This is a genomic window from Enterococcus sp. 5B3_DIV0040, from assembly GCF_002140755.1.
Classification (GTDB): Bacteria; Bacillota; Bacilli; order Lactobacillales; family Enterococcaceae; genus Enterococcus_D; species Enterococcus_D casseliflavus.
Map to the genome: position 1 here is coordinate 323231 of NZ_NGLC01000002.1, position 57671 is coordinate 380901.

General features: G+C 44.3%; 52 protein-coding genes, 1 pseudogene and 1 other annotated feature (2 of these 54 running past the window's edge). Of the genes and pseudogenes, 40 read left to right on the forward strand and 13 right to left on the reverse strand.

What is annotated here, in order from left to right:
- The 9 genes from gltX to A5883_RS13865 all read left to right on the forward strand — a co-directional run.
- Nucleotides 1-341 carry the final stretch of a glutamate--tRNA ligase gene (gene gltX, locus A5883_RS13825; protein WP_016608945.1) on the forward strand. Its footprint begins 1117 nt before the window's first position, so the window shows 341 of its 1458 coding nt (coding positions 1118-1458); its start codon lies beyond the left edge, outside the window; the stop codon is at nucleotides 339-341.
- Nucleotides 338-536 (forward strand) — a binding site (T-box leader). Its footprint overlaps the gene before it by 4 nt.
- 65 nt (nucleotides 537-601) lie before the next feature.
- Nucleotides 602-1138, forward strand: a complete 537-nt coding sequence (gene epsC, locus A5883_RS13830) for a serine O-acetyltransferase EpsC (RefSeq protein ID WP_026008130.1) — start codon at nucleotides 602-604, stop codon at nucleotides 1136-1138.
- Nucleotides 1131-2543: a cysteine--tRNA ligase gene (gene cysS, locus A5883_RS13835; protein WP_015508686.1), complete on the forward strand. Its 1413-nt coding sequence runs from the start codon at nucleotides 1131-1133 to the stop codon at nucleotides 2541-2543. Before epsC ends, cysS begins: the two co-directional genes overlap by 8 nt.
- The gene (locus A5883_RS13840; protein ID WP_005226405.1) at nucleotides 2540-2962 is read left to right on the forward strand and encodes a Mini-ribonuclease 3; all 423 of its coding nucleotides are present in this window, start codon (nucleotides 2540-2542) and stop codon (nucleotides 2960-2962) included. Before cysS ends, A5883_RS13840 begins: the two co-directional genes overlap by 4 nt.
- Nucleotides 2928-3767, forward strand: coding sequence for a 23S rRNA (guanosine(2251)-2'-O)-methyltransferase RlmB (rlmB, locus tag A5883_RS13845; protein WP_005226411.1), 840 nt, complete (start codon nucleotides 2928-2930; stop codon nucleotides 3765-3767). Before A5883_RS13840 ends, rlmB begins: the two co-directional genes overlap by 35 nt.
- Complete coding sequence (locus tag A5883_RS13850) at nucleotides 3764-4282, forward strand: NYN domain-containing protein (protein WP_010748486.1); 519 nt, start codon at nucleotides 3764-3766, stop codon at nucleotides 4280-4282. The genes rlmB and A5883_RS13850 overlap by 4 nt, the downstream gene beginning before the upstream one ends.
- A 95-nt stretch (nucleotides 4283-4377) precedes the next feature.
- Complete coding sequence (locus tag A5883_RS13855) at nucleotides 4378-4941, forward strand: sigma-70 family RNA polymerase sigma factor (protein WP_015508689.1); 564 nt, start codon at nucleotides 4378-4380, stop codon at nucleotides 4939-4941.
- Between the two features lie 87 nt (nucleotides 4942-5028).
- Nucleotides 5029-5274 (forward strand): Veg family protein, encoded by a 246-nt coding sequence (locus tag A5883_RS13860; RefSeq protein ID WP_005226417.1) that lies wholly within the window; start codon nucleotides 5029-5031, stop codon nucleotides 5272-5274.
- Nucleotides 5275-5335: 61 nt separating this feature from the next.
- A complete protein-coding gene (locus tag A5883_RS13865) occupies nucleotides 5336-5788 on the forward strand; it encodes a GNAT family N-acetyltransferase (RefSeq protein ID WP_010748489.1) in 453 nt (150 codons plus the stop codon).
- A gap of 95 nt (nucleotides 5789-5883) precedes the next feature.
- On the opposite strand, the gene mscL is transcribed toward A5883_RS13865, so the two are convergent.
- Nucleotides 5884-6330: a large conductance mechanosensitive channel protein MscL gene (mscL, locus tag A5883_RS13870; RefSeq protein ID WP_005226421.1), complete on the reverse strand. Its 447-nt coding sequence runs from the start codon at nucleotides 6328-6330 to the stop codon at nucleotides 5884-5886.
- A gap of 161 nt (nucleotides 6331-6491) precedes the next feature.
- Between mscL and yfmF the strand changes: the two genes are divergently transcribed.
- The 7 genes from yfmF to rny all read left to right on the forward strand — a co-directional run bounded on the left by yfmF (nucleotide 6492) and on the right by rny (nucleotide 15461).
- A complete protein-coding gene (yfmF, locus tag A5883_RS13875; protein WP_060791695.1) occupies nucleotides 6492-7760 on the forward strand; it encodes an EF-P 5-aminopentanol modification-associated protein YfmF in 1269 nt (422 codons plus the stop codon).
- A complete protein-coding gene (gene yfmH, locus A5883_RS13880; protein WP_074934338.1) occupies nucleotides 7753-9051 on the forward strand; it encodes an EF-P 5-aminopentanol modification-associated protein YfmH in 1299 nt (432 codons plus the stop codon). Before yfmF ends, yfmH begins: the two co-directional genes overlap by 8 nt.
- A gap of 464 nt (nucleotides 9052-9515) precedes the next feature.
- Complete coding sequence (locus A5883_RS13885) at nucleotides 9516-10418, forward strand: helix-turn-helix domain-containing protein (RefSeq protein ID WP_016608952.1); 903 nt, start codon at nucleotides 9516-9518, stop codon at nucleotides 10416-10418.
- Between the two features lie 132 nt (nucleotides 10419-10550).
- Nucleotides 10551-11132 (forward strand): CDP-diacylglycerol--glycerol-3-phosphate 3-phosphatidyltransferase, encoded by a 582-nt coding sequence (gene pgsA, locus A5883_RS13890; RefSeq protein ID WP_034859101.1) that lies wholly within the window; start codon nucleotides 10551-10553, stop codon nucleotides 11130-11132.
- A gap of 127 nt (nucleotides 11133-11259) precedes the next feature.
- On the forward strand, nucleotides 11260-12498 hold the full coding sequence (locus A5883_RS13895; RefSeq protein ID WP_086338859.1) for a competence/damage-inducible protein A: 1239 nt from the start codon (nucleotides 11260-11262) through the stop codon (nucleotides 12496-12498).
- 102 nt (nucleotides 12499-12600) lie between these two features.
- Nucleotides 12601-13644 (forward strand): recombinase RecA, encoded by a 1044-nt coding sequence (gene recA / locus A5883_RS13900; RefSeq protein ID WP_005226448.1) that lies wholly within the window; start codon nucleotides 12601-12603, stop codon nucleotides 13642-13644.
- 242 nt (nucleotides 13645-13886) lie between these two features.
- Nucleotides 13887-15461, forward strand: a complete 1575-nt coding sequence (gene rny / locus A5883_RS13905) for a ribonuclease Y (RefSeq protein ID WP_005232891.1) — start codon at nucleotides 13887-13889, stop codon at nucleotides 15459-15461.
- 298 nt (nucleotides 15462-15759) lie between these two features.
- Here rny and treR read toward each other — a convergent pair whose 3' ends face one another.
- From treR to A5883_RS13920, 3 genes are read right to left on the reverse strand one after another with little or no spacing between them, the layout of a single operon-like run.
- Nucleotides 15760-16476, reverse strand: a complete 717-nt coding sequence (gene treR / locus A5883_RS13910; RefSeq protein ID WP_005226457.1) for a trehalose operon repressor — start codon at nucleotides 16474-16476, stop codon at nucleotides 15760-15762.
- Between the two features lie 54 nt (nucleotides 16477-16530).
- Entirely contained in the window at nucleotides 16531-17181 is a 651-nt protein-coding gene (gene pgmB / locus A5883_RS13915) for a beta-phosphoglucomutase (protein WP_005232889.1), read from the reverse strand.
- 14 nt (nucleotides 17182-17195) lie between these two features.
- Nucleotides 17196-19823, reverse strand: coding sequence for a glycoside hydrolase family 65 protein (locus tag A5883_RS13920; RefSeq protein ID WP_086338860.1), 2628 nt, complete (start codon nucleotides 19821-19823; stop codon nucleotides 17196-17198).
- 336 nt (nucleotides 19824-20159) lie between these two features.
- Here A5883_RS13920 and treP point away from each other — a divergent pair, with 336 nt between their 5' ends.
- Complete coding sequence (gene treP, locus A5883_RS13925; protein WP_016608959.1) at nucleotides 20160-22139, forward strand: PTS system trehalose-specific EIIBC component; 1980 nt, start codon at nucleotides 20160-20162, stop codon at nucleotides 22137-22139.
- A gap of 120 nt (nucleotides 22140-22259) precedes the next feature.
- On the opposite strand, the gene A5883_RS13930 is transcribed toward treP, so the two are convergent.
- Nucleotides 22260-23633: an MFS transporter gene (locus A5883_RS13930; RefSeq protein ID WP_010748497.1), complete on the reverse strand. Its 1374-nt coding sequence runs from the start codon at nucleotides 23631-23633 to the stop codon at nucleotides 22260-22262.
- Between the two features lie 258 nt (nucleotides 23634-23891).
- Between A5883_RS13930 and A5883_RS13935 the strand changes: the two genes are divergently transcribed.
- Nucleotides 23892-24377, forward strand: a complete 486-nt coding sequence (locus A5883_RS13935; protein WP_005226468.1) for a hypothetical protein — start codon at nucleotides 23892-23894, stop codon at nucleotides 24375-24377.
- Between the two features lie 291 nt (nucleotides 24378-24668).
- Here the strand turns inward: A5883_RS13935 and A5883_RS19265 are convergent, their stop codons facing one another.
- The 3 genes from A5883_RS19265 to A5883_RS13945 are packed head-to-tail and all read right to left on the reverse strand — an operon-like array spanning nucleotide 24669 to nucleotide 25733.
- A complete protein-coding gene (locus tag A5883_RS19265; protein WP_005226470.1) occupies nucleotides 24669-24833 on the reverse strand; it encodes a hypothetical protein in 165 nt (54 codons plus the stop codon).
- The gene (locus tag A5883_RS13940) at nucleotides 24830-25420 is read right to left on the reverse strand and encodes a DUF1700 domain-containing protein (protein ID WP_010748498.1); all 591 of its coding nucleotides are present in this window, start codon (nucleotides 25418-25420) and stop codon (nucleotides 24830-24832) included. The genes A5883_RS19265 and A5883_RS13940 overlap by 4 nt, the downstream gene beginning before the upstream one ends.
- Nucleotides 25407-25733, reverse strand: coding sequence for a PadR family transcriptional regulator (locus tag A5883_RS13945; RefSeq protein WP_086338861.1), 327 nt, complete (start codon nucleotides 25731-25733; stop codon nucleotides 25407-25409). Before A5883_RS13945 ends, A5883_RS13940 begins: the two co-directional genes overlap by 14 nt.
- 319 nt (nucleotides 25734-26052) lie before the next feature.
- On the opposite strand from A5883_RS13945, the gene A5883_RS13950 reads away from it, so the two are divergent.
- Nucleotides 26053-26667, forward strand: coding sequence for a TetR/AcrR family transcriptional regulator (locus tag A5883_RS13950; protein WP_172462561.1), 615 nt, complete (start codon nucleotides 26053-26055; stop codon nucleotides 26665-26667).
- A 63-nt stretch (nucleotides 26668-26730) separates the two neighbouring features.
- On the opposite strand, the gene A5883_RS13955 is transcribed toward A5883_RS13950, so the two are convergent.
- Together A5883_RS13955 and A5883_RS13960 are read right to left on the reverse strand one after the other, a co-directional pair.
- Nucleotides 26731-28446 (reverse strand): sensor histidine kinase, encoded by a 1716-nt coding sequence (locus A5883_RS13955; protein WP_086338862.1) that lies wholly within the window; start codon nucleotides 28444-28446, stop codon nucleotides 26731-26733.
- Complete coding sequence (locus tag A5883_RS13960) at nucleotides 28440-29945, reverse strand: response regulator (protein ID WP_086338863.1); 1506 nt, start codon at nucleotides 29943-29945, stop codon at nucleotides 28440-28442. The genes A5883_RS13955 and A5883_RS13960 overlap by 7 nt, the downstream gene beginning before the upstream one ends.
- A 204-nt stretch (nucleotides 29946-30149) precedes the next feature.
- Between A5883_RS13960 and A5883_RS13970 the strand changes: the two are divergent.
- The 16 genes and pseudogenes from A5883_RS13970 to A5883_RS14045 all read left to right on the forward strand — a co-directional run bounded on the left by A5883_RS13970 (nucleotide 30150) and on the right by A5883_RS14045 (nucleotide 49723).
- Nucleotides 30150-31819 (forward strand): annotated as a pseudogene (locus A5883_RS13970) (extracellular solute-binding protein).
- A gap of 148 nt (nucleotides 31820-31967) precedes the next feature.
- Nucleotides 31968-32900, forward strand: coding sequence for an ABC transporter permease (locus tag A5883_RS13975; protein WP_005232878.1), 933 nt, complete (start codon nucleotides 31968-31970; stop codon nucleotides 32898-32900).
- A 16-nt stretch (nucleotides 32901-32916) separates the two neighbouring features.
- Complete coding sequence (locus A5883_RS13980) at nucleotides 32917-33804, forward strand: carbohydrate ABC transporter permease (RefSeq protein ID WP_015508704.1); 888 nt, start codon at nucleotides 32917-32919, stop codon at nucleotides 33802-33804.
- Between the two features lie 6 nt (nucleotides 33805-33810).
- Nucleotides 33811-34449, forward strand: a complete 639-nt coding sequence (locus A5883_RS13985) for a DUF624 domain-containing protein (RefSeq protein WP_015508705.1) — start codon at nucleotides 33811-33813, stop codon at nucleotides 34447-34449.
- Between the two features lie 40 nt (nucleotides 34450-34489).
- Complete coding sequence (pulA, locus tag A5883_RS13990; protein ID WP_086338865.1) at nucleotides 34490-36511, forward strand: type I pullulanase; 2022 nt, start codon at nucleotides 34490-34492, stop codon at nucleotides 36509-36511.
- Nucleotides 36512-36628: 117 nt separating this feature from the next.
- Nucleotides 36629-37636 (forward strand): LacI family DNA-binding transcriptional regulator, encoded by a 1008-nt coding sequence (locus tag A5883_RS13995; protein WP_086338866.1) that lies wholly within the window; start codon nucleotides 36629-36631, stop codon nucleotides 37634-37636.
- Between the two features lie 169 nt (nucleotides 37637-37805).
- Complete coding sequence (locus tag A5883_RS14000; protein WP_016608966.1) at nucleotides 37806-38093, forward strand: PTS Lactose/Cellobiose specific IIB subunit; 288 nt, start codon at nucleotides 37806-37808, stop codon at nucleotides 38091-38093.
- 31 nt (nucleotides 38094-38124) lie between these two features.
- Entirely contained in the window at nucleotides 38125-39543 is a 1419-nt protein-coding gene (locus tag A5883_RS14005) for an L-fucose/L-arabinose isomerase family protein (RefSeq protein WP_010748503.1), read from the forward strand.
- Nucleotides 39534-40370, forward strand: coding sequence for a transketolase (locus A5883_RS14010; RefSeq protein ID WP_005231740.1), 837 nt, complete (start codon nucleotides 39534-39536; stop codon nucleotides 40368-40370). The genes A5883_RS14005 and A5883_RS14010 overlap by 10 nt, the downstream gene beginning before the upstream one ends.
- A complete protein-coding gene (locus A5883_RS14015) occupies nucleotides 40357-41298 on the forward strand; it encodes a transketolase family protein (RefSeq protein WP_086338867.1) in 942 nt (313 codons plus the stop codon). The genes A5883_RS14010 and A5883_RS14015 overlap by 14 nt, the downstream gene beginning before the upstream one ends.
- 1 nt (nucleotide 41299) lies before the next feature.
- On the forward strand, nucleotides 41300-42748 hold the full coding sequence (locus A5883_RS14020) for an FGGY-family carbohydrate kinase (RefSeq protein WP_086338868.1): 1449 nt from the start codon (nucleotides 41300-41302) through the stop codon (nucleotides 42746-42748).
- 12 nt (nucleotides 42749-42760) lie between these two features.
- Nucleotides 42761-43618 (forward strand): alpha/beta hydrolase, encoded by an 858-nt coding sequence (locus A5883_RS14025; protein WP_010748507.1) that lies wholly within the window; start codon nucleotides 42761-42763, stop codon nucleotides 43616-43618.
- A 46-nt stretch (nucleotides 43619-43664) separates the two neighbouring features.
- Complete coding sequence (locus A5883_RS14030; RefSeq protein ID WP_010748509.1) at nucleotides 43665-44945, forward strand: apiosidase-like domain-containing protein; 1281 nt, start codon at nucleotides 43665-43667, stop codon at nucleotides 44943-44945.
- Between the two features lie 7 nt (nucleotides 44946-44952).
- On the forward strand, nucleotides 44953-46266 hold the full coding sequence (locus A5883_RS14035) for a PTS sugar transporter subunit IIC (RefSeq protein ID WP_086338869.1): 1314 nt from the start codon (nucleotides 44953-44955) through the stop codon (nucleotides 46264-46266).
- 325 nt (nucleotides 46267-46591) lie between these two features.
- Nucleotides 46592-47899 carry a PTS sugar transporter subunit IIC gene (locus A5883_RS14040; protein ID WP_010748511.1) on the forward strand — a complete coding sequence of 436 codons (1308 nt, stop codon included), beginning with the start codon at nucleotides 46592-46594 and terminating at the stop codon, nucleotides 47897-47899.
- Between the two features lie 381 nt (nucleotides 47900-48280).
- A complete protein-coding gene (locus A5883_RS14045) occupies nucleotides 48281-49723 on the forward strand; it encodes a glycoside hydrolase family 1 protein (protein ID WP_005226517.1) in 1443 nt (480 codons plus the stop codon).
- Nucleotides 49724-49831: 108 nt separating this feature from the next.
- On the opposite strand, the gene A5883_RS14050 is transcribed toward A5883_RS14045, so the two are convergent.
- Genes A5883_RS14050 through A5883_RS14060 form a run of 3 tightly spaced genes read right to left on the reverse strand, consistent with a single transcriptional unit; the run spans nucleotide 49832 to nucleotide 51939 of the window.
- Nucleotides 49832-50188, reverse strand: coding sequence for an MmcQ/YjbR family DNA-binding protein (locus A5883_RS14050; protein ID WP_010748512.1), 357 nt, complete (start codon nucleotides 50186-50188; stop codon nucleotides 49832-49834).
- Between the two features lie 60 nt (nucleotides 50189-50248).
- Entirely contained in the window at nucleotides 50249-51001 is a 753-nt protein-coding gene (locus tag A5883_RS14055; RefSeq protein WP_086338870.1) for an ABC transporter permease, read from the reverse strand.
- Nucleotides 50998-51939, reverse strand: coding sequence for an ABC transporter ATP-binding protein (locus A5883_RS14060; protein ID WP_086338871.1), 942 nt, complete (start codon nucleotides 51937-51939; stop codon nucleotides 50998-51000). The genes A5883_RS14055 and A5883_RS14060 overlap by 4 nt, the downstream gene beginning before the upstream one ends.
- 95 nt (nucleotides 51940-52034) lie before the next feature.
- Here A5883_RS14060 and A5883_RS14065 point away from each other — a divergent pair, with 95 nt between their 5' ends.
- From A5883_RS14065 to cydC, 5 genes are all read left to right on the forward strand, one after another.
- Nucleotides 52035-52994, forward strand: coding sequence for a helix-turn-helix domain-containing protein (locus A5883_RS14065; protein WP_015508714.1), 960 nt, complete (start codon nucleotides 52035-52037; stop codon nucleotides 52992-52994).
- Nucleotides 52995-53181: 187 nt separating this feature from the next.
- Nucleotides 53182-54612, forward strand: a complete 1431-nt coding sequence (locus A5883_RS14070) for a cytochrome ubiquinol oxidase subunit I (protein ID WP_005226527.1) — start codon at nucleotides 53182-53184, stop codon at nucleotides 54610-54612.
- Nucleotides 54609-55628 (forward strand): cytochrome d ubiquinol oxidase subunit II, encoded by a 1020-nt coding sequence (gene cydB / locus A5883_RS14075; protein WP_005226530.1) that lies wholly within the window; start codon nucleotides 54609-54611, stop codon nucleotides 55626-55628. Before A5883_RS14070 ends, cydB begins: the two co-directional genes overlap by 4 nt.
- Complete coding sequence (gene cydD / locus A5883_RS14080; protein WP_005226535.1) at nucleotides 55625-57346, forward strand: thiol reductant ABC exporter subunit CydD; 1722 nt, start codon at nucleotides 55625-55627, stop codon at nucleotides 57344-57346. Before cydB ends, cydD begins: the two co-directional genes overlap by 4 nt.
- Nucleotides 57339-57671 carry the 5' end (the start) of a thiol reductant ABC exporter subunit CydC gene (cydC, locus tag A5883_RS14085; RefSeq protein WP_086338872.1) on the forward strand. It continues 1425 nt past the right edge of the window, so the window shows 333 of its 1758 coding nt (coding positions 1-333); its start codon is at nucleotides 57339-57341; the stop codon falls past the right edge of the window. The genes cydD and cydC overlap by 8 nt, the downstream gene beginning before the upstream one ends.

Below are 57671 nucleotides of genomic sequence, written 5' to 3' on the forward strand. Positions count from 1 at the left end.
CGCAAATGAGTTTTGCGGCACAAATCGTCGACCTTTCGGAATTGTTCTTCGAAGAACACCCTGAATTAGATGATGCAGCCAAAGAAGTCTTAGCAGGAGAAACTGTACCGACGGTTTTGACAGCCTTTAAAGAAAAATTACAGGCGATGCCAGTCGTTGAGGCTGCGGCAGTCAAAGCAGCCATCAAAGAGATCCAAAAAGAAACAGGCATCAAAGGCAAGAATTTATTCATGCCGATCCGCGTGGCGGTCTCAGGCCAAACCCACGGACCAGAACTACCAGATACCGTTGAATTATTAGGGAAAGAAAAAGCCCTTGATCATTTGAATAACGTGTTATAAACACAGCGAATAGACGAAGTACTAGCCGATTTTTTTCAGAGAGACCACGGAAGGTGAGAGTGGTCAAAAAAGGCTAGGAAATGCACCTAGGAGTGGCTTTGGCGCAAGTCAAAGACGAAGCAGCGGACGTTACCCGCTTGAAGGCAGTGCCGAACTGCGAACAAAAGTGGGACCACGCAAAAAAGCGTCTTTTGAATAAGGAAACTTATTTGAAAGACGCTTTTTTCGTATCAAGAAGTTTGGATAAAGTAGGTGAGAAGATGACTTGGTTCAAAAAAGCAATTGCGGCAACAAAAAAACATGATCCATCGGTACGATCAACGTTGGAGATCATCATCACATACCCAGGATTTCATGCCTTGTTTTGGCATCGTTGGTCGCATTTTTTGTTTCAGCATCGCTGGTATTTTTTGGCAAAACTGACGGCCCAGTTTTGGCGTTTCTTGACTGGGATCGAGATTCATCCTGGTGCGCAGATCGGCCAAGGGGTCTTTATCGATCATGGGATGGGCGTCGTGATCGGGGAAACGGCGATCATTGAAGATGATGTCGTCTTGTTTCACGGGGTCACCTTAGGGGGAACCGGTAAAGAGCGGGGCAAGCGTCATCCCACGGTCAAAACCGGTGCGTTTCTCTCAGCCCATGCGCAGATCTTAGGCCCTGTCACGATCGGTGAGCGTGCAAAGATCGGCGCCAATGCAGTGGTTTTGAAGGATATCCCCGCAGAAGCAACTGCTGTCGGAATCCCAGCAAAGATCGTTCGAATCAAAGGAAAGAAGGTTACCCACGATGATTAAAATCTATAATACGCTGACACGGGAAAAAGAAGTGTTTCAGCCATTAGAAGAAAAGAAAGTAAAAATGTATGTTTGCGGACCCACCGTCTATAACTACATCCATATCGGGAATGGCCGCAGTACTGTGTCGTTTGATACCGTGCGCCGTTATTTTGAATACCGCGGCTATACAGTGGACTATTTGATGAATTTTACCGATGTCGATGATAAAATCATTCGTGCGGCAAAAGAATTAGGCACGACGGCCCCAGAAGTGGCAGAGCGTTTTATCAACGCCTTCAATGAAGATACCGCAGCGCTGAACGTCAAACCTGCTACGATGAACCCTCGTGTGATGGATCATATCGAAGACATCATTGCCTTTATTGCTGCTCTTGTAGAAAAAGGCTATGCCTATCCAGTCAATGGCGATGTTTATTACCGTACCCGTAAATTTGCTCACTATGGGCAATTAAGCGACCAATCCATCGATGAGCTGGAAGTCGGCGCAAGCCAGCGGACCGGTGAAGAACAAAAAATCAAGGAAGATCCGTTGGATTTTGCTTTGTGGAAAGCGGCAAAAGGCGATGAGATCGCTTGGGAATCTCCTTGGGGAGCCGGTCGTCCTGGCTGGCATATCGAATGCTCGGTGATGGCGACCAAACACCTAGGCGAGACCATCGATATTCATGGAGGCGGACAAGACTTGACCTTCCCGCATCATGAAAATGAGATCGCCCAAAGCGAGGCGAAAACTGGCAAGACCTTTGCCAACTATTGGATGCATAACGGCTATGTGACGATCGGTGAAGACGAAGAAAAAATGAGTAAGTCACTGGGCAACTTCGTCACGGTGCATGAGATGGTCAAAAAAGTTGATCCGCAGGTGCTGCGTTTCTTTTTGGCAACGACCCAATATCGCCGACCAATCAAATACAGTGAGACTACCTTGCATGAAGCACAAACCAACCTGCAAAAATTGCGGACGACCTATGAAAATGCCAAATTCCGCTTGAATAGCAGTCATTATCAAGCCAGCGATGAGGAAGTCAATGCAGCGGTTCTGGAAGAATTTGAAGAACGTTTCGTCAAAGAAATGGACGACGATTTCAATGCGGCTAACGGGATCACTGTGGTCTATGAATTGGCGAAGTGGCTGAACTTAGCTAGCGAAGACCCAGAAACAGATTTGGCTTTATTAGCGGCTGGATTAGCCAAATTCAGCGAATGGCTGACGATTTTCGGGATTTATTTTGTATCCGAAGAATTGCTGGATGAAGAAATCGAACAGCTGATCAATGAACGGATCGCCGCCCGCAAAGCCAAAGATTTTGCCCGCAGCGACCAAATCCGTGATGAGTTGAAAGAACAAGGGATCATCTTAGAAGATACCCCGCAAGGAACCCGATGGAGACGAGAAGCATGAGAGATTATAAACAATTGAATGGTTTGGCATTGGCCTATGTGGGGGATGCGGTCTATGAAGTCTATATTCGCGATTATTTAGTCGCCCAAGGCCAAACCCGCCCGAACCAACTGCACCATATGGCGACCCACTATGTGTCGGCCAAAGCCCAAGCGGCATTGATCCAAAAGATGTTGGATGAAGAGATCCTGACCGAAGAAGAACATGATTTTTACCGCCGCGGCCGCAATAGTAAAAGCCATACGGGCGCCAAAAATGCCGATGTCACGACGTATCGTATCGCTACTGGCTTTGAATCGCTGATCGGGTATTTGCACCTCACGCAGCAACAAGAACGCTTAGACGAGCTAATAGACTGGTGTATAAAGAAAGTAGGAGAAGAAGATGCGAGAAAAACCGCAAAGAAAGCGTCCAAATAAAAAAACAGCTGGCCGATCAGAAGCCAGACAAGAAAATAAACCGGATCGCCGCAAAGAAGCCGCTGGAGAAGCCATCGAAGATAATTTTGTCTTCGGCTATCATGCGGTTGCTGAAGCCTTGAAAGAAGGGCGAGGCAACAAGCTGTTTCTTTCCGAAGAAGCACGGGGAGAAAAAATCGATCGTTTAAAAGAAATGGCGCGGGAACAAGCAGTTCCAGTCAAATGGGTGCCAAAACAAAAGCTGGATACGATGAGTGACCAAGGGGTCCATCAAGGCATGATCTTGGCGATCACCCCTTATCAGTATTTGACCTTGGATGAATTGTTGGCCCAAACGAAAGAACAGCCGCTGTATCTGATTTTAGATAATCTAGAAGATCCCCATAATTTCGGCTCCATCATGCGAACCGCTGATGCCAGCGGCGTAGACGGGATCATCATTCCAAAACACCGTGCGGTGGGGATCACGCCAATCGTGGTGAAAACGTCGACCGGCGCAGTGGAACATATCCCTGTGGCCCGCGTGACCAACTTGACCCAAGCAGTCCAGCAACTGAAAAAAGCTGGTTTTTGGATCTTCGGTACGGATATGAGTGGCAGTGATTACCGCACATGGAATGCCCAAGGGGCGGTCGGTTTGATCATCGGCAACGAAGGTCGCGGAATGGGGGAAGGTTTGAAAAAAGAAGTGGATCAAATGCTGACGATCCCAATGACCGGGCACGTGCAGAGCTTAAATGCCAGTGTGGCGGCAGGTTTGTTGATGTATCAGGCCTTTACTAGCCGAAATGGGGCGTCCCAATGAAAACCCCTTTGCTGATCGTGGATGGCTACAATATGATTGGCGCTTGGCCGGAGCTGGTTCTTTTGAAAAATCAGGACCGTTTAGAAGATGCCCGAGAAGCCTTACTGAATCGGCTGTCGAATTATGCAAAATATGAAGGGTTGAAAATCATCGTTGTTTTTGATGCTCAACTGGTGCCTGGTGTGACCCAAAGTTACACCAAATATCAGCTGGAAGTTATTTTTACCGAAGAAGGAGAGACCGCCGACAGCTACATCGAACGAATCGCTGGTGAATTAAACAATCGATTGACGCAAGTCACCGTCGCTACCAGCGATTTAGCCGAACAGTGGGTGATCTTCTCTCAAGGTGCTTTGCGGACTTCGGCACGGGAATTGTACAAAAGCGTGGAAAAAACGGAAAAAGACATCCACGAGCATCAAACCGACTTGCGGTTTGAAAATTTCCGACGCAATTCCCCTTGGTCACCTGAACAATTAGCTGAACTTGAAAAGAAATTGCAAGACCTTAGTTAGGGACAAAGTTGGTCTGGTAAATTAGAAGATGTCCCAGCCATTTATGATACGCTCCTTTTGTAGCAAATGAAGCAAAAACAAAAGGAGTGATCTCGATGCGCACAAAGGAAAGACAAGTATCGCACCGTTCAGATAGATTTGAAGAGTTGTTCAGAAAATATCGACCGATCGTTGAGATTTTGCATAAAAAATATTATCTGCGGGATTATGACTTAGACGATTGGCTGCAAGAAGGCAGGATCGTTTTTAATAAGTGTCTTAAGACTTACGATAAGGACAAAGGAACGACCATCGGTATCTTGTTTAAGCGTTCCTTTGAGAACCGTATCTGCAGCCTGTTGCGGGCGCAGCATGCCCAAAAACGCAAAGCCCAAGTCGATGCCTGCTCGCTGGAAGAAAAGCTTTTACAAGAAGGCAATCGGTTTTTGACCGATCATAATCGCTGTGCGGAAACTGCAGAGACCTACTTGTTCGTTAATGAATCGTTGGCAGAGTATCCGAAAAGTTTATCGTCTTTAGAACGAATGGTTATAATGAATTATTTAAAAGGATTAGAACTTGATCAGATTGCCGCTCAAGAAAAGCTGCCTTATGAAAAAATAAAAAGCGCTTTCAGTCGCGGTCGGACAAAGTTGATAGCGCTTATCAAGGGTGTTTAACAAAAATCTTATTGAAAGTAGAATTATTTTATGGTAAACTTGAAATTTTCTGCTTTTCGTGGTATGATGATGCTCGAGGTGAATGCGATGCCAACAACTTTAGCTACGATCAAGAAAGATTTAGAAGGCCGTATCGGTAGTGAGATTATGCTAGTTGCTCAGACTGGACGTAAGCGTCAAACTGAACGTCGCGGCGTTTTGACAGAAACTTATCCTTCAGTTTTTGTTGTAGATTTGGATCCAAATGAGAATTCATTCGAGCGGGTTTCTTATAGTTATTCAGATATTTTAACTAGAACTGTTGAGATTGAATTTTTATCAGAAGCTGTTTGAAACAAGAAGAGTTGACACTTTGTTGACTCTTTTTTGGTTCAATAAGATAAGGAGTGATGGGATGGCGTTTTTTCTAAAAGAGTTAGGGGAAATGACTGGGGTGGAGTTTTATCAGCTTGCCCGTTTGCGTACAGCGGTTTTTGTGGTGGAACAAGCGTGTGCGTATCAAGAGATCGATGCGATCGATGCACAAGCCAAACATTTATGGGCCCTTGATGAGGAAGGGCAGATCGTTTCGTACGCCCGTATTTTCCAGCAGGAACAAACGGTGCATTTTGGTCGGGTCATTGTGGCACCAGCATACCGGGGGCAAAAAGAAGGCCATCGTCTGATCAAAGAAGTTTTGCATCGCATTGAGCAGTGTTATCCAGCTTTGCCTATTGAGATCGAAGCACAAGCCCACTTAGAAAAATTCTACGGCCAGTATGGCTTTAAAACCATTACACCGCCTTTTTATGAAGACGGGATCCTGCATGTCGGGATGAAAAAAGAAGCAAGCACAGCGACTCTCTAAAGAGGTTCGCGTGCTTGCTTCTTTTAGCGCTATGATTGATGGATCGGATGAATCCGAATCGCTTCTTTCGACCTTATTGACTAAGAGCCGTTTTTTTATCGGATCGTATCATCCAATGATGTTGGACGTGGATCAACAGTGTTGGCAGGAGGCGTTTGCGCTTTTAGAAGGTCACGAATCTCTTCTAAATAATCCTCTGCAGTGACTTCTGGTACTTCTTCTTCCTCAGGTTGTTGTTTCAGATTGCGTAGTTTGTTGACTGCTTTGACAATCAAGAACAAGACAAATGCGGTAATCAAGAACGTAATAATGGCAGTAATTACGCGGCCGAAATCAAAGACCACATTTTTGGCTGGTTCAAAGACCAAGCCAGAAAAGGCATCTGCGTTACCAAAGAGTGATAAGATCCATGAAACCAATGGTGTCAGCAATCCTTCAACTAAACTAGTGACGATTGCGGTGAAGGCACTCCCGATCACGACCCCGATCGCCAAGTCAATGACGTTTCCTCGTAAAATAAATTCTTTAAATTCTTTAATCATCCTGTATCCTCCCTTCTAAATCTTACTGACAGTATAGCGAAAAACGCGGGATTTATAAAAAAAAACGCTCGCTGCAACAGGTTTGATCAGTGAGCCGAGGAGAAAGTTTGTCAGCTATGCTATAATTGAAGAGATAATTTTGCTTCTAGAAGGGGTGTCACATGTCTATTGAATTAAAAAAAGGTGTTCGGTTAACGGTGCTACCGACCAAAAAGTATAAAACGATCCGTTTTTTCGTTCGGTTTACTGCACCATTGCAGGCTGAAATGACCGCCAAACGGACCTTATTGACCAGTTTATTAGAAACGACTAGTTTGGCTTATCCGACACAGACCGCATTTAGCAGTCAGCTGGCAGAGCTTTACGGTGCCAGCTTTGGTATGAATGTTAACAAACGGGGCAATCTGCATCAAATCAATGCAGCGATGTCCTTTGTCAACGGGAAGTACGTGTCAGATGAAGCAGTATTGCCGCAAGCAGCCGCTTTTTTAGCAGAAGTTTTGTTCCATCCGAATGCCCACGAGGAACAGTTTGAAGAAAAGAACTTCACCATCGAAAAGCACAACTTGATCGCCTATATGAACAGCGTGGCAGAAGATAAGCAAGCATTGGCTTCTTTAGGGCTGCAAGAGTTGTATTTCGAAAACGATCAGAATCAGAAGTATCCGAGCTTTGGCCGTCCCCAAGACTTAGAAGCTGTGACCGCAAAAGAGCTTTACCAAACCTATCGCTCAATGATGGACAATGATCAAATCGATCTTTTCGTGATCGGCGATGTGGTTGAAGCAGAAGTTGCGGCGCTCTTCCAAAACATGGCCTTTACCGATCGGCCAGACCAAGCAATGCCGGTCTTTTATCAGCAAGCGGCGGAAAATATCATTCGCGAGAAAATCTTGCGGGAACCAATCATCCAAGCCAAATTGAACTTAGGCTATCATACTGGCGTGTATTATGACCAAGCCGAGCGGATCGCCTTTATGGTCTTCAACGGGTTGTTTGGCGGATTCCCTCATTCAAAACTGTTTATGAATGTCCGAGAGAAAGAAAGTTTGGCGTATTATGCTTCTAGCAGTATCGATACGTTTCGTGGGTATTTGTCGGTCCAAACGGGGATCGATGGCAAAAACCGCGATAAGGTCTTCAAATTGATCGAACAGCAGCTGCAAAGCTTGCAGCGTGGCGAAGTCACCGCGGAAGAACTGGCACAAACAAAAGCGATGTTGAAAAACCAGTACTTGCTTTCATTGGATAACCCACAAGCACTGATCGAAACAGCCTATCTGAATCAGTGGGTACCGAATACGAAAATGACGGAAGATGAATTTATGCAGAAATTGGCACAAGTGACCGTGGCTGATGTCCAAGCATTGGCTCAAAACGTGTCCTTGCAAGCTGTATTCTTCCTGGATAAGGAGACGACCCATGAATAAAAAAGTCTATCAGCAAATCAATGAGACCCTTTATGAAGAAGTATTGCCAAACGGCTTGAAAGTTTATTTGCTGCCAAAAGCCGATTTCCATAAAACTTACGGACTTTTCAGTACGAACTATGGCTCTGTCGACAATCATTTCGGGTTTTCACCCGAAGCATTGCATCAAGTCCCTGATGGCATTGCCCATTTTCTAGAGCACAAACTGTTTGAAAAAGAAGACGGCGATGTCTTTCAAACCTTTGGTCAGCAGGGGGCTTCTGCCAATGCCTTTACCAGTTTCACGAAAACCAGCTACCTTTTTTCGGCAACCGATCAAATCAAGTTGAACCTTGAAACGTTGATCGATTTCGTTCAAGCCCCGTATTTCACAGAAGAAACCGTCGAAAAAGAAAAAGGGATCATTGGTCAAGAAATCCAAATGTATGATGACGATCCAAACTGGCAGCAGTTTTTCGGTATCATCAAAAATCTGTATCCGAAGCACCCCTTGCATATCGATATCGCTGGTACGGTGGAAAGCATTGCGCAGATCACCGCTGAAGACTTGTATCTTTGCTACAATACCTTCTATCACCCAAGCAACATGACGCTTTTTGTGGTAGGCAATATCGATCCTGAAGAAACGATGGCGTGGATTCGGACCAATCAAGCGGCCAAGACCTTTCCAGAAACGCAGGCGATCATTCGCCAGTTTCCTGAAGAAACCTTTGCCGATATTCAAGCAGAATCAAGTCTTACCATGCCAGTAACACGTGCCAAAGGCGTATTAGGGATCAAAGGGGACTTGAACAAACTGCCGAAATCAGGAAGAGAGCTCTTGCGCTTCAAAAATGCGTTGAATCTTTTCTGCCAATTGGTGTTGGGCAATACTTCCGCCAATTATTTGCGTTTGTATGATCAAGGCATCATCGACGACACATTTGGGTTTGAAGTGAACTTGGATCGCGGCTTTTACTTTGCCGACTTCTCGGGGGATTCTGAAGAGCCAGAAAAAATGTTGGCAGAAATTGAAGCGATCGTAATGAATTTCCAGCAAGATCCAGAGATCAATGAAGAAAACTTGACGTTATTGAAGAAGAAAATGCTAGGAAAATATTTCCAATCACTGAACTCACTGGAGTTTATCGCAAACCAGTTTACCCAAAGTTTATTCGGTGAAACGACGCTCTTTGATCTGCCAGAGGTGATCCAATCGATCACTTTGGAAGATGTCCAGCAAGCGGCTCGTTCCTTTATCGATCCCAAAGCGTTTAGTCGTTTTTACATGTATCCAACGGAAAAAGCCTAAGCGAAGGCTGGTTTTGTCAAACAGCTGTCATCTAAGCGACACTGACTGATTCAAGGAGGAACGCCCAACAGAACAAGGGCTGGCCAACTCCTGAGTCATTCAGTGTTTTCTTTTTGCGTCAAAGGGTGGTTTTTTCTTGCAATTTGATGCCAATTTGGCGAAAAGTATTAAAATTTGTTTGCGAGTTGTGGTTAGGCTATCCTCAGACTTTTTCTTTTATGGTATTCTTTAATTATTGAAGCAAAATCTTTTTTTGTTTTTTTACAAAAAAACACGGAAAAAATGTTATATTTAGTAGACGGCGCGCTCAGATGGCAATCGGCGTGACGGAGTTTTTTTTATTGACGTATACAGGGAACCCCTGTTTTAAAATGATAGAGCAGCTTTGCTGACCTTACGACAAGCAGCGAAGCGATTTTAGGGCTTTTTTTAAAGATGAATAAAAGACTGGAGTAGATGATCGAGTGGCCAACGAAACAACGATTGGAGCAAAATTACGGCAAGCCCGTTTAGATAAAAACATTTCATTGATTGAATTACAACAAATGACAAAGATCCAAAAACGCTATTTAGAAGCAATTGAAGCAGAGCGTTTTGATCAATTGCCAGGCACTTTTTATGTCCGTGCGTTTATTCGCCAATATGCAGCAGCGGTTGGAGAAGACGGCGACAAATTGGTAGCCGTTTTTGATGGCAAAGATACGTTAGACGCCCCCTTACCAAAAAGACCGCAGCCTGAAACCGTCAGCGGCTCACGAAAAGCACAGCACGTAGAAGAAAAAAGCGGCTCATTTGTCGTCCGCTATTTGCCGATGATTCTATTAGGCCTGGTGGCCATTACGATCGTGAGTATCGTGGGCTACATGGCTTGGCAGGACCGGAATACAACGCCGATGATCCAAGGAAGCTCTTCTCTTGTGGTAGAAAATTCAGCGTCTACCGCTTCCACCACGTCAAGTACGGAAGAAACCAGTACTTCGAGTGAAGCGACTGAGTCCTCAAGTACGACGGAATCCAGCGAAGCGAAAATGACGATGACTGCCAGTGATTCGACGCAATCGTCGATCACGATCACGATGAAAGATGCGGAAAATCCTATTGAATTAGCATTTACTGGGCTAGATGCTTCTTGTTGGGTCGGTGTACAAGTCGACAACGCTTATGTGTACCAATACACTGTTCAAGCGGGAGAAACGCAATCGATGACGCTGCCAGAAGGCGCCACGAATGCGACTTTGACCCTGGGCGCAAGCCAAAATATCTCCATCACTGCCAATGGTCAGGAAGTGGACTTTTCTGATCCGCAATTTGAATTGTTACAAAAGACAGTCCGCCTCGTGATTGAATACCAAGACGATGCGGCATAAATCTGACAAATGCGCCTTATTGAGGTATCATTAGCTAAAAAGTTATCTGTTGCATCCGACCATTGAAAAGCAGAAGTAGTGGCATGATTTGCCGTTATTTCGTACAATAGTCGGCAGAGAGGAGTCTATTTCGTGAATTTACCCAATCAATTAACTGTATTACGGATCATTATGATCCCCATCTTTATTTTGGTCTTGGTTTTGCCAATCGATCTTGGCACGCTGACCGTTGGTACGACACAATTAGAAAACACGCACCTTATTGCAGCGATCCTTTTTGCGGCAGCCAGCATTACAGACTGGCTAGATGGCAAGATCGCTCGTTCCAGAGGCCTTGTTACCAACTTCGGGAAGTTTGCTGACCCGTTAGCAGATAAAATGCTCGTCATGACGGCCTTTATCATGCTGGTTGAATTAGACAAAGCCCCAGGCTGGGTAGTTTCGATCATCGTTTGTCGCGAGTTGGCAGTGACAGGTTTACGCTTGTTGTTAGTGGAACAAAGCGGGGAAGTCATGGCTGCTGCGTGGCCAGGGAAAATCAAAACCGCGACACAAATGGTTGCGATCATTTTCTTGTTCTTGAACAACATTCCCTTTTCAATGATCGGTTTACCTATCGATCAAATCATGTTGTATCTATGTTTGATCTTCACGATCTATTCCGGGGTCGATTATTTCATAAAAAATACGAATGTTTTTAAAAATTCTATGTAAAATTTCTAGATCTAGATAAAGAAGCGATAAAAACAAGGATACAAGTCACGAAAGTTCAGAAGTTTTCTGGACTTTTTTTGTCAATATGAAAGACTTTTACGTATCTGATAAATGAAGGAGTAAACGAATGAAAGCAGAAATTATTGCAGTCGGGACCGAATTACTTTTAGGACAGGTGGTGAATACGAACGCGACCTTCTTGTCAGAAGAACTGGCAAGTCTTGGGATCGATGTTTTTTATCATAGTGTTGTCGGGGACAACCCCAATCGCTTAGAAGAATTGCTGACGATCGCCGACAAACGCAGCGACTTGATCGTATTGTGCGGCGGCTTAGGGCCCACCGACGATGACTTGACGAAACAAGTCACTGCCCGTCATGTGGGACAAGAGTTAGTCAGAGATGAACCAGGTTATCACCAATTGAAAGCCTTCTTTGAAAACAGTCAACGGAGGATGACGGAAAACAATTTGCGGCAGACCCTCGTTTTTAAGGACGGTGTGTCTTTGCCAAATCCCAATGGACTAGCGATCGGGATCTTTTATCAGACAGCCACTACCAGTTATTTGCTGCTGCCAGGACCACCAAGTGAACTACAGGCGATGTTTCTTACCCACGCAAAACCACTTCTATTAGAGCAGTTTCCCCAAGAAGAAGTCTTGCTGTCTCGCGTTCTGCGCTATTACGGGATTGGGGAATCGGCATTGGTCACAGAATTGGCCGATTTGATCGAGAATCAAGTCAATCCCACCATCGCTCCTTATGCCAAACCCAATGAGGTCACGCTGCGTCTGACGGTCAAAACCGCAGACGAGGCGCAAGGGATCAAACAATTGGATGCGTTAGAAGAAACCGTCCAAGCACGGGTCGGTGCGTATTTCTATGGGTATGGGGAACAAAATTCGCTGGCAGAAACAGTCGTCGAGCGACTGATCGAGAAAAAGAAAACCGTCACCGCAGCGGAAAGTTTGACCGCTGGTTTGTTCCAAGCGACACTAGGAGGGATTCCTGGCGTCTCTGAGGTGTTTCCCGGTGGGTTCGTGACATATTCTGCTGCAACAAAAAGCAAGCTCTTAGGCATCGATCCAGAGCTTTTGGAAAGCTATGGGACTGTTAGTCAGGAATGTGCAGAAGCAATGGCCGTCTATGCCCGCAAACAAGCCGAGACTGATTATGCGGTGGCGTTTACGGGTGTTGCTGGTCCAGACGAGTTAGAAGGTCAGCCTAAAGGCACCGTTTGGATCGCCTTAGCTTCTGACAAAGGCGTCTCGAGCCAGCTGTATCACTTCAACCGCGACCGCGCCTATATTCGGCATAGTGCCGTCATGGCGGGCTTAAATCAAATACGTAAGGAATTATTAAATTAATGCGAATGTTTGTTCGTTTTTTCTTGCAATTTCCCGTCAGAAGGACTATTATTATCTTATGAACGACACACGAAAGTGATGAATATAAGGAGGATTATCCGTTTGGCAGATGATCGTAAAGCAGCCTTAGATGCTGCACTAAAGAAGATTGAAAAGAACTATGGTAAAGGTGCCATCATGAAGCTTGGCGAAAAAGTTGATCAACAAATTTCAACGATCCCAAGTGGTTCATTGGCCTTGGATGTTGCATTAGGTGTAGGTGGTTACCCACGAGGACGGATCGTAGAAGTTTACGGCCCAGAAAGTTCTGGTAAAACGACAGTTGCTTTACATGCCATTGCGGAAGTCCAAAAAAATGGCGGAACAGCAGCATTTATCGATGCCGAACATGCGTTAGATCCTCAATATGCGCAAAAATTAGGTGTAAATATCGATGATCTTTTGTTATCACAACCAGATACAGGAGAACAAGGATTAGAGATCGCTGACGCCTTAGTTTCAAGTGGTGCGGTTGATATCGTGGTCATTGACTCGGTAGCAGCTTTAGTCCCACGGGCGGAGATCGACGGTGAAATGGGTGATACCCACGTTGGTTTGCAAGCACGTTTGATGTCACAAGCATTACGGAAACTTTCTGGTTCCATCAACAAAACGAAAACGATCGCGATCTTTATCAACCAAATTCGGGAAAAAGTTGGGATCATGTTCGGGAATCCAGAAACGACGCCTGGTGGCCGTGCGTTGAAATTCTATTCAACCATCCGTTTGGAAGTACGTCGTGCTGAGCAATTGAAATCCGGTACAGATATCATCGGGAACCGCACGAAGATCAAAGTAGTCAAAAACAAAGTAGCGCCACCATTTAAAGTAGCAGAAGTCGACATGATGTATGGTCAAGGGATTTCCCAAGAAGGTGAATTGCTGGATATGGCCGTGGAACAAGACATCGTCGATAAAAGCGGTGCGTGGTATGCCTATAAAGGGGATCGTATCGGTCAAGGTCGTGAAAACGCCAAAAACTACATGCGTGAACACCAAGAAATGATGCTAGAAGTTTCTGCTCGCGTCCGCGATGCTTACGGGATTGGAACAGGAGAGACCGTAACCCTTGAGGAAGCGCAAGAAGAATTACCATTAGACGACTAAGTCTTGAAAAAGCCAAACAACCTCGTTGTTTGGCTTTTTTGTGGTTTTTGCCAGATTCGTCCATTGTTGAAAAAACATCCGTAAAAAGGAAGGGTTGCGAAAGTTTACTTTATTATTTAAAGTTGACACTCTTGGGTTCAAACATTAGAATAAACGTATGTGGATTTCCACATAAGAAGTAGCGAATTGATAATTTTGTTATCCTTTGTTAATCAAAATTACAAAATATTTAAAAAGATAGTATGGAGGTGGATTCATTGGAACTACTTTACATTCTCCTCGCTATCATCGGTTTAATTGTCGGTCTTGGATTAGGAGTTTATGTGACGAAATCTCGTCATGAGAAAGAAATCAACGGCGCCCAAAATTCTGCAGCTGGAATTATCGAAAGCGCTAAGAAAGAAGCAGAAACTCTTAAAAAAGAAGCATTGTTAGAAGCTAAGGAAGAAAATCAGAAGTATCGGTCAGAGATTGAAAGTGAGTTGAAAGAAAGCAAACTTGATTTAAAATCACAAGAAAATCGTTTACTCCAAAGAGAACAAGTTCTTGATCGTAAGGACGATTCTTTGGAAAAACGAGAACGCTCACTTGAAGATAAAGAAGGCAGACTTAGTGAGAAACAACAATTAATTGACGAGCGAGAAAAAGAAGTAGAAAACTTAATCGATGGACAACAGAAAGAATTAGAGCGCATCGCTGCGCTGTCTAGAGATGAAGCAAAAGAGTTGATCATGAAATCAACGGAAGAGGAATTGAACCATGAATTAACGATCATGGTCAAAGAATCTGAACAGCGTGCGAAGGAAGAAGCAGATCGAAAAGCAAAAAATCTCTTGTCCTTAGCAATCCAACGTTGTGCCGCAGACCAAGTGTCTGAAACCACGGTATCGGTCGTATCATTACCAAACGATGAGATGAAAGGTCGAATCATCGGAAGAGAAGGTCGGAACATTCGCACCCTTGAAACATTGACAGGGATCGATTTGATCATTGATGACACGCCAGAAGCAGTCGTCTTATCAGGATTTGATCCGATTCGCCGTGAAATTGCTCGTATGACCCTTGAAAAACTGATTCAAGACGGCCGGATCCATCCAGCTCGAATTGAAGAAATGGTCGAAAAATCTCGGAAAGAAATGGATGAGCATATTCGTGAATATGGGGAACAAGCAGCCTTTGAAGTCGGCGCCCACACCCTTCATCCAGACTTGATCAAGATTTTAGGTCGTTTGCGTTTCCGTACCAGCTACGGACAAAACGTCTTGAACCACTCGATCGAAGTCGCAAAACTAACCGGTGTTCTTGCCGCAGAATTAGGCGAAGATATCCAGTTAGCCAAACGTGCCGGACTCTTGCATGATATCGGGAAAGCCCTTGACCATGAAATTGAAGGCTCTCACGTTGAGATCGGGGCTGAGTTAGCTGCCAAATACAAAGAAAATGGTGTGGTGATCAATGCGATTGCTTCTCACCATGGAGATGTTGAAGCAACATCGGTTATCTCTGTTTTAGTTGCAGCCGCAGATGCCTTGTCAGCAGCCCGTCCAGGTGCCCGCAGCGAATCATTGGAAAATTATATTCGCCGCTTGCAAAACCTAGAAAATATCGCCAACGGCTTCAAAGGGGTCGATTCCAGTTTTGCAGTCCAAGCCGGACGTGAAGTCCGTGTAATGGTCAAACCAGAAGAGATTTCTGATTTGGATGCTGTACGATTGGTTCGCGACATCCGCAAGAAGATCGAAGACGATTTGGATTACCCAGGTCATATCAAAGTAACCGTTATTCGCGAGACCCGCGCAACGGATTACGCCAAATAGCAAGCAAAAGCAGTATCCTCTCAGAGGGTACTGCTTTTTTGTGTAGCTGATTGTCAATAAGGACGGCTGAGTTGTGCAAAATCGACTCTATTTCATCAGCCCCATAAATGATCGTGCCTTTTTTATTCGTCGGCAACAGAACAACGAACAAGCAAAAGGATGGCTCGATAGCGACAGAGGCGAAAAATGGGAGGATCGATCCAGTATTATCGATTGGGGGGCTATTGAAAAACAAAACAGACCCAGACTTCTCGGGGAAGTCCAGGTCTGATTCATGTGTTTCACGTCTATACGTCCATCAAATCTTGCGTCGGCGGGCAAAGTCCACAAAGCGGAATTTATCCAGTCGGTGGATCGATTCGGTGTATTCAAAACAGCGCGTGTCTTCTAGATACACGAGGCTGCGAACCGTAACGACATGCTGATCTTCAGGACGCAGATCCATTAGATCCCGCAATTCTTTGTTGACGGGGTCAACAGTGATTTCTTTTTGTGCATAAGCGATCTCAAGGCCAAGGTCATTTTCAAAGTAATCAAAAATCGATACTTTCGCTCGGTTTTCTGGCAACTCTTCGATGATAGAAGCATCAAGGTAATCTTTATCCAAAATCACCACTTCTCCATCGATTCTCCGCTGACGGATCAGTTTCCATGCCTCAGAGGCGACAGGCCAACCAGTAGTCTCGTGCAGCTTTGGCGAAACGGCGATCTTACGGATCTCGACAACCTTAGTTTCACTAGGAATGCGTTGGGTATCTTGCAGCTCTCGAAAACTCGTCAAGCCAGAAATCGGGAAATCAAAGCGATTCAAGTCTAAAACGATTGAACCTTTCCCTTGTTTCTTTTGGATATAACCAGCATCCCGCAATAAATTCAATGCCTTACGGACAGTCTCGCGGGAGACACCATAAGTTTTGATCAATTGGTTTTCGCTAGGCAGCAAAGAATGCGGAGGGTATTCGTTTGCTAGAATTTTTTGTTCTAAATCTAAAAATATTTCTTTGAACTTGTTCATCGGATTGCCCCCTCTTTGGCTATTATAGCGAGGCCAATTTGGAAATGCAATCGACTATTTCGCCAAAAGTTCGTCAATGTTTAGGTCCGTTAATTTTTCAACGATCACATCTGCACCGTGTAATTCTTCTCCTGAATAAACGCCTACCGCATACATACCAGCAGCTTTGATACCGTCGATCCCTGCTTGAGCATCTTCAAAGCCAACTGCTTCTGCCGGTTCAATGCCTAGTGCCAGCGCTGCTTGGATAAAGATTTCTGGATCTGGTTTGCCTTTTTTCAAGGTTGCTGGGTCAACGATCGTATCAAAGTCTTGCATGACCCCAAGTTTGTCCAAAATAAACGGTGCATTTTTGGATGCCGAAGCGATCGCACAAGGAATGTTTTTTGCTTTGGCTTCATCAAGGAATGTCTTTACCCCTGGCAATAGATCATCAGGAGTCAAGCTTTGTAATAATTGTACATAGTGGGTATTTTTCTTCGTCGCTAACGCTTCTTTTTCGACTTCTGTGTAGGCATCATTTTTGTTGCCTAGGGTTAAGATTCGCTCTAAAGAGTCCATGCGGCTGATGCCTTTTAACTGCTCGTTGAACTTCAAATCGATCTCGATCCCGATCTCCGCAGCTAATTCTTTCCATGCAATGTAGTGGTATTTGGCCGTATCCGTGATAACGCCGTCTAAATCAAAAACAAATCCTTTTTTCATGTGTAACACTCCTTTTAGTAAGTAATCGTTGCTTCTTTCTTTGCTTCTAGAGAAACTTGTTGCCCATTCACTAAGATCATGACTGGCTGATCAGCGGTAATCGTCAATGTTTCATGTGTAACATTCATCGCAAAGCGGGTGCCGCGAACTTCTAGCTGAAAGGCTAAGCTGTCCCAAGCTTTCGGCAAGTTTGGCGTGATCTGCAGCTGCTCTTCTCGAATATCGATCCCAGCAAAAGTGGTTAATGGAATAAACAACGTAGCAGCCATGACACCGGCGTGAATGCCTTCTGCTGTAGTCCCGCCTTGGATATCACGGTAATCAGAAGAGAGGGCTTCTTGGTATAATGACCAAGCCAACTCCTGATCATCTACCATTGCCGCCAACTGGGCATGAACGATGCGTGACAACGTCGAGCCGTGGGAGGTACGAGCCAAGTAATAATGGAGATTTTTTTCAATATAGTCTGTTGGCAGCTGGTAAGAAAGATCTGCCAAAATCTGATTGACTTGCTCTTTTGAGAAATTGTAGAAAATCATCAAACTATCCGCTTGTTTCGCGACTTTGTAGCTGTCAGCACTCTTGCCTTCAGCGTTTAAGATGCGGTCCATCCGATAGATGTTGCCATATTTCTCTTTGTAGTGAGCCCAATCCAGATCTTCCAGCTGGAAGTACCCTTCAAATTGTGCAATGATGCCTTCTGGATCAATCTCTAAGCCCAGCTTGGTACGAATATCTGCCATAGCAGCAATATCTGCAGGGGTTAAAGCCGTTTTCTCTAATACCGCTTGGAAGCTCTCTGCTGAAAGTTGTTGTTGAAGGTTCTCGATCTCTTCAAACAACCATACTACCATCATATTGGTATAGGCGTTGTTTTTCAAGCCGCCTTGTTCACTATTTGGGTAGCTTTCATGAAATTCATCTGGTCCCATGACTTTATCGATAAAGTAACGTTGAGCAGCATCATCCCAGGTGGCAGCACTTTGCCAGAAATGAGCGACTTCTAACATCAATTCTAACCCATATTGTTCCATGAAGACTCGATCTTGCGTGTTGTGCCAGTATTGCCAAATGTTATAAGCGATCGCTAAGGAGACATGGCGTTGCAAGCGACTGTGATCTTCTTTCCATTCGCCGCTGATAGGGTTCAAATGCAGTTCTTGGGATTGCTCACTGCCATCCAATCCTGATTGCCATGGGAACATGGCGCCTTGGTAGCCAGCTTTTTGGGCATCTTTTTTGGCAGCAGCTAAGCGGCGGTAGCGATACAGCAGAATTTCTTTGGCGGTGTCAGGAAAATGTAGAATGTAAAACGGTAAGATAAACAGTTCATCCCAGAAAATATGACCGCGATAGGCTTCACCATGTAGGCCACGGGCAGTGATACTGGCATCTAAGGACTCCTGATAAGCATTCGGTGCTGCGGAGACCAGCAGATGATACGTATGCAGATTCAGCATTTTTTGCGACATCAAGTCACCAGTGACTTCGATGGCCGCTTTCGCCCATAATTCAGCCCAGGCTTGTTTTGAGGCGGTATACATCGTCGCAAAATCAGGTAATGCTAAGGAAGAAAACGTAAATGCCGGTTGCGGCTCTTCTTGGCGATAAGCGGCAACAGTGACTGATTTTTCGACCCGATAAGTTTGTCCTTCCGTCACCTCAAGGGTTACTTGCTGACGGATGAGCTGGTCATTTGTTTCAGCTTGCAGCTCAGCCAATGGTAGGTCCTGTGAAAACAGTTCAGAGGATTGGACAACGGTAATCTGTGATTGGTTAGTGGTGACCACTAAATGCGCTTTGTTTTGTTCAGCTGCTGCCTCTTTCACGGTCAAATGCTGGTTAGTTAAACTACGGTAACGAGCGACGTTATAGTTATAGACCGATCCGTCGGCTTCACTGACGAAGGTAAGGGCGCCAGAAAAGTTCAGCGGGGTAAACTGATAGACCAAACTGTATTGGTGAACATCTTGCATATTGGCGATCTTCTTCGTTTCGATTCGCAGACGCTTTTGTTTTTTGGTTTCAATTTCTGCCACTGATTGGAACAAGCCGGTCTTCAAATCCAATGTCCGTTTAAAGGAAAGGAGCTGATTGTTGGCGATATCGATCACTTCATCATCGATCTTTACGTACATTTTTTGCAGATTCGGTGCATTGACGAAGTCTTCATTGCTGATGGTATGACCAGAAACATCCGATTCCACCGTATTGTAAAGACTTGCTAAATACAGTCCTGGATAGTTCGCTTCACAAATGGTCATCTCAGGCGTTGTGCCTCGCAGCCCTAAATAGCCGTTACCGACGGTTAAAAGTGACTCCACCGAGTATTCATCTTTACCAGGGGTGTAGCCATAGTATTCGAGGCGCCAAGGAATTTCAGCAGTTTTTTCTTCATACTGTTCTTTCGTAGTGCAAACAAAGGGACGATTCAATTTTTCTGTCAACCATTGGTCTAGTGAAAAAGTCCCTTCTTCATTTGTAAACACCAGCGATTCAGAGACGACCCCGCCACCTTCCATTTGCTGCAGCTGCGCGGTCAGTGCGGCAACGCGCTCACTGTCAGTCCCAGAAAACGGATAGGTCGTACCCGTTTGATCCGTTAACAGCCATTGTTCCTTAGACAATATAATCGTATTCACAGTAGTTGTCCTCCTTTAAACTTGTCTATACATGCAAAATGATTATAACGTAAATTGTAAGCTATTTCAATTTATCTAGCCTGTTTTTTTATTCTTTTTTGTCAAATAAACAGTAAATAAAGTTGTTGGCAATATTATTTTATATTAATGAAACATTTTAAAAAACGTTTATTTATCAAGGTTTTTATATGGTACCTTTGCTATTTGCTTGTATTGTTTATAGAAAAAGTGAAAAAAGTTGGTTTGAAACGCTTGCAATATCAAAATTATCAAGTTATGATTAGTGCGTAATCAAAACATATATATACAAGTGGAGATGAAAGGGGTTTATTAATTATGGGAAAGTATCGTGATGATGCTGAGAAGCTGCTGGAATATGTTGGCGGCAAAGAAAATATCGCCGCAGTAACACATTGCGCGACACGGATGCGTTTTGTTTTGAACGATCAGTCAAAAGCAAACGAAAAGGCAATTGAAGAAATTCCAAGTGTCAAAGGAATGTTTACCAATGCGGGACAATTCCAAGTCATTATCGGCAATGATGTCTCAACGTTTTACAATGATTTTACCGATGTATCAGGAATAGAAGGTGTTTCTAAAGAACAAAGTAAAGCGATTGCAAAAAACAATCAAAATATCGTGCAACGAGCGATCGCTACGTTAGCTGAGATCTTTACCCCGTTATTACCAGCGATTATTGTCGGTGGTTTGATGCTAGGGCTGAGAAATTTCTTAGAAGGTGTACCGCTAGAAGCTCTAGGTGGACAAACCATTACACAAGCTTCTACTTTTTGGAACGGTGTCAACGGCTTTTTATGGCTGCCCTGTGAAGCCATCTTTCACTTTCTACCAGTAGGGATTACTTGGAGTATTACACGTAAGATGGGAACCACGCAAATATTAGGGATTGTTTTAGGGATTACATTGGTTTCACCGCAATTATTAAATGCTTATTCAGTAAGTTCAACTTCTGCTGCAGAAATTGCTCAAAATTATACGTGGGACTTCGGGTTCTTCACTATTGATAAAATTGGGTATCAAGCACAAGTGATCCCAGCAATGCTGGCAGGTTTCTTATTGGTTTATCTTGAAAGATTCTTCCGGAAATGGATTCCAGAAGCGGTTTCAATGATCTTCGTTCCATTGTTCTCATTGCTGCCAACTATTTTAGCAGCCCACATGGTGTTAGGTCCAATCGGTTGGCAAATCGGATCAGGCATTTCTTGGGTCGTAAATGCTGGCTTGACCTCACCATTAAACTGGTTATTTGGTTTCATTTTCGGTGGCTTGTATGCGCCTTTGGTTATTACCGGATTGCATCATACAACGCTAGCGATCGACTCTCAATTAGTAGCGGATTTTGGGACAACCAACCTTTGGCCAATGATCATGCTGTCAAATATTGCGCAAGGTACGGCAGTATTGGCGATTTGGTTCCTTCACCGTGGCAATAAAAAAGAAGAACAAGTCTCTGTTCCAGCAACGATTTCTGCTTACATGGGGGTTACTGAACCAGCGATGTTCGGGATCAATTTGAAATATGTTTACCCATTTGTCGCAGCAATGGTAGGTTCTGCCTTTGGTGGTATGCTGATCACTGCAACGAATACCCGTGCATTAGGTATTGGTGTAGGGGGACTACCTGGCTTCTTATCATTTAAAATTGAAAACTATCCAATGGTCTTCATCTCAATGGCGGTGACGATTGCGATCACGTTTGTTTGCACCATCATCTTTAGAAAAGTTACCTTCTTAAATAAATTAGAACCGCAATTGGCTGCTGATACAGCTGCAGCAGCGGCTGTTGCACCAACGACGGCTGCACCGACAACTGCAGCCCCAGAAGCGGCACAAGTTTCAGAGGAAACCCTTTATGCTCCAGCTGATGGGAAAGTAGTTGCCATCACTGAAGTTTCTGATCCTGTCTTTTCTCAAAAAATGATGGGTGACGGCTTTGCTGTTCAGCCAACGAATGGAACGATTTATGCTCCTGTTGCAGGTACGATCTCTAGCATTTTTGAAACAAAGCATGCAATTGGGATTTTAACGCCTGGTGGCGCGGAAGTTCTTGTTCATATGGGCTTAGATACTGTGGAATTAAAAGGTGCGCCATTTGAGGTCCTTGTTTCTGAAGGTGACACGGTCACACCAGAAACGAAGATTGCAGTGATGGATCTAGATGCAGTGACCGCAGCTGGCAAACAGACAGATGTTTTAACAGTCATCACGAATGCCGAAAAAGTGCGTCAGCTTTCATTGACGACCACAGGCACAGTGACAGCCAAAACAGCGGTTGGTTCCGCTGAATTAAACTAAAAAAATAATCCGTTTCCGAGAGCACCCTTTGACTAAGAAGGGGGATCGGAAGCGGATTTTTTTATGGCCGCCCTCAAGGGAGAGCGGCTTTTTCTTGGTTTTCAATGGGTAAAGCCGCAGTTAGCTGACGGCTTTTTTGTCGGTGCTTTTGCGGAAGTAGTTGATCGTTAATAGGAAAGTCAGTAAGACTAAGGCCCACAAAAAGAATAAGGCGATTTGAGAGCCGATGACCGTCCCTTGGGTGTAATCGGTCGCCGCATTTTGTGCCAAATTTATAATGGTCGCCACCACAGCCGTCGCCACTGCACCAGAAAATTGCTGCAGCGTATTAAAGATCGCATTACCGTCCGCGTACAACGCAGGAGTCAGCTTGTTTAAGCCGGTGGTCATCATATTGCTGTAGGCTAAGCCGATCCCGATCATGTAAAAGACATGTCCAGCAACTAGGCTCCAAATGAAAGGCGAACGCAAAACGAGGGCTAAGGCAAGCCAACCGATGGCAATCAACGTCAAACCAGACAGGATCGGTTTTTTCGGTCCAACTTTATCCAGCAACCGACCAGAGATTGGCGCAAGGATCGCCCCGATCGCCGCCCCAGGAAGCATAACTAATCCTGCAGTAAAGGCATCTTTTCCCAAGACGAGTTGGACAAAGTTCGGCAAGACAAAGGAAATGCCCAGTAAAAGGAACTGACAAACAAGAAAGCCAAACAGAAACAAACTGAAGCTACGGTTTTTCAAAACAGCCAAACGAATCAAAGGGTTCGGGCCTTTTGAGCGTTGATAAAACAAGCCAGCACCAATGAAACCGAAAAGCAGCGGCAGTAGACTCGCTAAGGTGCCTACTTGATTCAAGAACAATAAGAAGCCGCTGAACATCAAGACGATTCCTAATACACTCAGTAAATCCAGGGAAGTGTCTTTTGCCCCAGCCGTTTTAGGGATCGAGTAAAGGCCGAGTACTAGGGAGATCAGCAAGACTGGGATCAAGAAAAGAAAGATCGCATTCCAAGACCAATGGGCGGTCAATAAGCCCCCATATGTCGGTCCGATCGCTGGAGCGATGGAAGTGGTCAAATTCCCTAAGCCGATTGCCGCTCCCCGTTTTTCAAAGGGGGAGTAAGTCAAAATGATGTGGAACATCAAAGGCAGTGCGATCCCTGTGCTGGCACCTTGGAAAAAGCGGCCAATCAGCAAAATGGCAAACGTCGGCGATAAAAAGTCGATCACCAAGCCAACAAGGAAAAAGGCGTTGGCAGCTAGAAACAAGGTTCTCAATGAGAAGCGTTTCAAAAGGTAGGTCGATATTGGGACAATGATGGAGATGACCAGTAAGTAGATGGTCGTCACCCATTGAACATCGGATGTTGAAAGCGTAAATTGATCGATCAATGTCGGAAACGTTACATTCATGGCTGTTTCAATCAGCACACCTGCAAATGACATCAATCCGGTTGCGAGGATCGCCCCCACGAGTTTTTTGTTGTTTTCCATATTCTCACCTCTAAAAATTCGCAAAAAAAGAGACCGTTTCTATTCTCATAGAAACCGCCTCTCTCTCGACAAGCGAACCCGCTTGTTATCTGTACGATTTATTCTATCGCTATTCTACTGACTTCATAAGAAAGTGTCAAGAGAAGTGGATAAAAAAATAGCAAAAAACTTTTTTGAAAGTTTTCAAACTTTTACTTACACGAAAAATTTTCTTCTGCTAGAATAGTCGAGTACGAAAAAGAGAAAGGAAGTTGTTACATGCCCATCAATAAAAAAGAAAGTTTGATCTATACGACACTTATGTGTATTTTCATGGTGTATTTTATGAGTGTTTATAACCTCATGTTTCAAGTCGGTGTTTCGGCATTGGCATTCCAATTGGCGTGGAATGAATTGCCATTAGCCCTTTGTGTCGCCTTTATTTTGGATTGGTTCATTGTTTCTGGTCCGGCAAAAGGTTTGGCGTTTCGATTTTTGGACCATCAATCAGCTACTTGGAAAAAAATCGGGTTGATTTCTTCATTGATGATCGCCGGCATGGTGATCTGTATGTCACTCTTTGGTGCGTTGATGCACCCAAACCCTGATCACTCGGTGTTCGTCAATTGGCTAAGCAACATTGGGAAAAATGTGATCGTCGCATTGCCGTTGCAATTGTTCATTGCAGGTCCAATCGTTCGCCGAGTGTTTCGCGCCTTGTTTCCTATTGGCACTGTGCAAGAACAGCCAGTACTAGGGGAATAATCGATCATTAGAAAAAACGTACTGCAGACAGGTTCTGCCAAGGTTAGCTAAAACAGCTAGCTTGGCGATACCTGGACTTGCAGCACGTTTTTTGCTTTTATAGACAGCAAAAAAACCCATAGGATGGTATGGGTTTTTTTGGTTACCCTATGAAATAGGATACAGGATGTACCTATATAGTAATATGGTTCACTCAAAAAGAGAAGTTCAATTTTTTCACCGATACATGAAATTAATGCAAATTACTAGTTTTTCTGACGAAAAAATCAACTTATAATTATTTTCCGTCTGTCATTCCGTATAGAAACCAACGAGTTGATACCAGCGACGATGCTCAATATGGTAGGCATCAGGTGAGTAGCCTGACATTGAAAAACCGATAAAGGTGATGACCAGTCCGAGAATAATAAACAACAGACTGAGAAAAACGAAAAAGCGCTTATTGATTTTGATCATAGGACTGCCTTCTTTCGATAGTTTTGAACAAATGATTTCGGCCAAACGACAAGGGAGTGGGTAAGACGTGAAAAAGGTCGGCTCATACTATAAGTGGCGATCAGGCAAAGCAGCCCTAAACCAAATAAGAAAATCCCCATGCCTAACTGACTTAAAAAGAGATAGAAACCATCCGCCATCAGCATGGGACTTAAGACAACGCTGGCGATCCCACCGATAAACGTAGTGACACCAATCATGCCAGTGGTGAAAGGTACACACCAGATGATTATTAAAAAGCTTAGGATCAGCAAAGCGGCACTTAACAAGAGGCTGCCCCACAATGGGAAGCCCAGCACTAAAATCAAGAGCAAGAAGGGATGAAAGCGGCGGGGAATCTCAACTACGACCTCTTCCGTTTCGGTAACTGCTTGGATCAGTTCTTTTGGGGAGCCAAGGCGTGCCACGGCTTCTTCTTCGGTGTATCCTTCTTCCATCAAATCTTCGATCATCTCGTCATAATAGTTGATCAGCTGATGAATCTCGCTAGGTCTGACTTTTTCAGATAATTCCGCAGCCAATGCCTTGATAAAATCAACTCTGTTCATCTAATGTTCCTCCTTTAATAAATCGCTGGATCAATGTCAATTGGGGCCAGTCGTTGGTTAAAAAATCGTCGATCCGCTGTTTTCCGATTTTGGACAAGCGGTAATATTTTCGGGTCCGTCCTTGATGGCTTTTATTATAAGTCTCAACCGCTCGGCTGGCTTCTAAGCGCTTCAAGATAGGATAGAGCGTTGATTCTGAGATTGGCAGTAAAGGAGATATGTTTTTGACTAATTCATAGCCATAAGAGTCACCATGCTGCAAATAAGCCAACACACAAATTTCCAATAATCCTTTTTTTAATTGGGCATCCAAAGGCTCTCCTCCTGTTCATACTCATACTATACATTACATAGTATCATTCCACAAGCAGCACCAGTCAAAATCAGCCTTAAGTCTGAGCACCATAAGACAACAAGAGTTTCTTTAATAAAATGGTCAAAAATAAAAAATAAAATTAAGAAAATCGGCGGAAAGTATAGGTTAACGTGCTCTTTTTTGTTAAAGTAGAAGTATAAAGATTACTTTCAGTAAGAAAATGGGCGTTGGTTGTGCTTCTAAAAGCTGCAAGTAGTCAAAGTGAATGAGACGAACATCAGCAAGAATTGGTGACGTCCAGAAAGGAAGGGGTATTATGAGAAAAGCAACGATTACGAAAAAATATTTGATCAATTGCTTAAAAAAATATCTGGTGGAATATCTTTATCGACCAATCACTGTCCGCGACATTGCTAAATATGCACGAACATCGACCCAACCGATCTATTTAAATTTTTCAAACATGCAAAATTATAAACAGGCGATGGTTGATGATGTGTTTCGCGACATTCACGAAACAAAAAAAGAGTCAGAAGAGACACTCGATTCCTTATACAGCTTTTGGCAGGACTATTACGTATTTGCCAGCCGCAATCGTAACCTCTTTTTCGCACTTTTTTTAAATGATATTGGCTGTGGTCCTTACATAAAAGAGCGTTCTTTTGCTTATTTTCAAGAAGCAATTGCTGAATCAGCTGTTTTTCAATGTGCGCATAAAAGCGATCTGAGAAAATATCATGAAGAAGCCTTGATCTTTTTTAGTGGGTTGGTATTGCTGTTTATTCGTGAAGGGTGTAGTGACAGCAAGAATGATTTTATGAAAGATACCATTGAGTATTGGGAACGAATGTTAAAGGAACCAGAAAGCGCGCCACGTGATCGGGGACCGCAAGCATTGTTAGAGGCTGGTGCGTTTGCTGTAGAAGAATAGGTACTTGAAATCAAGCATTAAAATAAATATCTGAATATTTCGACACAAAAAAACCGTTAGTGATCAAACATTCTTCACTAACGGTTTTTTTTGAGGAGGCAAGTCTTGCGGTATGAGTAGAACAATTGTGGTTTTTTCACCTTTTACTGATTGAATCGCTAAGGAAGCTTGCGTGCCATAGTACAATACTAGCCGCTGGCGTACATTGTTGATACCATAATGTTGATCAGAAGGTTGCTCCAGTTGTTTTAGCTGTTCAGGATCAATTCCAGGACCATTGTCTTGAATCTCAAACCGCAGCCATTGTCCTTCTTTGAGGCAGCGGATCGTCAATACACCTCTGCGGTCATCTTCAATATGATCCAGCCCATGAAAGACGGCATTTTCGACAAACGGCTGCAAGAGTAGATTGATCATCGGATATTCATCGATATTTGAGTCAATTTCGAGGACTAAATCAAAGGAATGGTGATGCATTTTTTGCTGAATTTTAGCATAGGTGATCGTCAGATCGAGTTCTTTGCTGACAGATAACCGATTGGATCCTTGGTTTAGGCTGAGACGGTAGAATCGAGACAGCAGCTGAGCCATCTCACGGATTTCGTGATTGCCGTTTAGTGTGGCAGTATTGCTGATCAATGCTAAGGAATTATAAAAGAAATGCGGATTGATCTGGGCTTGCAGAACCCGCAATTCGTATTCTTTTTGTTTCAGTTCGGCTTCATATACTTCATTGATCAGCTCAGCGATTTTATCTAGCATTTTTTGAAAATTGGTGTATAACTGTCCAACTTCATCTTCTGAAGAATAACTATGCTCGATTTTGAATTGATCCATTGATAAAGAAGCCATTTGCTGGGCCAAAGAATTGATCGGCTGTACCACTGTTTTTGCTAGCCACCAGCTGGATAAAACCAATATCACTAATACAAAACCAAAGATAATGAGTGCCGCACCAACTAGATACAGTAGACTGCTGAAAAATGACTGTGCGGTTTTAACAAAAACGATTTGCCAATGATTATCCAGCAGTACAGGGGCTTCTTCAATAACTGCGCTTCCAACCAACCACTGTTTTTGAGTACGCTGCTGCTTCGTCAAATAATCAATGCGGTAAAGCGTCTGCCCGGTCTCTGACTGGATCGTCAAATCGTAAGGTTCCTCAGTGACTGCATCAAGATTCGTGAACAATGCTGCTCGATCGATGGTCAAAACGATGTAGTTTAGGGAATCTGCGGTATGGCCTTTTAAAAAAAGGTTGGTATAAAAAGAAAGTTCCTCCCGTTCTTTGTCAAAATACGTGCGAATTTCAGTCGAGGGTTTCTCTTTGAGAAAAGGCAGCGCCGTGTCAGCAGTGATTTTTTTGACATATTGCCCATGATCATAAAGATCGATCGTGGTGTATAGCGTGATGCCTTTGATATCTGCTTGCGGAAAACGAACACTGTGAAACAAAGGCAAGATCGTATTTTGAAAGAGATTGTATTGATCAAAGTTTGAGAAGCGTTGACTAGAAAGTTCTTGCGTCAAGGCGGTATTGTTGGCTAAGAAAAGCAGGCTGTCCCGATAGGTATGGATCTTGCTTTCTAACTGATAGCTGATACTTTTGAGATTATCGGAGTAAGCACTTTTTTCCTGCTGTTGGATAAAGGCTCGGATGATAGACACCCCGACAAAGGTCAAAACGATCAGAGGAACAATGCTTGAAAGAATCGAAATAAGGGCGATCTTTTTTTGAAAGCGAAAATTTTTAAAACAATCGTGGACTTTTCTTAACAAGAGGGACCTCTCTTTCTATAGGCATCCGGCGTCATTCCGACAATTTCTCGGAACGTTTTGCAAAAATAGGAATAATGATTAAAGCCAACTTGTTTGGAGATAGTTCGAATGCTGCAGTTCGAGTTCTTTAAACGCTTCTGAGCCTGTTTGATACGGTAAGACTTGATGTATTTGGTGATACCCATGCCTTCAGAAGTACTGAATAATTCGCTTAGGTAGTTAGGATTGATATTGACTTCCTTTGCTAAGCGCTCCAAGCTCAACTCTTGGTGAAAATGAGCGAATATATAGGATTTTACTTGGCGCACATAGTCATTTGACTGACTCCCGTTGATTTGAAGCAGTGCATCATGGATATAACGGAAGAGGGCATCAAAAATATCCGCAATTAATTGTAGACTTGGCGCTTCCAGTATTTTTCCGATCTGATTAGCGCCATGCTCCGCATCAAAGGCGATCGTGCACTGATCGATGATGGTTTGATAAAAGGTCGCAAAATAAAATTTGGTATTGGTTGGTTCCTCACGTCCATTTGTTTCAAAGCAGTCGAAAACTGTTTTCACAAGCGCGTGTGCTTTTTTACTTTCGTATTGATTCACATACGAAATGGTTTTTTCAAAAAGAGCTTTCTTGACGATGTAGTGATCTCCCGGAAGCAGCTGGCAGATTTTCCCTTTGTTTTGCTGATAAAAAGACCGCTGACTGGTCTTCAGTAAGTCATGATAGGTGCCGTACATTCCTGAATGGTGGGGAACTGGTCCGCTGTCAAAAAGTGTTATTTTTTGCTGAAACTGCTCGGAAAAATAGGTAGTCAAGTTGTTTTTTCGCTCCTCGATTTCCCTTTTTGGCAAAGGTTCGTTAAAAAAGAGCAGTTGTGCTGGAGCTAAAAATAAACTGAACATTTCAGGAAATGCAGCAGACAGTGAAGGGACGAAATCCGGCGCATTCCAAGAATCCAGCGGCCAAGTAACGAGAAAAAAAGAGGGATGAGTCTTAAAAAAATCTTGTGCAACCGATTGCTCTTCCTTCGGTAGTGAATGCCAAGGATAGCCATAAAAAAGTTTACTCAAAATCTCTTTCAAATAATGGGTTTGTGCGATTGTTTTTGTGTAAGAGCGCTGCTTTTGTTGATCGATAAAAAGAATGATTTTATTTATTTGTTCATAAAAATCATCAGGGTCGATTGGTTTTAAGAGGTAGTCAACCGCTTGTAACTGTATGGCTTTTTTTACATAATGAAAATCTTCAAAGCCGCTGATAAACATCACAGGAATTTCAGGAACTGCTTCTTTGATTCTCGCTACGAGGGCATGTCCATCCATAAAGGGCATCTTTACGTCGGTAATTATCAAGTCAAAGGGCTGTTTCTGAAAAAGTTGCCAGGCTTCGCGGCCATTTTTGGCTTCTTCGATCCGCCATTCTTTTTCATGCTGACTCAAGAAGTATTTGATCACTTCTCTTTGATCGTAGCTGTCATCAGCAAGCAGCAGTCGGTACATGGTTTTCGCCGTCCTTTCGTATAGAGAAAATTACACAGTCGCTTCTTCTTTCTATAGTAAGCGATAAACAAAAAAAGCAACAGAACAAATTTGTAAACGTTTTATTTTCTGGAAATCGTGCTATAAATCTGAAAAAAGTGCTATATTTTCTATGGAAGCGATTGCGTATAATAAGGATATCAAAAAAGTTTGAGGAGGAAAACAATGAAATTCAGGCGGGGAACAGCAATTTTAACAGCCATGGCTTCAGCACTTATTATGACAGGATGCAGTTCAGAAGAAGCAAAGACCAATGAAAATGGGGATACCGTGATTACGATCGGACGCCAAACCGCACCGAACTCAAAACTGCCGGAGGGGGACTCTTACAGCAACAACGCGTATACTCGATTGATTCAAGAACGCTTGGGCATCGAACTGGAGAGTGCCTTTGAAGCCCACGGGGAAGATTACGATCGGCAAGTATCGCTAGCGATCGCTTCAGGGGAACTACCGGATACAATGATCGTCGGATCAAGAGATGAATTGGAAGAATTAGTTAACAATGATTTAGTGGAAGACTTGACCGAAGTATTTGAGGAGCATGCCGACGATTTTCTAAAAGACATCTATGATTCGTTTGATGGGATTCAGTTAGAAGCAGCTACGTTTGATGATCGCTTGATGGCGATCCCATCTACTAGCGATGACTTCGGGCCCAATCTTGTCTGGTTGCGCCAGGACTGGCTAGATGAGCTGGGTATTGAACTGGATAAAGATGGCAATCGCTCAATTACATTGGATGAGTTGAAGGAAACAGCGATTGCTTTTCAAGAAAATGATTTAGCCAACACCGGAAAAGCGGTTGGTTTGCCATTGGCCTTCTGGTTGTCCTCGCCAAATCATGGCGGCACGGCATATACAGGGACAGCCATTATGAATGCGTTTGGAGCCTACCCAAAATCGTATCTCCAAGATGAGAATGGACAGATGTTTTATGGATCCAATACGCCAGAAATGAAAGAAGCACTAACGCTGCTGAAGGAATGGCAAGATGAAGGGTTCATGGATCCGCAATTTGGTACCCGGACGTATGACGATATCCATGCCATGATGGTTAATGGGGAAACGGGCATCGCTTTTGGTCCTTGGCACATGCCTGACTGGGGGTTAGTACAAGCTAAACAAAATGATCCGAATGCTGAATTTGTTCCTTATGCCCTTGAAAATGCTAACGGCGATGGCGGGGTCAATGCCGTGGCTAACCGCGGTACTGGGCAATACATCGTGGTACGCAAAGGTTTTTCTGAGCCGGAAAAAATCATGGAGATGATCAATCTGATTTATGGTGAAGTTGCCAACTCGGAAGATATTGAAACCGAGTTTCCGGAAATTTATGACTATGCGAAAGTGGATGTCGATGGGACGGTTCGTCCATGGAATGTTGTTTTCTTAAAAGCCTATAGTGAGATTGATGATGCTGTAGAAGCTTCCAAGGCGGCGGTTGGTGAAACATCTATCGATGATATCTCTAACTTCTTCATCAAAGAAAATGCCGAAAAAATCAAGCAATATCTGGATAGCCCTGAAGAAACCGATCCGGTGGACTGGACCCGCTATGCTTCCCGCTATTTAGCCGTCAATAATGTGATGGGCGGTATCAGAGAGCAAGGACGCTTGAATGAAGTGAAACCACCGCGTTTTGATTCGATCAAAGCCAATGAACGAAACGGGCACAAGTAGGGAAACTGGAGGAAGAGACCTTCATTAAGTTTATCACTGGAGAAGAACCCCTGGAAAACTTCGATAACTATGTTGAAACCTGGAATAGCCAAGGTGGAACAGCCATACTTGAAGAAATGCAAGAAGTAGTAGATCAGCGAGCAGATAATTAAGCGGCCACTCCAGCGGTTCTGACACTCGTCTTTCGAACAAAGAAAAGCAAGGTTGTATGCAGGGAAATCGACTGCAGGTGCCTTTTCTTTGTTCGAATTTTTTCATCAAGCGGCTGGTGAGGCAAAAATTTTATGGAGGAGTAAGTAAATGGAACTTTCTGTTGAAAAAGAAAGCAAAAAAGAAAAGAAAAAGTGGTTTTCTCGAGACCAGCTTTTCTTTTTAGGGATGATTTTACCAGGCATCATTTTTATTTTGATTTTTTCTTATGGTCCTATGTTTGGGCTGTTGATGGCATTTCAAGATTATGTGCCAGCGAAAGGTGTATTAGGTTCTGAATTTGTGGGATTCGAGCACTTTCGCTATTTGTTCAGTTTACCGGATATTTTCTTAGTGACTAAAAACACGATTTTTATCGCTTTTTGGAAAATTATCTTTAATACGATCGTACCGATTCTTTTTGCGATTCTATTAAATGAAGTACGTGTAAAGTGGATGAAACGCTCCATTCAGACCATCGTTTATTTGCCCCATTTTCTTTCATGGGTCATACTGGCTTCAGTAGTGGTCAATTTATTCAGCCTTGATGGAACGGTGAATCAGATTTTACAAAACTTTGGTGTAGAACCATTAAACTTTTTGGGTAGTAATCAGCTATTTCCGCGTTTGCTGATCGGGACCGATGTTTGGAAAAGTTTCGGTTACAGTTCGATCGTGTACCTTGCTGCCATTACCTCGATTGATCCAGGGTTATATGAAGCAGCAACGATGGATGGTGCTTCTTGGTCAAAAAAAGTCTGGCACGTAACCCTGCCGGGGATGATGCCTTTTATTTTGCTGATGACGATTTTGTCGCTGCCTAATATCTTAAATGCCGGCTTCGACCAAATTTATAACCTGTATTCTCCGGTTGTGTATCAAAGCGGTGATATTATCGATACCTATGTCTACCGAATCGGTCTGATCGGTCGAGACTACAGCTTAGGGACTGCCGTTGGTCTGGTCAAATCGGTGATCGGTCTATTCTTGATTTGGTCTTCCAACAAAATTGCGGAGAAGAAGACTGACAGAGTGATGTTTTAAGGAAAGGAAAAAAGAGATGAAAGAAAAATTTAGTATACGGCATGCAGTAATTTATTTGATCGTCATTGTTTTAGCTCTTTCTTGTTTAGTACCGATGTTGAATGTCGTGGCACTTTCTTTAAGCAGCAGCAGTGCGGTCGCGGCAAATGCTGTGGGGCTATGGCCAGTGGATCTGACCTTAGCGGCTTATGAGCGCATCATGAGCGATCAGCAGTTTTGGCGTTCCTTTGGGATCTCGGTCATTCGTGTGATCGTTTCGTTGCTGTTGAACCTCTTGATGATCGTAACGATGGCTTACCCGCTGTCTAAATCAAAAAAAGTATTTCGAACGAGAAAATTATTCATGGGCGTGATGGTTTTTGCTATGCTATTCAGCGGCGGCATGATCCCAACGTATTTAGTCGTTCGCAATCTAGGGTTATTGAATACGATTTGGTCCCTGATTTTACCTAGTGCAGTCCCTATCGGCAGTGTGATCTTGGTGATGAATTTCTTTCGGGGAATCCCCAAATCATTGGAAGAATCTGCTCGGATCGATGGTGCCAACCCGCTGCAGATTTTGGGACGAATCTATATCCCAATGTCATTGCCTTGTTTGGCAACCGTTTCTCTATTCAGTATTGTCGGCAGTTGGAATGATTTTTTCAGTGGACTGATCTATATGACCAAGACTGAAAACTATCCTTTAATGACCTATATCCAAACACTATCAGTCAACATTGCTGAAACAATGCAACAAGCCGGAAATTTGACTTCCGAGCAGCTACAAAGTCTACTAGCGGTCTCTGATCGAAACTTGAATGCAGCGAAGATCGTGGTGGCAGTGGTGCCGTTATTGATTATTTATCCGCTTCTACAAAAATATTTCGTTCAAGGAATCGTTGTCGGATCAGTAAAGGAGTAAACCCACATGATACACTTTTTTCATTCAGAAAACTTCTTCGCACGAATCGCTTGGAAATTCAGCCAGTTGCTCCTATTAAATGTACTACTCTTGTTTTTTAGTTTGCCGCTCTTCACGATCGGTGCAGCCATTACTGCGGGCTCAAAAGTGGCGACTGACCTGATAGAAGGAAAAGCACCGGCTGTTGTTCAGCAGTTTTGGTCGACCTTTTGTCAAAGCTTTCGAAAGAGCACTCTCATCTGGCTTAGTCTACTTTTTTCTTTGTGGCTTTTGACTGCTGATTGGTTGTATTATTTCCAACTAAAAGGGACGCCTGATCTTTTTACCGTAGGCTTAGTAATTTGTACGTTCATGTGGCTTCAGTTTTTCCAAGTTTCGTTTTTCTTACTCGCACGTTACGATAGCGGAATCAAAACGATCCTTTTGAACAGCATCAAAGTCGCCGCAAAGCACCCTTTTAAAATGCTTAGTCTTCATCTTCTGACTGCAGCCCCTATTGTCATCATGCTTCTTTCACCCTATGCGCTGGTTTTCAGCATGTACATTGCCTGCTTTTTTGGTCTTAGCTGTTTTTTGTATGTACGCTGTCAGTTATTGTTGGCAATTTTCAAGAAATATGAGAAGGTAGAAATAGCAGAAAAGTAACTGGGTTTTATAGTTAGCAACATTGAATGGAGGAATTTTGATGGGACAAAACACGCAGTATGGAGAAAAAAAGATTGCGATCGATCGCAGGATCGGTTTTTTAGAAGAACATACGTATCACGGGAATGATCTTGGTGTGACTTTTCAAGGACAGCAAACCACGTTCAAATGCTGGTCACCAGAAGCAGAGGCCGTTTCAGTATTGATTTATCAAAGCGGTGTCGCTGGGGCTGACGATCGCCTGCTGACGCTGCCAATGGTCCAAGAAGACAACTGTTGGCAAGTCACGACGGAAGAAACCGTCAAAGAGCTGTTTTATACGTTTGAATTTCAACGAGACGGTCAAAAAGTCGAAGCGGTGGATCTTTATGCCAAGGCAGTAGGGATCAACGGGAACCGTGGGGCCATCATTGATTTAAAGGAAACAGATCCTGAAGGCTGGCAGGAGACTCACGGCGTCGGTCAGCAATCGATCACAGATGCCTATATTTGGGAATTGCATGTCGAAGATTTCAGCGGCGCCGAAAACAGCGGGATTTCACCAGAAAATCGCGGAAAATATTTAGCCTTCACTGAAAAAAAGACCCATCTGGTGGGAGATGAAAGTCAACCAACTGGCATGGCTTATTTAAAAGAGCTGGGGATCAATTATGTTCATCTGCTGCCGATCTTCGATTTTGACAATGATGAAACTTCTTCTGCCTACAACTGGGGCTATGATCCGAAAAATTACAATGTACCTGAAGGACGATACGCTTCTGATCCTAGTGATCCCAAGGCGCGGATTCGTGAATGCAAGCAAATGATCCAATCGTTGCATGAAGAAGCCATCGGCGTTGTGATGGATGTGGTCTTCAATCACACTGCGATCACAGAAGAATCATGGTTTAATTTGACGGTGCCTGATTATTACTACCGCCAAGATGATGCGGGGAATTTTGCGGACGGTTCTGCTTGCGGCAATGAAGTGGCTTCTGAACGGAAAATGATGCGCAAATTTATCATTGATTCGGTTTTATATTGGGCGCAAGAATACAAAATCGACGGCTTTCGTTTTGATTTGATGGGCTTGATCGATGTGGAAACCATGAACCAGTTGCGGCAACGCCTAGATGATGCCGGCTTCAGCCATGTGATTCTATACGGCGAGCCATGGGATGCCGGCAGCAATCAAATTATTCAGCCGAATATCCCAGCGAATAAAAGCAATGTTTGGGCACTGTCAGAAGGCGTTGCGGTTTTTAGCAATGATTTAAGAGACAGTATCAAAGGCGATGTCTTTGAAGAAACAGACGGCGCGTTTATTCAAGGAATGAATGGTCAACCGCAAGTCAAGCAAACCTTTTATGCGGAAAATTTGGCAACGGCGATTCAAGGAAATACGAAAGTTGCTGGGCAAGAAGGCGCCGAGCGCTGGGCAAAATCACCCCGCCAAGTGATCGCCTATGCGTCAGTCCATGATAATTTGACCTTATGGGACAAACTGGTGGCAACCATGCAGGCTTCAGCGAAGGAAAGAAATTATGATTTTGATCCTGAGCTTTTAGCCCGTAACAAACTAGCAGCAGCCATTTTGTTTACTAGCCAAGGAGCCGTGCTGACCCAAGCTGGGGAAGAATTTGGCCGTACCAAAGAAGGCGATGAAAATTCCTTCCGTTCGCCACTGACAGTCAATCAGCTGGATTGGGCACGTGCCAAAACCTTCAAAGAATTGCGCGAGCTGTATCGGGGCTTGTGGGCATTGCGGCAGTCCTATGCACCATTGAGAGATGCCACGACCCAAACGGCTGAAAGCATGGTCTTTTATGAGACAAAGGATGAAAATCGCTTGGCGTATCAAGTACCCAATCGTGACGAACAGCATCCATGGCGTTCCTTGTTCGTTTTATTCAACAGCACGGAAGAAAGCTGGTCCTTTGACTTACCGACGACAACAGAAAATGTCACATGGCACCTCGTTGCTGACCCCAAAGGAGCTGGGATCGCTTCTCGCGGCGTAGCAGCGCCAAGGATAACCATCGACCCATTGTCCTTCAGCATTTTGGCGGAACAAAGTAACTAATCAAAGTAGAAGCTAAAACAAACTAAAAATTTTAGTTTGTTTTAGCTTTTTTGGTAGTAAAAAAACAATTCTTTTGCTATACTTTTAACAGAATGAGAAGCAGAAAGCGGTGAGCAAATGAAAGTTGTGATCTCTGATATTGCCCGAAAAGCTGGCGTTTCCAGCGGAACAGTCTCTAATGCGATCAACAATCGGAAGGGGATCAGTGAACAAAAACGGCAAGCGATCTTGAAGATCGCTCGTGAGATGGGGTATTTTGATCAGCGAGAAATTAAAAAAACGGAAAGCCAAAAAATCAAATTTGTCATAATGAACAAACAAGGAAATGTCGTAGGGGATACGCCTTTCTTTTCTGAATTGATCCGAGGAATCGAAATGGAGTGCAGTGCGTTAGGCTATGAACTGGTCATTTCCCATATCACACTGGCACCAGAAGAAGACCCGATCGAAAAGATCCGTCCAGAGTTAGCAGATGGTTTGCTATTGCTAGGAACGGAATTGGAAAAACAAGATTTAGCAGTCTTTCGCCATTTGGAAGTACCGTTAGTGATTTTAGATACGGTGTTTAATTCGCAGGACTTTGATTTTGTCGCCATCAATAATCGTGACAGTGCCTATGAGATCGTTGAAAAGATGATCGAAAAAGGCCACCGTGACATCGGCATCATCAATTCAACCTTTCAAATCAACAACTTTCGGGAACGCAAGCAAGGGTTCATCCAAGCGATCCAAGAGCATGATCTGATCCATTATGAAGAGACGGAAGCCTTAGTAGAACCCACCTTGGAAGGCTCCTATCAAGACATGAAGGTCTATTTGGAATCCTTGCGTGCCGATCAGCGACCGTTGCCAAGCGCTTTTTTTGCGGTCAATGACAATATCGCCATCGGTGCCATGAAAGCCATTCGCGAAGTGTTTCCCGATCATCCGTTGACCATTGTTGGGTTCGATGATATTCCTTTGGCGGAATTTTGCAACCCACCACTGACCACCGTCAAAGTAGATAAAGTGTACCTTGGTCGCCAAGCCGTGCGACGCTTGATCGAGAAAATCACGAGTGAAGATGAAAACCATCTGAAAATGCTGGTCGCCACGACGATCGTCGAACGCGAAAGCATCAATTAAGAATAAAAATAATATGAAAAATAAGAAGAAGGACAAAACGTTTAGCAAGCGTTTTGCCCTTCTTTAGTTATTTAACAAAAATATTTATCTAAAACTATTGCAAAATATTTAGCTTGTGCTATATTTAAGGTGTAAAAAGTAAGGGATTACATTTTGAGGAAGTGAATAGATGACACAGATCGGTCTTTTTTGTGCCACTGGGCTCTCCAGTGCACTGCTCGTCAAAGCGCTCAAAGAACAACTAGCGGATGATCAGCATTACCAAGTCAATTCCGCGCCTTTTTCAGAAATATTTATGGTGGGGAATGACTATGATTTTTTGATTTTAGCTCCTCAAACCCGCTTCAATCAAGCGAAAGTCGCAGCAGCCTTTCCTGATAAAAAAATCGTTTTACTGACGGATGAGGAATTTCTGAGCAAAAATGTAGCACGAATCGTCGAAGAAATAAAAATTTAGCTAAATATACTAAAACGCAAAGGGTGGTTTTATGGATAAAGTAACCATCGGGTTCGCCCCGACTAGAAGAAATTTGTTTAGTGCAGAAGCAGCCATTGAGTACGCCAATCTGACACGACAAAAAATGGACGAACTCGCCATTGATTATGTAGATATTTTAGATATCAATGAAGACGGCTTACTATACGATGATGAAGGGGTTGAAAAAATCGCCGAAAAATTCAAAGCAGCAAAAATCGACGGTCTTTTTCTAGCCAATGAAAACTTTGGTACGGAATATGCCTGTGCTCGTTTAGCCAAAAAACTAGATGTCCCCGTCTTACTGTGGGGACCTAAAGATGAGACGCCAGCCGCCGACGGTTCACGTTTGCGGGATACGCAATGCGGTCTTTTCGCTATTGGGAAAGTCTTGCGCCGTTTCAAGGTACCTTTCACCTATGTCAAAAATTCTGATATTGATTCACCAGAATTTGCCCGCGGCTTGCAAGACTTTATCAAAGTCTGCAATGTCGTCAAGACCTTCAAACAAACACGAATCTTGCAAGTTGGCCCACGCCCCTTTGATTTTTGGACCGTGATCTGCAACGAAGGCGAACTATTGGAGCGTTTCAATATTTCGCTTTCGCCAGTACCGATCCAAGAAGTAGTGCAAGAAATCAAGAAAGTCAAAGAACAGCAGCCAGATAAAGTGCAAGCAGTCATTGATTATTTTGAAACCAATACGGAAGTCCAAATTTCGGCGAAAGATTTGGAGATGGTGGCAGCCCTTAAAGTGGCTTTGCAAAACTTATGTGAAAGCTACGGCTGCAATGCAGGAGTCATCCAGTGTTGGACGGCCTTACAAGACGAAATCGGTATTTTACCGTATGCCTCCTTGTCGCTGCTACAAGAAGAAGGCTTGCCTTTTGTCTGTGAGACGGATGTCCATGGGGCGATCTCGGAACTGTTGGTCGAAGCCGCTTCGTTGGGGGAACACCGTGCGATCTTTGCGGATGTCAACTGCCGCCATCCAGAAAACGAGAATGGCGAATTGTTGCAGCACTTAGGAGTTTTTGCTTATTCCACCGCAGAGACCAAACCGATCTTGCCGCAACGACATTTTGTTTTTGACTATCCAGGATCAGTCGCTTTTCGGGCAATCAAAGACGAGTATACGCTGTGTCGCTTTGATGGGGACAACGGCGAGTACTCCCTACTGATGGGTACTGGTAAAGGGATCGATGGCCCATACAATCAAGGGACCTATCTCTATCTGGAATTTGCGAATTTGAATCGCTTGGAATTCAAACTCGTTGAGGGCCCTTATATTCATCATGTTGCGGCGGTCAGAAAAAATGTGGTGCCGATCTTGTACGAAGCGTGCAAATACATCGGCGTGCAGCCAGATTTTTATGATCCAATCGAAGAAGACGTCAAAGCATACTTGAGAGGGGATCAATCATGGAAATAAACGAGCTGGAGATGAAGGCTTTAACGATTCGAAAATCCGTGTTAGAGCTGATCTATCAAGCAAAAACGGGTCATACTGGTTCGGATCTTTCTTGTACCGATATTTTAGTGGCCTTGTATTATCGGATAATGAATGTCGATGCGAAAGATCCTCAAAAGCAAGATCGTGACCAGTATATCCAAAGTAAAGGACATGCGGCAGAAGTATTATGGGCCGTTTTAGCGGACAAAGGTTTTTTGCCGAAAGAAGAATTAGCCACCTTTTCGCAATTTGGTTCAAGACTGATCGGTCATCCAAACAATAAAGTAGCTGGTGTTGAGATGAATACTGGTTCACTAGGTCACGGCTTACCTGTCGCAGTAGGGATCGCTTTGGCAGGCAAACTGGATCACCGCACGTATCAAACCTATACGTTGTTGGGAGATGGCGAATTAGCAGAAGGCTCGGTATGGGAAGGAGCCATGGCGGCTGCCAACTACCAGCTGGACAATTTGACCGCCATCATTGATCGCAACGGCTTGCAGATCACTGGAGCCTCGGAAGATGTGATGGCAGTGGAGCCGCTAGATGAAAAATGGCGTGCCTTTGGTTGGGATGTGCATATCGTTGATGGCAATGATATGGCTGCCTTGGTGGCTGCATTAGAAAAACCGCATCAGCCCAATCAACCGAAGCTGATCATTGCCAAAACCATCAAAGGCAAAGGCTATTCTGCAGCCGAAAATCAAGCGCAATGGCATCATAAAGTGCCAACGGCAGAAGAGCTTGCACAAGCCATTGCCGAACTTGATCAGCAAATGGAGGTTTTGACTCATGGGAAAAAATAATATTGCCAATCGCCAAGCAATGTGCGACGTATTGATTGAAGAAGGAAAAAAGAATCCTGCGATCACGGTGTTGACCAGTGATTCTCGTGGTTCCGCTTCGTTAGCACCTTTTGCCAAGGAATTACCGACACAATTGGTGGAAGTAGGGATCGCAGAGCAAAACATCGTCAGTATTGCGGCTGGCTTAGCCCATATGGGCAAACGCCCTTTCGTTGCATCTCCAGCTTGTTTTCTCAGCATGCGCAGTATCGAGCAGATCAAAGTCGATGTCGCGTATTCGAATAAGAATGTCAAACTCGTAGGCATCAGCGGCGGTGTCAGTTATGGGGCATTAGGCATGAGTCATCATTCCTTGCAAGACATCGCAGTGGCACGAGCGATCCCTAATTTGCAAGTGCTGTTGCCAGCAGATCGCTTTGAAACGATCCAAATGTTTAAAGCCTTAGCGGCATCAAATGAACCAGCCTATATCCGTCTCGGTCGCAATCCTGTTGAAGATTGTTATGATTCTGCAGATTATCCTTTTGAGATCGGCAAAGCCATTAAGCTGAGAAGCGGTCAAGATGTCGCATTGCTCGCCACTGGCGAAACCGTGCGCCAAGCGTTGGATGCTGCGGAGCTATTGGAAAAACAAGGCATCACTGCTACCGTTTTAAATGTTCATTCCTTGAAGCCCTTTGATTCAGAAACGGTCAAACGAGTGGCGAAAGAAACAGGCACCGTGATCACTGTGGAAGAACACAGCCAATACAACGGCTTAGGAGCTGCCGTGGCGGAAACACTGACAGAAGAAACGGACATTCGACAAAAAATCATTGCTTTTCCGGATGAAGCCTTGATTACTGGTTCTTCGTCAGAACTGTTTGCCCATTATGGCTTAGACGGTGCCTCCATAGCGAAAACAGCGGTTGCGTTTCTAGGAGCTTAAGATGGACAAGAACTATCAGCTGGTTTTAGATCAGAGTACATCCGGTACCAAGCTCTTACTGTTTCAAGAAGGGAAAATCCTGCAGCGTTACGATAAAAAACATCGCCAAATTTATCCAAAAGTCGGGTGGGTCGAACATGATCCCCTCGAGATTTGGCAAAATGTCCAAGAATTGCTGGCACAAGTGTTTCAAGAACAAGCGATCACTGCAGGTCAAATCGTTTCCTTGTCCTTGACCAATCAGCGAGAAACGATCGTTGCATGGGACCGATTGACTGGTAATCCCTTGTACAATGCGATCGTGTGGCAATGCAACCGCAGCGCCGCGATTTGTGAAGAATTGACGGCACAAGGCTGGGAAAGGACGATCAATCAAAAGACCGGTTTACGCTTAGACCCGTATTTTTCTGGCACCAAAGTGAAATGGCTGGCACAAGAATTATCGGCTATCAAGGAAAAGTCGGGAACTGGCGAGTTGGCGATCGGTACGATGGACAGCTGGCTGTTGTGGAATTTAACGCAAGGGAAGGTATTTGCGACAGAAGCCAGCAACGCTTGCCGAACATTGTTTTACAATATTGAAGAGGGCCGTTGGGATGCAGAACTCGTCAAACTTTTTGGCATCCATTTAGCAGACTTGCCAGCGATCAAACCTGCTGATACGGTTTTCGGTAACTATCACGGAATCCCTATCAAAGGAATCTTAGCCGATTCACAAGCGGCATTATTCGGGGAAGGTTGTCAAAGCCTTGGGGATGTAAAAATCACGATGGGTACCGGTTGTTCGATCATGATGCAAGTGCAGCAGGAGCAGACGTTGCGAGATCGCCGCATTTTGACGACGGTCGGCTGGCAAACTAGCCAGGAAACAGCGTTTGCGCTAGAAGGCATCATCCGTTCCTGTGGTGACGCCATCAACTGGTTCAGTGAGCAAGTGGCTCCGCTGCCAGATGTAGCTGAGATTTGTCAAGAAGTGCTGACCAATGACAGTCAAGAAGACATCTATTTTATCCCAGCATTGCAAGGAATGGGTGCCCCTTTTTGGGATAATACGATGACTGCCAGCTTTGTCGGCATGAAACGCACGACGACGACTCATGAGCTGTTGAAAGCCGTTTTAGAAAGCATCATTTTTCAAATCAAAGCAGTGATCGATGTGATGGAAGAAGTCGCTGAACGACTGATCAATCAGGTAATGATCGATGGCGGTGTTTCGAAAAACCGCGCCTTGATGAGCTTATTGGCGACTTTGATCAATAAACCCGTCATCGTCAGCGAAGTCGAAGAATTTTCAGCCATCGGCACAATGCTTGTTGCCAATCCAACCATGAATGAACCAGCTATTCAGCAAACCACGATCGTTCCGCAAGCCGAACAGGCCGTGATCCGTTTGAAATATGAAAAATGGAAACGGTTCATTGAGAAATCAGCTGCTTTTAGTGAAGGATAAAGGAGGAACTATATGGAGACCCAACGAATCCAATTGAATCAAACGGCTTACGTGGATACCTATTTATTGCACCAATCCAAAGAGTACAATGTCGGCAAGAAACGACCGCTAGTGATCGTCTGTCCAGGCGGCGGCTACGCATTTACCAGTGATCGAGAGGCGGAAGTCATTGCCTTGAAATTCAATAGTATCGGGCTAAATAGTGTTGTTTTATGGTACACCACCGGTGACCAAGTGAAAAACGTTCCCCACAATGCCTTGATGGAAGCCGCCCAAACCGTCAAAACCATTCGTGCGCATGCTCAAGAATGGTTGGTGGATGAGGAGCAAATCATCGTTTGCGGTTTTTCAGCAGGCGGACATCTAGCGTTGCAGTTAGCGACGCGCTGGCACGATGCTGAGCTGGCAGAAGCGTTGGGCGTTAGCAGTGACTTACTGAAAGTGAATTTGGCGATCGCCGGCTACCCATTGGTTTATCAAGAGCATGCCTTCCCAATCGATGAGCTAGGCTTTGCTGCTAGTCTGATCGAAAAACCTTTAACTGCCAACGAACGCTTTTTTGGGAGTAAACAACCGACGGAAGAAGCCATTCAATCCATGAACATTTTGCATCATGTCGATCAGTGGACACCTCCGATGTTTCTCTGGCATACGACGGAAGACGTCTTAGTCGATGTGGCGCACTCGTTGAAGCTGGCGGTCAAATTAAGAGAAGCCGAGATTCCATTCGAACTGCATATTTTTGAAAAAGGCGAACACGGACTGGCATTAGCGGATCGAACAACGGCACGCAAGCCAAGTCACCACAATGCCCATGTCGCTAAATGGTTTGAGCTGTGCGAAGGCTGGCTCAGTAGTTATATTGATTAAAAAACCGTCGGTGCACAACTTGTGCCGATGAAAGGAGAGCACCACTGTGAAAATCACCGTAAGCCAAAACAAACGCACCTTATTGCGAGACGGACAGCATTTCTTTTATTTAGCTGACACTTGTTGGAGTGCCTTTACTAGTATTCAAGAAAATGACTGGATCACTTACTTAGACAAACGCAAAGAGCAGGGCTTCAATACCCTTCAAATCAATGTGTTACCGCAATGGGATCGCAGCCGTGGTCAATTTGACTGCTTGCCGTTTCCTCTTGATGCGGGCGTCTTTGATTTTACTGTTTGGGAGGATGCCTATTTCGAACGGGCTCAGCGTCTTTGTAAAATTGCCGACGAGAAAGGCTTTACTTTAGCGTTGGTCGTCTTGTGGTCAAACTATGTCGCAGGCACGTGGGCTAGCCAGTTGGACAAAGAACGCAACGTGTTGCCGGAGGATTGCCGCCAGGCCTACTATCAAAAAGTGATTGCGACTTTTGATGCCTTCCATCCGATCTACTTTATTGGTGGCGATACGGATTTCCCAACACAGCCAACCATCGATACGTATCTAGAAGCCTTTGCTTTCTTTGAAAAGCATTCGCCCAATACTCTGAAAACGATTCATATAAAGGGACGTTTTGAAGAGATTCCCGCAACGATCGTCGAACATTTGGACTTATTTTTATACCAATCAGGTCATAACAGTGCCTTTTTGAATATGCCTTATTATTTGGCAGAGCGTTTTTATCAAAGACAACCGCAGCTGCCGATCATCAACTCAGAACCTTGCTATGAACAAATGGGCTATGCCCGTCACGTATACGGCCGATTTGGTCAAAAGGATGTCCGCAAAGCGGCATGGCAATCACTGTTAGCCGGCGGCGCGGCTGGGATCACGTACGGTGCCCACGGCATCTGGAGTTGGCAAACCCCGACGGCGACTTTTGCGGAAGAAATCGGGGAAGCGTTTGATCGTCCGATGATTTGGCCAGAAGCTTTATCTTTTCCTGGGGCAGATGACTATGGCTTTATCAAGCAATTATTCGAATTATTAAATATTCAGGAGCTTGTGCCTTGCCAAGAGCGCTTGATCGATGCAGATGAACAGATTCGTATGGCAGCCATCGCAGGATCGAAGGATGCGTTGCTTTACTTGCCAAGCAATACAACAGTTCGTCTGCAAGGAGATCTTTCTACAGCGACCGTCACATTGATCGATTTGAATACCAATCGTTTCTTGAAACCAAAACTGACAGTTACCGATGGTATCACTGTTTTCCATCCCCACAATTGTCATGAAGATGTATTGTTTGTCATCCAAATAAAGGAGTGAAAAGAAAATGGATAAGTATATGGATAAGGTGTTAGTATTTGCAGATAAAATCTCCAACAATCGGTATTTAAAGGCAATTTCAAACGGGTTGATGGCGACGCTGCCGATCAACATTATTGGTTCGATCGCCTTATTGTTAGCAGTTTTGCCGATTCAAGGATGGACAGACTTTATCAATTCGATCAATATTGGCGGCTATTTTTCCGTCGGTTACAGTATGACCGTCGGGGTTATCTCAGTGTACGCTTCCTTTCTGGTCGGTCACCGTTTAGCGACAGAATTTAAGCAATCGGCGGTTCCTGCCGGCATCGTTTCACTGTTTGCCTTTTTGATGATGACGCCAATGGTTACCTTAGAGGAAACAACGACCCTCGACATGAGCAAACTCGGTGCTCAAGGCTTGTTTACCGCTATGATCTGTGGCTTAGTCTTTGCTCGTTTGTACTGCTTTATTTTAGAAAAAAATATCGCCATCAAAATGCCAGCAGGCGTGCCGCAATTTGTGACGGATACCTTCGCCGGTTTGATTCCAGCAATTATTTCTGGGTTTACCGCGATCGTCATTAGCTGGGCATTCAGTTTTACTTCTTATGGCTCATTCTCAGATTTCATCTATCAAATCTTGGCAATGCCGCTGCAAAGCTTGTCTTCTAGTGTAGGTTCGTTGTTATTTATTGTACTGATCCAAATGGTGCTATGGTTCTTCGGTATCCATGGTTCGTTGGTGGTGGGTAGCTTTGTCACCGCTTTGTACTTACCAATGGATGTGGAAAATATGGATGCTTTGGCTAGCGGCGTTGCTCGTTCCGAGTTGCCGAATATTTTGAGCAAGTCGTTTTATGATTTGTTTGCTGGTATTGGTGGGGCTGGGGGAACATTGTCATTGATTATCGTTATTTTGCTGTTGGCGAAATCAAAACAATCACGGACAGTCGCTAACCTGAGTGCCGTTCCTGGATTGTTCACCATTAATGAGCCGGTGATTTTTGGCTTACCGCTGATTTTGAATCCAATCATGGCGATTCCGTTCATATTAACACCATTGGTTCAAGTGCTTGTGGCGTACCTAGCGATCTGGAGTGGGATCGTCCCACGACTTAGTGGCGTACAAGTTCCCTTTGGCACACCGATTTTTCTAAATGGGTTTCTAGCTGGAGGCTGGCAGGTCGCAGTTCTACAAGTCGTTTGCGTTTTGGCAGGCTGCTTGCTGTACATTCCTTTTGTCAAAATATTAGATAAAGGAAAATTAAAAACAGAAGCAGAAGCAGCGCAAGCAGAGGTTCAAACTGAAAGTATCGATCCAGCTGGAGAAACCGTCTGACTTCAGGGGAACAATGCGTAAAAGGCAGGACCTTGTTCTTCTTCAACAAGGGACAAGGTGAATTTTTGCACACTTGATTTCTTAAGACGGTGAATCCAGTCAATGATCGGCCATTCCCGAAAGCAGATAGGCTCTGATTGATCTACTTAGTAATCGAATGGTTCGGGGAAACGCCGATGATCCCAATGCAAATGTGACACAAATAGATTTTTTAATTTTTGATTTTACTCAGTATGGGTCTTTTTAAAAAAAGACCAGCTGCTCCCCCACAATTGCTATCAAGACGTTTTGTTTCTCGGACACAGATCAAAAAGGAGTGTATTATATGACTTTCGCAGAGAAGTTCACCGAAAAAGGCCAGTACTACGCAAGTAAGATTCAGCAAAATAAGTATATGCAAGCAATCTCAATTGGATTGATGACCCTACTGCCAATCATGATCATCGGCGCATTCAGTACACTGTTGTCTTCCATGCAAATCGGGGTTTATCAATCAATGATTGCCCCGTTTCGCGATATTATCGCCTTACCGGCTCAATTTACGACAAATGCATTGGCTATTTATGCCGCTTTTTCCATCGCTTACAAATTGGCAGGCTTATATGGAAAAGAAGGCTTGATCCCTGGGTTTGTTTCCTTGTTTTCCTTTTTAGTCTTAACACCAATCAGTGTTTTTGAAGATGGAGAGCTTGTGATCAATGCCTTGACCTTTGACTGGCTGGGGGCTAGAGGGTTGTTTGCGGCGATGATCGTGGGTGTCTTAACTGCCCGTTTGTATGTGTTTTTTGTCGATAAAAACTTGGTTATCACGATGCCGGAGGGGGTACCACCAACGATTGCCAAAACATTTTCGGGACTGGTTCCAGCAGTGTTAGTAGCAGTCTTATTTACGATAACAGCCGGTTTGTGGAAGATGACGGAATTCGGTAGTTTCCATCAATTTGTATACACGATTCTACAAATTCCACTGCAAAGTCTAGGAGGTTCGATCTGGTCTCTTTGTATTGCATTATTGCTGATGCAACTACTTTGGGTGTTTGGCATTCATGGCGCAGCAGTCGTTTTTGGTATTATTCAGCCAATAATGACGGTACTTAGTCTAGAAAATTTAGCTGCTTATGAAGCGGGAGAACCTATGCCCAATATAGTAACTGGTGCATTTTGGAGCATCTATGCCAACTTTTCAGCGATGCTTGGTTTAATTGTTGTCCTGTTGTTTTTATCAAAAAGCAAACAATTTAAAACGATTGGTAAATTAGGAGCGCCAGGGGCAGTTTTTGGGATTCATGAGCCACTAATTTTCGGATTGCCTATCGTGATGAACCCGATTCTGGCGATCCCCTACATTTTAAGCCCAGTTGTGTGTGTTATTTTAGGCTATATCTTAACCATCACGAATATTTTACCGATTCCTATCGGGATGCAAGTGCCTTTTGGAGCTCCAGTTGTTCTTTCGGGAGTTTTACAAGGAAGTTGGAAACTTGCGGCGGCTCAATTACTGATGATTCCTTTGTGTGCCTTGATCTATTACCCATTTGTCCGCATTTTGGATAAGAAAAATGCCGAACAAGAATTGGCGCAAGAAACGCAAGAAAAAGCAGCAGAACAAAGCATGGATCGAGTGATTTCTTGATGGTTGAAGATCAAAGGGAGTTGCTTAAACGTATAGAAAGGGTCAACAGTAATTGTTAGGAAATTGTTTAATGGCTACTCATAAAAAACTCTTTAAAAGAAGCTAATTTGACAGGGTTTACTGGTTAAATTTCCCCTTTTTTCAAAAGATCGCTGGTTAAAAGAAACCGATTTTATGGTGACAAGCCAATGAGTTAGTGCTATAGTTAAAGAAAGAAAACCCACGTGGATTGTTACTGACTCGATCAGGCAAGACCTAAATAAGAAAGCGCTCTTCTCGTTTTAGCAGCGGCTCTTATTTAGGTTTTTTGTTTTTTATCGGAGATTTTTCAGTAACCAGCTAGGTAGGTTTATCAAAAGAAAACAAAAGGAGAACGAGCAAATGGCAAAATTTCCAGAAAATTTCTTATGGGGCGGCGCGACCGCAGCGAATCAATTAGAAGGGGCGTTTGATCGCGATGGCAAAGGCTTGTCAGTGGCGGATGCAATGCCTGGCGGCAAACAGCGTTTAGCGATTTTAGGCAGTGATACGTTTGATTGGACGATCGATGAGGACAAATACACCTACCCAAATCATCGCGGGATCGACCATTATGACCGTTTCAAAGAAGACATTGCGTTGTTTGCAGAAATGGGCTTCAAGAGCTATCGTTTTTCCATCGCATGGACACGTATCTTTCCAAAAGGCGATGAAACGACACCAAACGAAGCTGGACTGGCATTTTACGATGCGCTGATCGATGAATGTTTGAAATACGGGATCGAGCCAGTGGTTACGATCTCTCACTATGAAATGCCCTTGCATTTAGCCAAAGAATACGGTGGCTGGAAAAATCGAGCATTGATCGATTTCTATGAACGTTTTGCAAAAGTCGTCTTGGAACGGTTCCACAGCAAAGTCAAATACTGGATGACCTTCAATGAGATCAACTCTGCTTTCCATTTCTCCGCATTGAGTCAAGGAATGGTCAACAGCACGGGTGCCAGCGACTTTACAAACGTGATCCAAGCGTGGCACAACCAATTTGTTGCCAGCAGTAAAGCAGTCAAAATCGGCCATGAATTAAACCCAGAGTTACAGATCGGTTGTATGATCATTTATGCAACGACTTACAGCATTGATGCGAACCCAGTCAACCAAGTGGCGACGATGATCCATAATCAAGCCTTCAACTACTACTGTGCCGACGTGCAAGTACGTGGAAAATACCCATCCTTTACGGATCGTTTGTACAAAGAACATGGCGTCAATAAAGAGGATCTTGAGATTACCGAAGAAGACTTAGCCTTGATCGCTGAACATACTGTTGACTATGTTGGCTTCAGCTACTACATGTCTTCTGCCGTGGATATCACCACAGAAGAAGCCGATGAAGTGCAAGGAAACTTGTTGGGCGGCGTCCGCAATCCATTCTTAGAAGCAAGTGAATGGGGCTGGCAAATCGACCCAGAAGGGCTTCGCATCGCGTTGAATGAACTGTATGATCGTTACCAAAAACCGTTGTTTATCGTGGAAAACGGCTTAGGAGCCATTGATACCTTTAACGAAGAAGGAAAGATCGAAGATGATTATCGTATCGATTACTTGCGCCGCCACATTGAAGCAATGGGCGAAGCGATCGCTGATGGCGTAGACTTGATCGGTTACACCCCATGGGGCTGTATCGACCTTGTCAGTGCTTCAACAGGCGAAATGAGCAAACGCTATGGCTTTATCTATGTTGACTTTGATGACGAAGGCAACGGCACGATGGATCGTTCCAAGAAAAAATCCTTCGATTGGTACAAACAAGTCATTGCAACAAACGGAGAAGAGTTGGCCTAAGTGTTTCGTTAGACTCACGGATGACACAGGATCCGTTATAAAAGAAAACCGATCAACGGTGCTCCTATATAGGCGCATCGTTGATCGGTTTTTTGGTGATATTTGGGTTTAACGGGTACGTTCATAGCTGTCTCGTAACAAAGATTGGAGTTGTTTTTCTGATACAGAGCCATCTAGTAATGCGGTGAGCCAATGGTTTTTATTCATGTGATAAGCGGGTAAATAGCCGCGACTTTGATTGATGATCGAAACCATTTCGGGCGCTGCTTTGACATCTAAAATTTCGATCATTTCCGTTCCTTCCAAGCCTAATTTTTGCTTTTCTACAGTCATCAGCAAGCCAAACCATTTACCGCTTTTACGGTGCCGCAAGACTTGGTACTCGGGAAACTTTGCAAATGGATGGTCGATCTGAACATCATTGAAGGTCTGAGCGAAGGCGATCAGCCGGTTTTTAAGATCCATGGGTATCCCTGCCTTTTTATAATAGAAAACTACTTATATTATACCACTGATTCCTTTTACCTAGCGTAACCGTTTCTGATAAAGCATTCGTGCCAAGAACCAGCTCACCACTACGATACCGCCGCACCAGCTAAAGGCACTGATCAAGGTGGTATCTTTCAAGTTTAACAAAAGCCCGCGCAAAGAATGGATGATCGGCGACATTGGTTGGTATTCAGCAAAAATGGCTAACGGACGCGGCATGGTTTCCGTAGGGACGAAACCAGAGCTTAAGTAGGGCAAAAGGGTGATCAAGACAGTAAACAAGGTCGCTGTCTCGGGGCTTTTGGCGATGAGACCAACCAGAACGGAGACCCAAGTAAAGGCGAAGGTGAAGCAAAAGATCAATAGGAAGGCGAGTCCCCAGCCTGTAACTGTGGCTTGGGGGCGAAAACCGATGATCATGGCGACGATCAACACGACCAAGGTGCTGATCAAGCTCCGAAGGGTCGCGGCGAAGACATGGCCGTTTAAAAAGGCTGAGTTAGAGATGTTCAAGGTCATCAGCCGTTCCACCATGCCGGATTTCAAATCTTCCGTCACCGTTACCCCAACGGAGGAGGCGCTTTGGGCGATACATTGGACGAGAACACCAGGAACGACAAAATCGACATAAGAGGTATCGCCGACGTTCATGGCTCCCCCAAAAACATAGACGAAGAGGATCATTAAAATCGCTGGGGTCAAAATCCCACTTAGCAAAGTCTCCATACTGCGAATCGATAGCAAGAGATTGCGTTTGAATAAGGTGTTGGTTTCTATAATTGCTTTCATTGGTTTCCTCCTTGGACAAGTGTTAGAAAAATATCTTCTAACGAAGCATTCTTTTGATTAAAACTGGTGATAGTGATCGGTAGTTGATTGAGTTCCTGCAACAGCGTGAAGGAATGCTGGAAGTCTTGACTGACGGGAAATGCCAGAGAGAGACTGGACTCATTGACTTGCAGCGGAAAATCAGACAGATGCTGACGCACGGTCTGTAAGTGTTCTTTCGTCAATACGCTGATTTCCATCGTTTGTGAAGGGTGCAGTGCTTTGACTTCCGTTGGTGTTCCTTGCAAGATGATTTTCCCTTCATGCAAGATGGCGACTTGGTCTGCTAAAAATTCAGCTTCTTCGAGGTATTGGGTCGTCAGGAAAATCGTTCGTCCTTGAGCGGCGATCTCTTTGATCATGTGCCATGTGGCTAAGCGGTTTTGCGGGTCTAACCCGGTCGTTGGTTCATCCAAAAAGAGCAGGTCAGGTTCGCCGATAAAACTCATGGCGATGTCTAAGCGTCGTCGCATGCCACCAGAATAATTTTTGACTAGTCGGTTGCTGGCATCCACCAAATCAAAACGCTCTAACAAATGTTGGACGATAAACTGTTTGTTTTTGACATGGCGCAAGGCAGCAATCATCAGCAAGTTTTCTCGTCCGGTCAGTTCTTGATCGACGGCGGAAAATTGCCCTGTCAGACTGATTTTTTCGCGAATCGCTGCTGGATCTTTGGTCAAGTCGATCCCATCGATCAGCGCGGTTCCTTGGTCAAAAGGTAGGATAGTGGACAAAATTTTGACTAAAGTGGTTTTTCCAGCGCCGTTTGATCCTAGTAAGACAAATACTTCGCCAGGAGTGACGTCAAAAGTGACCTCTTTCAAAACGGTTTTGTCTTTGAAGCTTTTTTTTAAATGTTTCACGTGAAGCATTTTCTTTTTTATATGGGTATCCATAGCTTTTCCCTCGTTTCTATAAGATAATTCAACTATAAAGGCTCTTCGGGAAAAGCAACTACTTATTTCAATATATTGAAAAAGAAGGTGAAAAAATGAACAATTATGGTGCGACAGTGAAAGAGCTTCGCAAAAGCAAAGGCTTGCTGTTGAAGGAATTAGTGGATGAACAATTGTCGATGTCTTTGCTATCGCAATTTGAAAATGGCAAAACGACGATTTCCTGCGAACGATTTCATCGCTTGCTAGATAAATTGGAAGTGAGTTTTGCCGAGTTTCAGCTGCTGCATACGGGGGAGCATCATTCGGAGGCTCAAAAGCTAATGGTTGACTATGTCCGTTCGATGGGGATCGAATCCATTGATGAAGTACCTAAATTAAAAAAGAAATATCAAAAGCTGACCACGTACTTTCAACAGCATTACTCCTTGGAGCTGGACCACTTCTTACAACTGATCCGTTTTGACTACTTGATGAAAGAGGAGCTTTTTAAAGGGGTGCCCATCGAGGAGGCTTACCTGAAACACAATTACTGTTTGGACTCTGCCAAGCATTACTTGCTGAATACCGATACATGGGGTGTTTATGAGCTGCGGCTGTTTGCCCGCGTAGCAATTTCGATGGAGCCAGCTTTGCTTTGGCGCTGCTTGACGATCGCCATCAAAAAGAGTCAGCGCTTTGCAAAAATTCCTGGCAATGAAGATATTTTGTACAACACGTTTGAGACGGTATTTTCTGTCTTTGCTGTTTTCGACGAGGCGAATTATGCGGAAAAGACCTTTCATTTATGGCGAGATCATGTTTATGAAAAAGAGCACATTGAACAAGCGATCTTTATGCCATTTTTTGAAGGCTGGACATGTCTATTAAAACAAAATAAGGCACAAGCGGCGGACTTGATGCAGCAAACGTTAGATCAGCTGGAAAGATTAGGCATGAAGAACACGTTTGCTATGTATCAATTATTAAGCACATCTGTATTGAAAGAAGAGTTTCCAGGGATTTTATTGAGTGATCCATTGCTTTCTGAAGGAACCCGTTTTGGCTGGGACTAGCTAGAATAAGCTGTATTCCGCTGATGAAAGCGCCTTATGTTTAAGAATCGGAGAGGAAGTGATTAAAAATCAGTAAATGCAAGCAATTTGCTTCTTTTTTACTGATTAGAGGAGTATATTCGAAGTTGGAATTTTTCTTTATTTAGAATTATTTTAATGTACTTTTTATGAAATAGGAGGATGTAGGATGGATATTGTGACACTAGCGCGAATCCAGTTTGCGATGACGACGATTTTTCACTTTTTCTTTGTACCGTTTTCGATCGGAACTGGTGTCGTCGTTGCAATTATGGAGACACTTTATGTGATCAAAAAAGATGAAAAATATCGCCGGATGACGAAGTTTTGGGGAAATATTTTTCTATTGAGTTTTGCTGTCGGGGTCGTGACAGGGATCATTCAAGAATTTCAATTTGGGATGAACTGGTCAGACTATTCTCGTTTTGTCGGGGATATTTTTGGTGCGCCCTTGGCTTTAGAAGCTTTGTTGGCGTTCTTCTTAGAATCGACGTTCTTAGGACTGTGGATCTTTACATGGGATCGGGTCAGTCCCAAGCTGCACGCCACCTTTTTCTGGTTGGTGACGCTAGGTTCGATGCTATCGGCGTTTTGGATCTTAGCTGCCAATAGTTTTATGCAGCATCCAGTGGGGTATACCTTGAACAATGGCCGGGCAGAAATGACTGACTTCGGTGCATTATTGGCAAATCCACAGGTGTGGTATGAGTTTTTACACGTGATCACCGCTGCCATCACGATGGGTGGGATCATTGTTGCTGGTTTATCAGCCTTTCGTCTGTTGAAGAAAGACAAAGACATTGACCGCGACTTCTTCAAAAAATCAATGCGGATCGGTTTTGCGGTGGCATTGTTCGGTTCATTCACCGTCTTGCTAGCCGGGGATGAACAAATGAAATACTTGGTTGAAGAACAACCAATGAAATTTGCCGCAATGGAAGGAACTTATGAAGATACCGGGAGTCCTGCGGCTTGGACTGTCGTTGCTTGGGCGAATGAAGCGGAACATCACCAAGTCTTCGGTATTTCGATTCCCTATATGTTGAGTATCTTAGCCTTCAATGAACCCTTCGGCTCCATCGATGGGATGGATACGGTCAATCAGCAATTGATTGAAACCTACGGCGACCGTAATTACTACCCGCCGGTCAACACACTCTTTTGGAGCTTCCGGATCATGGCTGGTTTTGGTGCGTTGATGTTGTTGGTTTCTGGTCTTGGGTTGTATTTTACGCGTAAGAAGAAACCATGGCTCTTTGAAAAACGCTGGCTGCTTTGGGTAGTGGCGATCACTTTGTTCACCCCATTTATTGCCAATACAGCTGGTTGGCTGATCACGGAGTTAGGACGTTACCCATGGACGGTTTACGGCTTGTTTACGATCGAAGATAGTGTGTCACCAAACGTTTCCGTGACCTCACTCTTGATCTCAAACATCGTTTACTTCCTCTTGTTCTCTGGCTTAGGCGGAACGATGGTCTATCTGGTGAAACGGGAAATGGATCATGGACCTGAAAAAGAAGCCTTCGGCGAAATCAGCCAAGGAGACAACCAAGAAGGGTACGAAGACCCATTTGATAAGGAGGCGTTTGAAGGATGACCGGTCTGCAATTACTATGGTTCACGTTGATTGGGCTTTTATTTTCTGGCTTCTTCTTCTTAGAAGGGTTTGACTTTGGTGTGGGGATGTCTGTGCAGACATTGGCCCACAATGAAGAGGAAAAAGACCAGATCGTTAAAACGATCGGGCCTGTCTGGGATGGCAATGAAGTGTGGCTATTGACCGCTGGCGGAGCGATGTTCGCCTCGTTTCCATACTGGTATGCTTCTTTGTTCAGCGGTTTTTATTTGATTTTGTTATTGATCTTAGTCGGGTTGATCATTCGCGGTGTTTCCTTTGAGTTTCGAGCAAACTTCCCGAAAGAACACAAAAACATTTGGAACTGGACGTTGACGATCGGCAGTACGATCGTACCGTTTTTCTTCGGTCTGATGTTTGTCAGCATGATCCAAGGAATGCCTTTGGGTGAAGATGGCAACATGACGGCAACCTTTACGGATTACGTCAATCCCTTTTCAATCGTTGGCGGGATCGCGTTGACCTTGTTGTGCTACTTGCACGGATTAAACTATATCGCTTTGAAAACGGAAGGTCCGATTCGGGCACGGGCACGCAACTATGCAAGTATTTTTTATGGCATCTTATATGCAGGCTTAGTCGTCTTTGCTGTGATGCTTTACTTCCAAACGGATTTCTTCGAAAATCATTTTGCGACAACGCTTGGTTTGTTGCTCGTGATCGTTGTACTGACACTGATTGCAAATATCGGCGTCTTTAAAGGCAAAGAAATGATGGCTTTCATTGCGAGCGGCTTGACGTTGATCGCTTTGGTGGCATTGATCTTCACAGGGTTATTCCCAAGAGTCTTGATTAGTTCGATCGATTCAAGCTATGACCTGTTGATCGCTGATGCGTCTTCAAGCCGCTACACATTGAAGATCATGAGTTATCTTTCACTGACGATCTTGCCTTTCGTCTTGGCCTATACGGCTTGGAGTTACTATATCTTCCGTAAACGGATCAGTCATACGGAGGCGTTGGAGGGGTATAAATGATTGATAAACAAATCATGAAGCTCCCAGGAATGAAACAACTTTTAGGGCTGCTTGCGGGACTTTCGTTCCTGCAGGCGCTCTTCATTATTGGGCAGGCGTATGGATTGGCACGTGCCATCACTGGCTTATGGGAAGGACGACCATTAGAGGAACAGTGGGGCTGGATTCTGCTGTTCTTTTGTTCGTTTATCGCCCGACAAGCCGTTATCTATTTCCGTTCCAAAAGACTTGATGATTACAGTTACCAGCAAGCCGCCGATCTGCGGGATCAATTGTTGGAGAAATTGTTTCGGGTCGGTCCTCAGATCGCACAACAGCAAGGGACGGGGAATGTAACAACGATGGTCTTGGAAGGGATCAACCAAGTCGAAAACTACTTGAAATTGATTCTTGCCAAAATCATGAATATGTCGATCATTCCTTGGGTCATTTTGGCACTCGTTTTTTATCTGGATTGGGAGTCGGGCTTGGTCTTGCTGTTGGTGTTCCCCTTGATCATCATTTTTATGATCATCTTGGGCTATGCCGCGCAAAGCAAAGCGGAAAAACAATACCGAACGTTTCAATTACTGTCCAATCATTTCATCGACTCCCTGCGAGGGATCGACACCCTGAAATTGTTTGGGGTCAGTAAAAAATATGGCAAGAGTATCTTTGCTTCCAGCGAACGGTTTCGGAAAGCGACGATGGCTTCATTAAAAGTCGGTATTTTATCGACCTTCGCCTTAGACTTTTTCACGACCTTATCGATTGCCGTCGTGGCAGTCTTGCTAGGCTTGCGGCTGATCAATGAAGGAATCTTGCTGTTTCCAGCGTTAACCATCTTGATTTTAGCACCAGAATACTTCTTGCCGATCCGCGACTTTTCCAGTGATTACCATGCAACCTTAGACGGGAAAAATGCGATGACTGCGGTGACGGAGATCTTGCATCAGCCCGAAGCCCAAGTACCGGCAGTAACGGTGCCTCGTTGGCAGGAAGACGCCCAGTTAACGATCGATCAGCTGGCGTTTTCCTACGAGGAAAAAGCGGCTTTGACGGATATCAACTTGAACGTGACTGGCTTCAAAAAGATCGGGATCATCGGTTTGAGCGGTTCTGGCAAGTCTACCTTGATCAATACCTTGAGTGGCTTTCTCGTGCCAGACAGTGGCGAGATCACTCTCGGAGGGGCGAAGACCACGGCCTTTCGCCAAGCAAGCTGGCAAGAACAGCTGATCTATATTCCGCAAAATCCTTATATCTATCGGTTGACCTTGCAGGAAAATGTCGCGTTTTATCAGCCGACAGCTACCAAAGAAGCCGTACTGAAAGCCATTGAAGTGGCAGGCTTGACTGAGCTTTTGGCGGAGCTGCCGCAAGGGTTGGACACGATGTTAGGAGAAGGGGAACGGCATCTAAGTGGCGGACAAGCCCAACGGATCGCTCTAGCCCGTGCCTTTTTAGACCAGCAACGAAAGATTCTTTTGTTTGATGAACCAACGGCTCATTTGGATATTGAAACCGAAGTTGCTTTAAAGGAACGGATGCTACCGCTGATGGAAAACCGTTTAGTCTTTTTTGCAACCCATCGCTTGCACTGGATGGAAGAAATGGATGAAATCATCGTGATGGATCAAGGAAGAATCGTGGAACAAGGAACCTTGGCACAACTGCAGCAAAAGCAAGGTGCTTTTACAGAACTAGTCAATGGAATGAGGAGGGAACAGCTTGAATAAAATCGGCTTATTGCGCTCATTGAAAACTGATACGTGGGTCAAGCCTTTCTTGTCAAAATACAAAAACGTTTTGGCGCTGGCCTTATTCCTAGGCTTCTTGACCTTTTTCTGTGGTGGGGCACTGATGTTTAATTCTGGGTACCTGATCAGCCGCTCGGCATCGATCCCAGAAAACATTCTATTGGTTTACATCCCCATCGTACTGACCCGAGCGTTTGGGATCGGCCGTCCAGTCTTTCGCTATTTGGAACGGTTGACCAGTCATAGCTGGGTCTTGCGCATGACCTCTAATTTACGATTGAAATTGTACAACGTAGTAGAAAAA

Excerpts from the sequence above, each read along its gene's own strand:
- epsC (WP_026008130.1), top strand. The coding sequence starts at position 602 with ATGACTTGGTTCAAAAAAGCAATTGCGGCAACAAAAAAACATGATCCA.
- cysS (WP_015508686.1), top strand. The coding sequence starts at position 1,131 with ATGATTAAAATCTATAATACGCTGACACGGGAAAAAGAAGTGTTTCAG.
- A5883_RS13840 (WP_005226405.1), top strand. The coding sequence starts at position 2,540 with ATGAGAGATTATAAACAATTGAATGGTTTGGCATTGGCCTATGTGGGG.
- rlmB (WP_005226411.1), top strand. The coding sequence starts at position 2,928 with ATGCGAGAAAAACCGCAAAGAAAGCGTCCAAATAAAAAAACAGCTGGC.
- A5883_RS13850 (WP_010748486.1), top strand. The coding sequence starts at position 3,764 with ATGAAAACCCCTTTGCTGATCGTGGATGGCTACAATATGATTGGCGCT.
- A5883_RS13855 (WP_015508689.1), top strand. The coding sequence starts at position 4,378 with ATGCGCACAAAGGAAAGACAAGTATCGCACCGTTCAGATAGATTTGAA.
- A5883_RS13860 (WP_005226417.1), top strand. The coding sequence starts at position 5,029 with ATGCCAACAACTTTAGCTACGATCAAGAAAGATTTAGAAGGCCGTATC.
- A5883_RS13865 (WP_010748489.1), top strand. The coding sequence starts at position 5,336 with ATGGCGTTTTTTCTAAAAGAGTTAGGGGAAATGACTGGGGTGGAGTTT.
- mscL (WP_005226421.1), bottom strand. The coding sequence starts at position 6,330 with ATGATTAAAGAATTTAAAGAATTTATTTTACGAGGAAACGTCATTGAC.
- yfmF (WP_060791695.1), top strand. The coding sequence starts at position 6,492 with ATGTCTATTGAATTAAAAAAAGGTGTTCGGTTAACGGTGCTACCGACC.
- yfmH (WP_074934338.1), top strand. The coding sequence starts at position 7,753 with ATGAATAAAAAAGTCTATCAGCAAATCAATGAGACCCTTTATGAAGAA.
- A5883_RS13895 (WP_086338859.1), top strand. The coding sequence starts at position 11,260 with ATGAAAGCAGAAATTATTGCAGTCGGGACCGAATTACTTTTAGGACAG.
- rny (WP_005232891.1), top strand. The coding sequence starts at position 13,887 with ATGGAGGTGGATTCATTGGAACTACTTTACATTCTCCTCGCTATCATC.
- treR (WP_005226457.1), bottom strand. The coding sequence starts at position 16,476 with ATGAACAAGTTCAAAGAAATATTTTTAGATTTAGAACAAAAAATTCTA.
- pgmB (WP_005232889.1), bottom strand. The coding sequence starts at position 17,181 with ATGAAAAAAGGATTTGTTTTTGATTTAGACGGCGTTATCACGGATACG.
- treP (WP_016608959.1), top strand. The coding sequence starts at position 20,160 with ATGGGAAAGTATCGTGATGATGCTGAGAAGCTGCTGGAATATGTTGGC.
- A5883_RS13930 (WP_010748497.1), bottom strand. The coding sequence starts at position 23,633 with ATGGAAAACAACAAAAAACTCGTGGGGGCGATCCTCGCAACCGGATTG.
- A5883_RS13935 (WP_005226468.1), top strand. The coding sequence starts at position 23,892 with ATGCCCATCAATAAAAAAGAAAGTTTGATCTATACGACACTTATGTGT.
- A5883_RS19265 (WP_005226470.1), bottom strand. The coding sequence starts at position 24,833 with ATGATCAAAATCAATAAGCGCTTTTTCGTTTTTCTCAGTCTGTTGTTT.
- A5883_RS13940 (WP_010748498.1), bottom strand. The coding sequence starts at position 25,420 with ATGAACAGAGTTGATTTTATCAAGGCATTGGCTGCGGAATTATCTGAA.
- A5883_RS13950 (WP_172462561.1), top strand. The coding sequence starts at position 26,053 with ATGAGAAAAGCAACGATTACGAAAAAATATTTGATCAATTGCTTAAAA.
- A5883_RS13960 (WP_086338863.1), bottom strand. The coding sequence starts at position 29,945 with ATGTACCGACTGCTGCTTGCTGATGACAGCTACGATCAAAGAGAAGTG.
- A5883_RS13975 (WP_005232878.1), top strand. The coding sequence starts at position 31,968 with ATGGAACTTTCTGTTGAAAAAGAAAGCAAAAAAGAAAAGAAAAAGTGG.
- A5883_RS13980 (WP_015508704.1), top strand. The coding sequence starts at position 32,917 with ATGAAAGAAAAATTTAGTATACGGCATGCAGTAATTTATTTGATCGTC.
- A5883_RS13985 (WP_015508705.1), top strand. The coding sequence starts at position 33,811 with ATGATACACTTTTTTCATTCAGAAAACTTCTTCGCACGAATCGCTTGG.
- pulA (WP_086338865.1), top strand. The coding sequence starts at position 34,490 with ATGGGACAAAACACGCAGTATGGAGAAAAAAAGATTGCGATCGATCGC.
- A5883_RS13995 (WP_086338866.1), top strand. The coding sequence starts at position 36,629 with ATGAAAGTTGTGATCTCTGATATTGCCCGAAAAGCTGGCGTTTCCAGC.
- A5883_RS14000 (WP_016608966.1), top strand. The coding sequence starts at position 37,806 with ATGACACAGATCGGTCTTTTTTGTGCCACTGGGCTCTCCAGTGCACTG.
- A5883_RS14005 (WP_010748503.1), top strand. The coding sequence starts at position 38,125 with ATGGATAAAGTAACCATCGGGTTCGCCCCGACTAGAAGAAATTTGTTT.
- A5883_RS14010 (WP_005231740.1), top strand. The coding sequence starts at position 39,534 with ATGGAAATAAACGAGCTGGAGATGAAGGCTTTAACGATTCGAAAATCC.
- A5883_RS14015 (WP_086338867.1), top strand. The coding sequence starts at position 40,357 with ATGGGAAAAAATAATATTGCCAATCGCCAAGCAATGTGCGACGTATTG.
- A5883_RS14020 (WP_086338868.1), top strand. The coding sequence starts at position 41,300 with ATGGACAAGAACTATCAGCTGGTTTTAGATCAGAGTACATCCGGTACC.
- A5883_RS14025 (WP_010748507.1), top strand. The coding sequence starts at position 42,761 with ATGGAGACCCAACGAATCCAATTGAATCAAACGGCTTACGTGGATACC.
- A5883_RS14035 (WP_086338869.1), top strand. The coding sequence starts at position 44,953 with ATGGATAAGTATATGGATAAGGTGTTAGTATTTGCAGATAAAATCTCC.
- A5883_RS14040 (WP_010748511.1), top strand. The coding sequence starts at position 46,592 with ATGACTTTCGCAGAGAAGTTCACCGAAAAAGGCCAGTACTACGCAAGT.
- A5883_RS14045 (WP_005226517.1), top strand. The coding sequence starts at position 48,281 with ATGGCAAAATTTCCAGAAAATTTCTTATGGGGCGGCGCGACCGCAGCG.
- A5883_RS14050 (WP_010748512.1), bottom strand. The coding sequence starts at position 50,188 with ATGGATCTTAAAAACCGGCTGATCGCCTTCGCTCAGACCTTCAATGAT.
- A5883_RS14055 (WP_086338870.1), bottom strand. The coding sequence starts at position 51,001 with ATGAAAGCAATTATAGAAACCAACACCTTATTCAAACGCAATCTCTTG.
- A5883_RS14060 (WP_086338871.1), bottom strand. The coding sequence starts at position 51,939 with ATGGATACCCATATAAAAAAGAAAATGCTTCACGTGAAACATTTAAAA.
- A5883_RS14065 (WP_015508714.1), top strand. The coding sequence starts at position 52,035 with ATGAACAATTATGGTGCGACAGTGAAAGAGCTTCGCAAAAGCAAAGGC.
- A5883_RS14070 (WP_005226527.1), top strand. The coding sequence starts at position 53,182 with ATGGATATTGTGACACTAGCGCGAATCCAGTTTGCGATGACGACGATT.
- cydB (WP_005226530.1), top strand. The coding sequence starts at position 54,609 with ATGACCGGTCTGCAATTACTATGGTTCACGTTGATTGGGCTTTTATTT.
- cydD (WP_005226535.1), top strand. The coding sequence starts at position 55,625 with ATGATTGATAAACAAATCATGAAGCTCCCAGGAATGAAACAACTTTTA.